We start from the raw sequence: 56,993 nt of genomic DNA, 5'->3' as shown, positions 1-56,993 counted from the left end.
CGGCTATCTGCTCTTTGGCAAAAGGTATCCATGGAGCACCTTCAGCTGAATCAGCGACAAGAGCCTGCCACTTTTCAATGGCATCCTGCGTCTCTCCAGACTGCCCTAGAGCGATGGCCAAAAAGAAGCGCGGTTTTGGTGCCGTTGCATCCAAGAGATTCGCGCGCTGGAATAACTCGCGCGCTTCATCATTGACGACACCGGCATTCTTGATGACAAGCACTTCGCCTAGATCAGACAAAGCTTCAACGCTTTCTCCTTCAAGGCGAAGTATATTCCGATAGGCCTTAATGGCGTCGTCCGTTCGACGCATGCGGGCATAGACCGGGGCCATCCTTTTCCAGCCTTCCAAATCATCCGGATTAGCCGCCAACTTCATTTCTGCCGAAGCGACAAGTTCCGTCAAGCTCTGATTTTCAGGAGGTTTGGATAAGCGGGCTTGCAACGGTTGGGCGGGAAGATCCGGAGAGCCCAGCGTAAAATAAAGTCCCAATGATAATAGTGGAATGACAAGTGCAATCGCGACGACAGCAAAGCGAAGATTTGACTTGCCACCTTCGAATTGAGAGACACTTGCGGGAGCGTCAGAAGTCTTGCGATCTGTTTCGCTCTCCTTTTCCAGCGCATCCTGCGCACCAATCAGGCGGCGAGCGACTTCAGCACGAGCGGCTTCTGCTTCTGCTTCATCAATCAAACCGCGTTCGACGTCACCTTCAATTTCTTGCAATTGAGATTTATAGATCGTCATATCATAGGCGTTCGCGCTATCCAGCTTGCGCTCTTTGCGCATGAGGGGATAGGTCGCGATCGCGATGGTCACGAGCGTCAATACAACAGCGATAGTCCAAAACATACAGGTCCAACTCTCACACTAGTCCAAGTCAGAGCATTTCTGATTTCGCCGAGAAGTCAAATTAACACATGTTCATCTAACGATAGGATAAGACAGGACAAGGCCACACAAAACCCTACGCCGAGAAAGACGGTATGTTCGCGATGGCCGATCTGTATGGAAAGAAGCGGCAAGGAAGGGATCAGACAAGCACTGTCAGGCCTCTGCGGCCTGAAGCTCTTTCACAGAAGCTGCAGCTTTTAGCTGCCGCCCCAAAGAGTCGGCGAATTCAGCATCGAATAGGTTTTTGGCAATGTCCAGCGCGGCTACGTGCAGTTTTTCGATCACTTCGACATCCGGCCCGACCGCACGCCTCGTTCTATCGACGAGAGATTTTGTCAGGATTTCAAAACTCTGCTCGAGTTCCTTGCGCGCTTCTGCGATTGGGCCATTCATAGCCAGCCCGTCTTTTGCAAGTTCTGCCTGATGAAAAATCTGGGAAGCACGGACAGCATCAACGATCAAATCGCTATCAACAGATTCAGGTTCTCCGCTCTTTGGTGCGCGCAAAGCTTTGCGAACAAGACCAGGGGCCGATTCAACCTCACTCTTCAGGATGCGCGACATCTTCTTCCTCATTTCAGTAAGCACACCACCCCACTGGCTTTGATTGGGAACCTCGAGTTCGACTTCCACTGCTTTGGCCAAAACACTCCAAGATCGTAGATGATCCAACGCGTTGTGCAAGCTAGAAAACTCCTTCAGATGCTTATCAACTTCAGCAACGTGAGCATCCATCTCTGCCAACATGTGCTGGACCGCCGGAGCATACACCGTCGCGGCAACCTGAATAGCATCATCGGAGCCGGATAGTTTGGTCGCCAATTGAATACGTAGTCTCGGGGAAAGCAGCTTCTTGGATACTGCAGAGAAAAGCCAAGATGTACGCAACGGTGCCTGCTGAACATACCGAGTAATCAGTTTGTAGGCCTCGTCCCCTTCCGGGCTGGACCAACTCGCAACTTCCTTGGGCATTCGGCTCAAAATGGGTTTCAGTGGCATGAGACGTTCGGCACTGACCAGCACATCGAGCAAATCCTTGTAAACGATTTCGCCACCCAGATGATTGGTCAGCTTCTGCTCTCCGCCAAGTTCTCGCGAGACAACCTTCAGTCGCGCCTTTATGGCGGCGACCAGATCAGCACAGACCTCTGCAGAATGTTTGGAAATTTCGTGTTTTTCCAGGTCGGCACAGTCCAGTGCAAGTTTCTGCAGGTGCTCAGGCGTCGCAATGTCGCGCTTGATCCAGCTCCAGATAACATCGAAAGACGTGGGGCTGATTCTGGCTTCGACTTTGGAAAGAAGATCAATTTCAGAAGTAAAAAAGCGCGCTTCGCGGAAAAAATCCTTCTTGGCAAATTCTTCAAGAGGGACAATCTTTTCCTGAACTTTGAGAAGATCACGCAAGGCAGCAACAATCAACTCTGCGGCGGTGTCACTATTGCCCTCACGCTGCGCTTTTTCCAAATTTCGCAGCAGCATCCTTTGGGCACTTTCAGACAACGTCGAAAGATAAAGCTTCAACTTTTCCTTAAGCTTTTCTATGTTGTCCATGCGGACACTCCGACCTTAATTTTGGTTCCTTGTAGAATTTCAATTTAAAGCTATCAAACTGTTAACATTCCCTACCCAACCCAGCGTTTTTTGGAAATATTCAGATACAAAAAGGGGAAGCCCAACATTTGAGCCTCCCCTTCCGGCAATTTGCTGCATCTTCCCGAATTAAAGCGGGTTTGCAAAAGAACTTTAGTTCACTGGACGCCACGTACCATCACTCTGGCGGCAAGCGCGGCCGCGAGCGGTCTGCGGCTGTCCATCAATATAAATTGTGTGCGTGTAATCACGACAATTCAGGTCATTCACAGTGTAAGACTGGGTTGGAACGATCTGCCCATGGTGGCCGGTATCCGGGTTTGTCCAGGAAACCGGTGCTCCAGAGCGACCATATTCGAGAGCGCGGTACTGGGCTTCGGCAGCCATCTTGCGATCATTCTCGTCCATCATGCGGCCAATAGATGACCCAGCAAGAGCACCGAGAGCCGACCCTGCAGCAATCGCCACAAGACGCCCTTCGCCGCTTCCAACCTGAGACCCCAAGACGCCGCCAGCAACAGCGCCAGTCAAACCGCCAAAGGTTTCTTTCGGCCCGCCCTGACATCCGGCCAACATTGCGCCCATAACAGCAACAATCGCGATAGATTTAAATTTCATTTTCAAGCCCCTATTCATTGCAGCGATCAAAGGATCGCTTGCGTGATAATTGCGATTTGCTCGTCGGCGTCGTAATTGCGAGCCGAGTTCGAAGCCTACACGGTATTCATGAACACTGTCCAAAGGTCCGGCCAAACAGATCCCAAAATAACCGTATTTGCATACACAACGCACAACTTCGCTTTAAGTTTCGAAAATGTCGAAAATTTGGCGAAAAATTTTGTTCTGCTTTCTTTGGTTATGCGTTTTTGCTTATGCGCAACTGCGGAAAGAAATTACTCTTCTTTTATCGCAGGCAACACCAACTCAGCCCGAAGACCTCCAAGAGATGCCCGTTCTAAAGAGAATGTCCCCTGATAAAGGTTCGCTATTTCTGTTACGATGGACAGTCCCAAACCAGAACCTGGTTTGCTTTCATCAAGACGCTTGCCCCGCTTAAGGGCCTCATCAATCTTGCCTTCGCTAATTCCAGGCCCGTCATCTTCAACGATGATAGAGAGCCATTTTCGAACATTGGCGTTCTTTTTTTGGGGACGTTTCACAGCTGCTTCTTCCAGACCTTCGGTCAACGACACGACAACCCTGCTCGAAGCCCATTTGCAGGCATTGTCAACAAGATTGCCAATCATTTCTTCCAGATCCTGCTCTTCACCACGAAAACAAATATCGGAATCTGCAGAACATTCGTAATCAACCATTTTTTCCGGGTGAATTTTGCTCATGACGCCCGTCAGCTTCTTCAAGACAGGATCTGCTTTGGTAACCGTACCAATGGTATTGTGACGTGCAGCAAATCGGGCGCGATCCAAATAGAGCTGTATCTGATCGCGCATCACATCAACCTGCTGAACCAGCATGTCAGCATTTTGCAGATCAGATGATCTGACTTCATTGGTGATGACGGACAAGGGAGTTTTTAGAGCGTGAGCAAGATTCCCAAGTTGGGTGCGCGCTCTTTCAAGGGTTTCTTTATTGGAAGAAATCAGGATATTGGCTTCTTCAACAAGCCCGTCCACCTCTACGGGATAACTCCCTACGATGGCTTCGCTTTTGCCTATGGCAACATCGCGAACCCGTCGCTGCAGTTTAGTCAGTGGCCTTAGCGCAGTTCTTACCAGAAGAAGAGAAGCGGTGAGCAGAACCACGCCAAACAAAACCATGAGCAGCCAGGCTCTATTCTCGAAGGAACGGATTTGCTCATCTAACTCAGCCGCGTTTCCCGTTACACGGAAATAGTAGCTCTGGTCTGGGCCAAAGGAAATCTCACGTTCAAGAATGCGAATTCGTTTTCCGTCCGGCCCCTTCCCCATAAGATAGCGTCCAATTCCACCTGTATATTGCTTCTCACTTTGAGATTCTACGGTGAGATTCTCCCCGCCCAGCGAGAGAGAAGCAAAGACAAGTTCGTCCTTGTTGGAGCGGCTGACCGTCCAGTACCAACCCGAGAGAGGCAGCTCAAATCGCGGTTGCCCCAGACTGCCTGGTCTTGACAATTCTTCGGAACTAAACAGCTGTGTTGCCAATTCACCGACAAGCATTTTGAGCACCATATCCAGCTGCCCATCGAAAGCGTCTTCAGCAGAGGTGCGAAACAGGGACGTAAGAATGACGCCAGCGCTCAGAGCCGCAAGCAGAGCCCAAATCGATATATTGATGACCAGATATCGCGTTATCGACTTCATTCTTTGGCCGTGTCAGGCGCAATCATATTATAGCCCAACCCTCTGACCGTCTGGATCACGTCCACACCCAGCTTTTTGCGCAGACGTCCGATAAAAACCTCAATCGTATTGGAATCGCGGTCAAAGTCCTGATCATAGAGATGCTCGACCAGTTCAGTACGCGATATGATCTTACCCTGATGATGCATAAGGTAGGACAGCAACCGAAATTCATGGGAAGTCAGTTTCAGAGTTAGTCCTTCAACCGTTACACGACCAGATCGGGCATCCAGACGAATTGGGCCGCAGGTAATTTCATTCGATGCCAGGCCGGCGGAGCGCCTCACCAAGGCACGAACTCTAGCGACGACTTCTTCCATATGGAATGGCTTTGCAACATAGTCGTCCGCCCCCGCATCGATGCCTTGCACTTTATCGCTCCAGCGATCGCGAGCAGTCAGAATAAGAACTGGCATCGTACGGCCATCGCGCCGCCAAGCTTCGAGAACACTGATTCCGTCCATTTTAGGCAGCCCGATATCGAGGACAACAGCATCGTACGGTTCGGTATCACCGAGAAAGTGACCTTCTTCTCCATCAAATGCGCAGTCAACGACATAGCCGTTTTCTTCCATTTCGTCCTTGAGCTGACGGTTCAACTCGGCTTCGTCTTCAACAATCAAAATGCGCATTGGCTTCCCCTACACTTTGCTTTCATTTGCATAGGCAAATGCATCGCAGATGATCGTAGTCTGCATCGCTCTCGATGTTAAGGGCTCGTTACTGATTTACAGAGAGGACTTTGCCAGATTTTGCATCCAGAACGAGGCGGGTTACATTGCCCTGCCTAGACAAAATGACCAGCTCATAATTGAGACGTCCACCAGCAGAACATAGATTGGCCTTGATGACATCCCCACTTACGACGGCGTTGGCTGCCTGCGTGATTGCCACCAGACTTTTCGCACGACCTTGAGAGATTGCCACGCGGATCTCTTCAGCCCCGAGACATTGAGCCGCGATGGCATGGCTGCTTGGAACCAAGAAGGAAATGGCGATAATAGCCAGCGCCCAAAGCGCATATTTGTTGATCAGTTTTTGCATGCCAGCAATCTACAAGATTTTTCCTGAACCGAAGCTGAACAAATCAAAACGCCTGTTAGATCACTTTGAAAAGACAACGCGTCTACTATCGGCTGCAATATGTGACTAACTTTTGGTTATGGCGTTTCACTTCAGAGATTGTCTGATCCGTATCCTTTGCAGACCACGTTATTGGCTCGAACAGCAGACAAGCTGCCATTTTACCACTCAGCTCTTGCGCCATGGCAGATGGCAACTCTTCGAGAAACTCATTGTCGCTTGAAACCATCTGATTTACGCAACTCATCAGAGGCAAGATCAATAAAAGAAGGATCAGCAGTTTGCTCTGGAACATACCGTGCTTCTTGCGCAGCCCCTCCACCCCATTTTGCAACCATCGCATCATGCAAATCCTTACTTGCAGTTCTTGGCTTCTTCACCAAGTCATTGTTCTTCTCAACTGAGCCAGAGGAATGATCAGCGCTGAATTTTGACAATTGGGCGAGAAGGGAAGCCAGCGAGGGTGCCAGCTTCACCAAAATGACAATCAAATTGAAAATCAGGCTCATTGTAGTGCTCAAATGATTGTTCGCGTTGTGTACCAAGTGCGCCAGATAATCGTTATCGCGGCGGATAGGCTGGAGATTGTTACGGCGAGGCGCTGCTGGATATCAGGGTCGAGATCAATACCGAACATCGTCAACCCCATCGCCAAAACGGCAACAAGCTGTGTCCAGTTGATTTTGGATTCCCAAGCTGCCTTTGGGGTTTGATCAGAAAGACTCATGATAGGCTCCTTTGGTTTGTTTTGGATGGGTTTTTGAGGGTAGAAATGGGAACGAGCTTCTGGAGCAAACAGCCATTGCTGCTCACTGAGACGTCATCTCAAGAGAGAATACGCAGGTCTCTAAGCGAAATACGCCGGGACACTGCATCTCCAGCCCCGACACGTCGACTGACTTGAGCGATCTCAATCAAGATCTCTGTCAACTCGCTAACACCGTCAGCGGCTTGGGCGCTGGTGGAATAGAACCATTGGGTGTCCTCCACTTCTTCTTCACGCAAAGTTTGTGCTGTTTGAGGATGTCTTATGACCACAGTGTAGCGTTCTTGAGTTTCACTGAGTGGAATAGAGCTGTCAGCCCAGCTATCGGCTTCCAATCGATCTCGACGAACCCATTCAAACTGGAGACCATCATAGGTCTGGGAGCGTATGATCTTTAGATGTACCGGAGAAAGGGGCCGTAATCCGCGTCCAGTTATAGCGATTGATAGATCGAGGTTTTTGACATCATCCAGTGTTGCTCCGCTCGCCACGATCCGGAAAGGCAATTCCTTATCAAGCTGACTGCTATCAACCTTGAGCGGTGCGACAGCTTCGTCCAGAAGCACAAATCGGGCACCAATGCCCGCCCCACTCAGAGCGGCCAGTTCTGTGCCTTGTTGCCCCCTGAGCAGTCTACTCAATTTCCATATATTACCACCGACAAGCTCGGCCTTGGCGAACTGGATAATTTCCCATTCATCATTTTGGGCCCTGATTGCAGCAGCATTGGCGCCAGACAATAGACCGAAGTCACTTACTGAAGACAGGTCACCTTTGTTCAATTTAACGAGCACTGAGCTGGCCATATCCCAACTGAAGCATTCGCGCCCGGCGAGCTCAGTTTGTAAAGTGCCAAGAATTGCGGGAACGTCCAGGCTTTGGCGATGGGCAAACCCTATATCGGCGCTGCCTTCATACATCCCCATGCTACCCGGCCAAGGAGAACAATAAGTCGCGACGTAAGGCGCATGAGGATAATCTGCCTTACCCGGAAGCGCAGGCAAATCCATGGCAACACAAACAGCCTTTGCAACAGTTAGCTTGGATGACGCCCCCACTCGATGATCTTTAGCCAATGGAGCAGAATTCCGGGGGGCTGCGAGACTAGCGGAGACCTCGCGGACACCACCATCTTCGATTTCGTTGATGCGATAACTTCTCTGATCATCCTCGCCCTCAAGCGTCACTAAATCCCCGGCTTCCAACGCGGCCATGGACAAAGGCAACTTGAATTGCACTGTGTGGCGGGCATAGTTCTTTCGCCGGAGCCAATTTTTCGCAACATCAACCATGATTGGATCCGTTGACACGACCGCTAGAGATTTGGAGCTTTCTTTGCGGGTTCTGGCAGATGGTTGATCATATCGGGCCACCGACGTCCGATAGTCATAAAAGAGCTCACCGAAAGACAGAGTGACGCTGGACGCTTCTTCTTCCCAAGGGTCAATCTGCTTCTGGAGGATTGGCTCCTCCAATTCATCGACAAGCCCCGTTAAATCGACTTTTTCGCTTGCTCGACGCTCCTGCAATTCAAACCGCACACGATCGCCGCTGGTAACAAATGAAATGCCGACTGCATCACACAAGCTTTCAAGGGCAGATCGTGCAGACATGCGCCGATCGACGACATAGCCATCCACAGCCAACGGGACCGAGGAAAATTCAGGATCCGACAGCCCGAAGTCACTCATCACGCTTCGGACGATATCTTCCACCGGGGCGCCTCCCAGCCGTCCATTGAGCCAATGTCCTGTATGCCATGCGGTTCCATCAGACCATGCATCCGTACTGAGCGGAAACGATGGAAACGGGCGTGCATCCCAAGCCCAGAGATAGACCTGATCAGAGGCGACCATTCTTTCTCCGTAGACAGGAGAAATCGGATTTGATTGCTCAGATTGCGCTTGCCAATAATCAAGACTGGCTGTCAGCATGGCACGTTGAGCCGCATCGCTTCGTGCGCCAGAGGAATAGTATGGCAAAGCTGACTCGGAAGATTTTGCATCTGGGAATACGTTGGGTTGATTGGGTCCCAGATGTACGGCGGGGCATCCAACTTCTGTGAACCAAATGGGCTTCGAGCAAGGCTCCCAATCGGTCGCCATATCACTCTCAATCCCCCGATTGCGGTTGAAATGGACGTTTGACCACCAATTCACGAGATCCTTATATCGAAAGACCCAATGTTTGCCTGCAGTTTCATCTGTTATAGGCGTTCTTATTTGCAGATCACGGTCGGCCTGACTTGCATAATACCAATCATATCCTTCCCCTCCGGCGATATTCGCCTGAAGATAGGAATACTCGAGCCCCGTATCTGCTAGCACAGCATCCAGATGATCCTCACCGGCACGCCAGTCGGACATGGGCATATAATTGTCGATGCCAATTGCATTGATATTGTCATCGGACCATAGAGGGTCGAGATTAAAGCGAACAGTTCCTTCTTCATCTTGCGGATGATGGCCAAAATACTCGCTCCAATCGGCTCCGTATGTAATCCGCGTTTCACTACCGAGACAGGTGCGCACATCCGCAGCCAGAGTTTTAAGGCAGGCGACAAAGGGATAAGCCCCAGCATCGTCGCGAACGCAAGTCAAACCGCGCAACTCGGATCCAATGAGCATGCCCTCAACACCACCGGCCTGCTTGGCCAATTGCGCATAGTGCATAATGAAGCGGGAATAACTCCAGTCTCGGGAAGAGAAAAAGGAAGCAACTTGTTCGGAGGCAAGGGATGTCTGATCGGCAGAATTCTTTTGCTGAGGCCCCGGATTGCATGTGATGCGCCCACGCCATGGGAACGGCGCCTGTTCTACAGCACCATATGGATCTGGCAGGCCGTTGTCCGGCGCAATATCCATCATGATGAAAGGATAGAGAGTGACATTGAGCCCACGTTCTTTGATGACCTCTATCGCCCTAATGACCGAAGCGTCAGAAGGCGTTCCGCCATACGCCGCCCTTCCTTCTATAACAGACACGCTTTGGGCTTCAGCCCGTGTAAGACCAGCAACAGACCATTGATCACCCGATGTTGCCTTGTCGCTATTGTCGATCCTTGGCTGGATTGCGCAAGCTCCAGCACGCAAGTCTGTTCCAAACCACGCCACAACAAGCGCGATGTTGGACAGATTTGGACAGATCGCGATCAGATGATCGAGTGAAACTTCAAAATCGGTTCCGGGTTCGTAGGAATGTCGGTTCTCCGAGTTCCACTCCCCTTCAGCATCCTTGCGCAGGATTTCGGTCGTGTCATAACCGAACTCGGTAGAGCCCGGTATCATAACAATAGATTGGATCTTCTTTTCCAGGGTTCCTATAGGCCGAATAACTTCGAAGGACAATTGCGGTATGCGGTTGCCAAAGTCATCTAACGGCAGCTTTTCAAACACCACATAGGCAAGCCCGCGATAGGCTGGGGCATTCTCTGCCCCCTGCTTGGCCTCAATCAAGCTGTCGGGAAGCTGATCGTCTGTACCGCGATAAACCCTGTAGGTAATATCCTTGAGATCCAGAATTGATCCATTCGCCCAGACACGCCCGACATAGGCAATTTCGCCTTCGCAAAGCCCTACCGCAAAATTGGCGCAGTAGCTGTAAGTCGTTTCAGTGGTTGAAGACCCGCCGCTTCCTTTGGAAGCCCCCGTCTTGTATTTACGGGAAGTGACTTCTTCAACAAGATTGGTTGCCCAGATGATCTGGCCGGTCAAACGCGCACGACCATAGAGGCGAGGAATAGCGGCGCCCTCTGTAGAGGTCTGCACAGACAAGTCAGATAGACTGGGCCCTTCCACCGATCTGGACGATGCAAACAGCGATTGATCCAGCTGATAGCCACCAACCGCCCCCAAAGCCCCGCCGATTGCGGCGCCTAATGGCCCGAACAGCGCTCCGCCAACAACGCTGCCCACAGTTTTCAGAACGAGTGTGGTCATTTCTTTTCAATTCCGGTTTGAGAAGAGTTGAGAAGCGGAGGAAACGCGAAGACATAAGATAAATGTCTCAGCCACCACGAAGAAAGAGAAACAAGCTGAACCCCTGCGCCATCCTGCGCGTGAAGAAAGCGGGTTTCATCAATCAGAATACCTGCATGCTTGGCCGGAAAGCCTCTTTTGTAGCGAAAGAGCAATATATTGGACGGCGCACGAGCATCCCGATCCACCGGTAACAGATATCTTTGCGCCGCATTTGCGAGTGTTTCTTCGCTGTTCGACTCCGCCCAGTGCGGACTATAGGTGGGTGGTTGTTCCGGTTCTGGCCAGAAAGCTGCATAGACACCTCGGATCAGTCCCAGACAATCACAGCCCGCATGCTTGCAGCTCGCCTGATGCCTGTAGGGCGTTCCTATCCAGCTCAGCGCTTCAGAGATGATCATGGATGCACTAGCGTCTGAAATGATGTCTGAGACTGTTTCGTCCACCATCGTTTAATCCTCAATAAGGGGAGATCCATCACTTTGTTGCGAAAGAGAGGGATAGGTAAGAATAAAATCGTTGCCCGGCATGTGCGGAAAACCTCGGAAATTGAGCTGATTTGCAAACAGTTTCCGGCACGTCGAAAAGCTCTTGTCACACCCGACGGATACTTTTACGCCGTCTCCAGGAGCGATCTGCTCATGCAATGGCAGCCACAGTTCGAGTTCTTCGCTCTCGCTCAATTGCTGGTGGGAAATAATGTCAAAAGCCATGCCGCTGGCTGCCCCAGATGTCATCTCAAGGCGTCCCATGGAAAGGCGCCCGGCTTCAGGGCGGGTTTCCAACGTGACCACTAACCAGTTCTGCGATTTAATCCCACTGACAACGCCCTTGAAAGTGAGACCCAGCGCATCAAGTTTGAGCCCGCATCTGGCATCTCCAACATTGGCATCACAACGATATTGGAAAACGCGGCCCTTCTCCTGTTCCATATCGATAGAAAGAGAGCGGATTTCAGCCTGAAAACTTTGACGGTCTCGCTTGATCTCCCCCAGATATCCGGTCCGCAGCAAAAGGCATTGATCGGTAGACTGCCAATTCACACACCAGGTTTCGATGGTGGCAGCATCATAGCGTCCACTCATGAGGTCTGCTTCGGTGATGCGGTCGGAAGTTAAAACGCCCGAGATGTCCTGATCATCACTGGCAAAACCATCGCTCTGCCGAATTTCCGAGCCGGTAAACCCGGTATCCGGTTCACAAGAAACGCCATTCAGTTCTATGGTTCGATCATGGTCTGTAAAACCAAGACAGAATCCGTCCACACGCCTCAAGATCCAGCAAGTGGCCAATGTTGTGGTGCCACTCTGTAGATGAGCCTTCATTTCATCTGAAAGCACTTTCATAGCTTCACCTCCACCAAAGGAATGGATGGAAGATCGCCAGCTTCAAATGCACTGAATGAGAATTCTAGCTTGTCGATATCAAAGCGTACTGGCACATCAAACGTGAACCCCGCCGTAACCTGCTCACCGGCATCAGGTGCTCGATCGAATAAAATCACGCCATTTGTTTCATCTACTGAGTAATCGGTCGTCTCTTGTCCTGCGATGGCAACCCTCACGCTACCTTCAACCGGCTTGACGATATTGCGCACATAGGGCGCATAATCAGCGCCGTATGTTTTCTGTAGCTGGAAGTGCGTTGTTTCCCCATCGCCAGTGCCAATCCGCTGATCGTTAGGTTGAGGCGCTCTTCCGGCATCGCAAGACGCATGATCAAAGGGATCACGGAAACGAAATCCATAGAGCCGCCCCCGACGCTCCTCATAGAATCGCAAGACAGTCTGCAAATCTGCTATCGAGCGCAGGCCGACGCCCGCATCATAGCTGCGTCTGGAATCCGCCCAACGGGCATTGCGTTCTTCAAATCCCGAGGCCAGGGTTGCAATATCGGTTCGCCGCTCAGGCCCACCAGAGGCTCCAAACCCTACATCAAGGGGAAAGCGTATCTCATGAAATCCGTTCATTGATTTATCCTGAATATGCAAAGCAAAAAGGGCTGTTTCCATCTCAGGAACAGCCCCTCCCGTAGTCTTGACATGTGTGTACTGCCTCTTTCATGGCCTTTTGCTTCGGCCCCAGTGAGAAGTGTTCATCACCTCACAGGCCGCGGCGACCACGCCCAACAGCGCGCGCCAGCTTAGTCGCGATCTGGGTTTGCGATTTCGAAAATGACTGTATGTCGGGCGTACTGACATTCATGACGATGTTGACCGCCGGTCCACTTGCGCCCGGCACTGCCACACCTAATTTTCCATCAGCACCTCGCTGAAGCGGCAGAATGGCCTCTGCTCCGGCTTCTCCCATTAATCCGGTGCCCGATCCTGTCGGGAACAGCGTCGGAGCAGACACCACGCCTCCCTTGGCAAAGGGCGTCAGACTGCCGAACAGAGATGCTCCGCTTGCCCCGCTTGAAGAGGTGAGTGAAGAGAATAGCCCTGAGGCAAGGCCAGATGCCGATCCCGAAACAAGTTGCTTAAGCGGCTCCACACCGGCGGACAGAGCGCTTTTGCTTAAATCAAGTGCAAGTTTGCTGAAAAGCGTTTCGAGATTTTTGCCACCGACGATCGCATCTTCGAAAGCATCAGCAATCTTGTCGCCAAGCTTTTCGGCCTGTTTGGTTGCAACCGATAGGTCTTTTGTGAAGGCCTTCATATCTGCCTCGACTTTCACGACAGCCGTTTCTACAACTTCTTCAGCCATAGCAGCCCCCTTCTCTCTTTAAGGAACGGAAACAAAAACAAGATCAGCAGCAGAACCGTCTCCGAGCCGGTTGGTCTCTTTCGCTTTTCAATCTGGAAAGGCTGCGCTGAGTGTCTGAAAATCTTCACGGGACATGGACGGACTGCGACTGGGAGGGCCTCTCAGCGCCCACAGCAGCTCCTTGGGCGTTGCTGCCCATATCGCAGAAGGTGTCCAGCCAAGTTGCTGGCTTGCCATGGCAAACAGCGTTGCCCATGGAAAACAAGCTAAAGAAGAGGCCGATCCAGCTAAACCAGACCGGCCTTCCCGGGGTTTGTGCCTTTGGCACGCCCTCCTTCATTTGAGGGCATTCCTTTGACCTTGTGGGGAGGTTGCAGAACGCTATCTTCGAGCTCAGGACTGAACGTCTCCTTTAGCAGCTCAACAAGCGCACGTGTGAGGGCGGGAGCGCCTCCCTTACAGCGCATAGACCCCGCTTCAAGATCAGAGATATTGGCACCTCCTGCACGCAAAGCTGCCCCGAGGATTTTTATCAAATCTCCACTTCGCACTCTGCCGCCCGAAAAGCGTTCGGCAAGCGCGCTGATATCATCCAGCCCCATGCTGTCCTCCAGCTCGGCCAACGCTCCAAGAGTAAGGCAAAGTTTGAATGGTTGATCATCAAGAATGAGCGAAATCTCGCCCCGTCGTCTGTTGGCCATATGGCATCCCTCCCCGGTCACAAGGCCGAGAAGGCGAGAGCACCGGCAGATTCCAGCGCCATCTCGAACGACAGTTCATTGTTATGCTGGCCGGAATATTCCAGTGCGGTGATCTGGAATGCTCCTTCAAGGGTTCCAAAATCCGGGATAATCACCTGCCAGGAAGCAATGGTGCCATCGAAGAACAAAGACCGGATACGCTCATCGCTCTCACTGTCTTTGAAAAGACCGCTGCCCGATAGGCTTGCGCGACGTGATCCGGCCCCTGCAAGCAGCTCCCGCCAACGTCCTGCGGATTCGGTGTGGCTGATGTCTACGCTCTCAGCGTTGAACGAGAGCGAGCGGGCACGCAAGCCAGCCACTGTGATATACGCGTCTTCGGTGGTGTTGTGCACCTTGAGCAAAAGGTCCTTGCCTTTTTGTGCTGTCATGGAGATTTCTCCTGATGTTCAAAATGAAAAAATGGAAGCTTTTATCAAGCCGGATCAATTGGATATGCGTTCCGTCACGGCCCTCAACTGCATAATGCCCTGAAGCAGATGGTTTTTACGATCAGGGCGCAGCTCGATGCGCTCGATGAGAAGATTGATCAGGGCATGGTCGGTCATGTCAGGTTCGAACGCGTCCAACAGGGCTCTGAGGCGCGCGAGAATATCCTGTTGTCGCGAGCGGTCATCGGCTGCTGTCCAAATGGTTATGATAATGCGGTGCTCTTCCCCTGTTTCGGTGCCCGTGCTCCAATCGCGCGAATAGCTCGTGGTCAGCGTAAGATAGGGAAACTGTGCATTTCGTTTGGGCTCGTCATAGAGCCGTACCCCACCAAGCAATGTAATAAGGGCACTGTCACTTTTAAAAGACGACAAAATAGCCTGTTCCAGCGCTCCGGAGGACAAACTGGTCATACGCTTCTCCTTTGCTGTGTCAGCCCCTCAAGGAGACTGGAAACAAAACCGGAGGGCGCGTTCTCCCGATCACCATAGTGAGCCTGAAGCAGTTGATTGCCGGATAGGCTAATTGAGCCGCCATCTTCCGAAAGATCGGTTTCAACGGAAATATCCGTGCCCTCTGCCGATGCCTGACTGGTGATTGTTTCGGCATAGGATTCCAGACGGTCAGACAAGAGGCGTTGAGCAATTGCATTGAGTTTGATACTCATGACTGCGCTCCCAATCTGGTGCGCGCCTCGATCAATAGCCAGCGTTTCGTGCCATCTGGATCATGCATGCTCAGACAGTCATAAAGCGCATTCTCGTAAGTAAGCGCAGTTAACGGCTCGAGACCTTCACGGTGACGGATTACAAAGCGAAGCGATAGATTGTTGCTTGCCTGTTCTGCGTTGGTTCGCTCGTTGCTATCCACCGCAAGAAGACCTGCCCAGACCTCAGCCACCAGTTCGAGCGTTTCCGCGCCTCCCCAAGGGGCTGCTTCATCATAGATCGGCTGGTACAGCGCAATCTGATGGCGTAAACCGGCAGGATCGAATTGAAAGGGAGCGAGAGCTGTTTGCGCCACGGCACCCTCCTGTTTTGAGATTGAAAGATCGATCATTTCCCTTGAAATGACCTAAAGGTGAAAGCTTCTGTAGGGTGCAATCAGAGGCGCCATTGCTTTAGCCAAAGCAGGCAGTTGCGCTGGATCAGCAATCAGGCGACGCTCATACCATTCGGCGACGATCATCTTGATCGCCAACCGCAAAGGCTCTGGCACATCTTCCGCCATGGGGCCGAAGCCAGTTTCAACATCGATCTGGAGGCGTTGCTTGCTGCTCAGCAGAAAGCCATCGAGATTGGCGAGCGTTGCCGGATTGTCGGCCTGGAAAATGGAAAGCCCGGAGACGTCCAGTTCGGTCACACTTCCATCGACATCGACGACAGCAAGTGCCAGGAGATCAGATACCGGCTGCAGCGGTAAACGAAAACTCTCCCCCAGCGGCCCTTCCATCAAAACGCGCCAGGTTTGAGTGATAAGGTGATGACCGATCATATGTTCCAGATGCACACGAGCCGCGCTCAAAAAGGCACGGATCAGATCATCTTCGGTATCCTGATCGATCTTCAAATATGCCTTGATTTCTGCAAGGCTGACCGGTTCCACTGCCGGTGCGGTCAAAAGAGTGAGTGACATTTCTTCACCATTACAAATGAAACAATCAAATTGTCGCGCAATGCGACTGTTCTAGATAAGAAAATGCCTTTGCCGGGTGGGAGAAACCGACAAAGGCACCAGTTGGGATGGAGCAAGCTCCACCCACAGGGTCACGCGTAACAATCAGGCAGAGAACTGCATCAGCTTGATGGCGTCATAGTCCTGAACACCGCCACCGACACGCTTGGTGACATAGAACAGAACATATGGCTTGGAGGAATATGGATCGCGCAGAATGCTGAGGCCGAGGCGATCGACGATGAGATAGCCGCGCTTGAAGTCTCCGAAGGCCATAGCACAAGCGTCTGTTGCAATGTCTGGCATATCTTCCGCTTCAGTGATGGCATAGTTCAGCAAAGAAGCTTTGGCACCAATGGCTGCTGGCGGCTGCCAGAGATAGTTACCATCATTGTCCTTAAGCTTGCGAACCGCGGCCTGCGTCGTCCGGTTCATCACGAACTGCGCATTCTGCCGATACCCTGCCTTGAGACTGTAGATAAGATCAATGAGCGGATCGCCGGGATTGGTCGACCCAAATCCACCTGCAGTTCCTGTAGCTATGGCCCCCAGGGAGCCCCAGGCCCAGCTGTCTTCAGCGACCACGGTTTCAGCCATGAAGCCTTTTGGCTTGTTAACGCCGTCACCATTGACGAAGGCTGCTCCTTCCTGTTCGGCAAAGGCGGCTTCCACTTCCGCCGCAATCCATTCGTCAACATTGATCGCCGCATCTTCAAGCAAGCTAGGCGTTGCAGCCGGCATGGCATAAAGCTCCATTGCCGTATAGGACAACTCGGCCAAAGATGAAGCATTGGTCTGAGGCCGCGCTGCCGTTTCACCAACCCAACCGACTTCCGGACCCGATTTGGCGAAAGGCTTTTTCAAGGTCGCACCCGAGATTTCACGCACATCGGCGATGCCACGGATCGGCGAGATAGCAGCGAGGCGTCGCCCGACTTCCGCTTCGACCTGTTCCGGAACCAGATAGCCGCCATCAGGATCAGAACTGATGGACATGGCTTTAGCTTCCAGATCACGCAAATCCTGCTCGACACCGGAGCGAATGTAGCGATTAAAAGCCGTCTTGTGTTCCATAGCGCGAGGAGACAGCAGGGAAGCATTGCGCGCCGAAGACACCCCATCGCCGAGAGAAGGGCGGCGGGCCTTGAGGATGAGATTGTCGAGGGCTGACTGCTGATCATCCAGAGCCTTGGAGATGCGATCGACCTTGTGCTCAGTCAACACATCGGAAGACCGTTTCTCGATTTCATCAAGGCGGTCGTCATTGGCGCGCTTGAAGGCTTCGAAGGAGACCAGAAAGTCGTCAAAGGCCGTTCCGAGTTCTCCGTTGACCAAGGACTTTGTTTCAGGAGACGGGATATTCAGTTCTTTCATGAGAAGACTCTTTTCGTTTGAAATGAGTAAAGGTTTGCGAGAGTCGAAAGGCTTAAACGTTTGCTGCCCTGAGCATGGCTCGGGTCATCTTGCGCAAGGCCGCAAGCTCGCATGAAGGCTCAAGAAAGGCAGCGTCCTGCTTGCCACTGAGGCCAGTGAGGCCATGGGCCATGAGGGCCCGGGCCTGGGAACGGCTCAGCCCAGCGTCCTGCATGAGCTTGCGTTCCAATTCTCTTTTGCTAAGGGGATTGTGATTAGTCTGCAAAACGGCTCCTCCCTCCAGCTCTGATTTGACTGACGAGATGCGCGCATCCGGCTGCATCGGGAAGGTGACGATGGAGATTTCCCAAAGATCCAACTCCAGCAAATGGCGGATACCGCTCTTGGGATCTTTGCTTCCGCGCACGGTGCGAAAACCAATGGAGAGGCCATCCAGAATACCGGCCTTCATCATCGAGAGAATTTCGCGCGCTTTGGCGACTTCGGTTGCCAGCTTGCCACGGACGAATAGCCCCTTGCCGTCTTCCCGGATGGTCAGCCACTGACCGATTGGCTGCGCCGGATCATGCTGATAAAGCAGCTTGATCCCGTCGAGCCCGCGGTCAGCAATGCTCTTGGCAAAGGCGCCCTGTCGGATCACATCATGGCCAAGATCTTCTTTGCCAAACAGGCAGGCATAGCCTTCAAACAGCCCATCATCCTTAACAACATCCAGAGCAGACGGCAGCGCCTTCTTCTCAGTGTCAAGATTTGAGCAATGCTTTGAAGCGTGATAGACATCGATATATTTCATAAGCTTATATCTATTGTTTCACATTGATGTTGAGATGAGGCGGATGCGAGCAACCGGTTCATGGCCCAGATGCGTTTCCAAAGAACGGGAAAAACGGGCAAAAACCTTCTTGTGATCAGGCCTTTCCACAGCGCCCCAAAATGAACTGAATTTCAGTTTACTATTCGAGCAAACTGGTGAGGCGCGCAATCTCCTCGACAAAATCCTGAAAGCGTTTGTTGGATGCAGCCTGTTCTCGCAGGCTCCAGACGAGCAAGCCACTTGCCGCACTGGCCCAGAGAAAAAGCGCAACATGGGCCAGATCTCCCTTTGTCGCGAAAATCTGCAAAGCTTCTGCCACATCATTTCCCTCCCTCGCCTGTGCTGCGGGTCGTGCTCATTGGTGCGTCCGTCGGGCTGTAGCCGACTGCGGTGCGTTTTTCATTTTCTGTGAGGAAGGACGCATTGCCGACGCGGTTCCAGAGCGCCTCCCGCTCGCTTGCCAATGCGGAGACGAGATCTAGATCAATCTTCAAATCGAACGTCTCGTCATAAGCGGGCGAAAGCCAGCGAGCGATATTTTGCAAACAGCGGCTAGCCAGCGGCAGAACCGTTTGACGCCAGAAGGCTCGGTTCGCTTCGGCATAGTTTGAATAGGTGTTGTCTCCGGGGATGCCGAGCAACATGGGCGGGACACCAAAAGCCAGAGCGATCTCTCGAGCTGCGCTATTCTTGGCGTCGATGAAGTCCATATCACGCGGCGACATGCTCATGCTCTTCCAATCCAGTCCTCCTTCAAGCAGCAAAGGGCGTCCAGCATTCATTGCGCCCTGATAGCCTTCCTCCAGTTCCTTCTTGAGACGCTCAAATTGCTCGTCACTAAGGTTTCCTGCTTCAGAAGCTGCATAGACCAGCGCGCCAGATGGACGGGCGGAGTTGTCTAGCAACGCCTTGTTCCAACTGGCGGCTGCATTGTGCACATCGAGGCTTGTCTGCGCCGCTTCTAGCGGGCTGAGTCCATAGTGATCATCATGTGGGTGGAACAGGGTGATATGCAGGATCGGCGGAACGAGTGCGCCGTCATCATTCTGATGAAACCGCACTGCCCTGTTGCCAATGGTATAGTCGTAAGCATCTGGCCAGCCGTTTGGACCGGGCACGACCTTCATCCTGTCTGGCCGCAAACAATGCAATTCTTTTAAACTGCTAGCGCCGAAAACGGCCTCAATATAGGCATTGCCGGAAACAAGCAGATGGCCATAAAGGCTTTCAAGCCATGTCGCACCATCCTGCCGTTCATTCGGGTGATGCAGAAGATTAAGCACTGGATGCTCGGTCAGTCTTTCTCCCCCCACTAGGCAATAGACGGTGGCAGAAGCAGCAGCTTCTGAGATCATGCGGATAGACCGATAGACGATCGGGTTACGCGCATAGCCCTGCAGGGCCAATGCGCCATAATCTCGTGGTGTCCAGCGCGGGCGCCCTGTCTGGTGCACAGAAACAAGAGCGCCGGTCCGAGAATTTTTGCCTTCCAGCGCGCCAGTATCTGCTGCGAGATCAGTGGCGTTTGACTTGGCTTTGTGAATTTGAGGCGAGCGCGAACGCGCCGGCCCTTTCAAGGTCCAGCGAAGCATATGCTTCTTCCTTTCTTGCAGTGTCAGATTGCCCGGACTTTCGGTTGAGACCGATCAGCCAGGCAGAGATGCGTCACAGCCCAAACCATGGCGTCAAGCCTATCGGGGCTTTTTCCAGACGTCAGACCATCGAGCCCGAAGTCACACATTTCATCTTCCAGTTCGGCCATGTTGCCGACATGGCGCACCCGGCCCTGCTCATAAAGAGCGCTGACAGGCTCTGCGCGCAGATATTTGCCACGGGTCGCCCGCACGGATCGCACCGGCACGCTTGCATCAATATTGCCGAGAATAGTGGTCACCATCTCCCCGCCCTGATTGACTTCAGCCACAACGCAATCTGCTTCGAAGCGATGATAGAGCGCGATGGCCTTGTTGGCCCAAGCTGTGGGGCTTGCACTGTTAAGAGTACTGTCTCTTAGAATGAAACACAGCCCATCTCCATCAAGCCCTGCGACAACAAGGCCACAGGCATCGGCGCTTTTGCCAGAGGTCGCAGGCGGGTCAATGGCGACCACAATCCGGCTGAGGGTCGCGGGAGGATCATCAACCCTCAGCCGGTCGAGCTGATCGCGCTTCCAAAGCGCATCGGCCCTGTCTTCAATCAATTCCCCGTCCAGTTCCTGCCGCCCAAGACGCGACCCTTCATAGCGGCGCACGATCGTATCCAGAAAGCCCGGAGCCAGATTGGCCAGGTTGGCTCGTGTTGGTGCATGGCTGATTGCAGATGTCGGATCGGCCATCAACCTCTTGAGCAAAGGTGTAGGCTTTGGTGTCGTGGTTACAATCTGGCGTGGTTTTTGACCAAGGCGCAGACCAAATTGCAACATGTCCCAAGTGGCTTCTGCGTGACGCCACTTGGCCAGCTCATCGCCCCATGCCGCCCCGAACTGCGGGCCCCTTAAACTTTCCGGGTCTTCAGCGGAAAAGATCTGAGCAACCCCACCATTGGGCCATTCCAGCCGACGTCGGGACGGTTGCCAATTTGGCCGGTCCTGTTTGTCGTGAATAGCCAACAGGCCGGATACCCCTTCCACCATCACATCTCGGGCATCCTGCAGGGTTTCTCCAATCAGCGCGATGCGTCCATAGGGTTGGGACGCAAAGGGCGGCCGCCCTTGCACCAGCGCCTTGACCCATTCAGCGCCTGTGCGCGTTTTGCCAGCGCCGCGCCCGCCAAGAACCAGCCAGGAGATCCAATCACCATCGGGCGGCAACTGGTCTGGGCGCGCCCAAAGCTCCCAGTCATACACGAGGCGCCGCAATTCATTGGGTGTCAGACTCGCCAGAAAGTTTGCCTGAAGATCCTTGCTTGAGTCCATCAAGGCGGCGCGCAAGCTCTTCGCGGAGGAGGTCAAGGGTGCCTGTATCATCGTCTCTGTCATCCCCATTTCCATCCTCTTTCCTTGCAGCATCCAGATCAGCCCCTTGCGGGTTGAGCTCCATGATCTTGTCCAGCGTGCGAGCTATTGTGCCGAGCATGCGCGCTTCCTTTTCGTCAAACGCCGCGCTGCCATTTTGCAACTGCTGTTCAAGATGCCGGATTTGCTGGTCCGTTGCGTGATAAAGCCTTCGGACCATGGCCAGATGATCAATTGATGGAGCACTTAGGCCTGACGGCCCTAGAGATGCAGACTGAACAGATGATCCATCTATTGTGGAAGCCTCTTGCGAGGTTTCATCTTTCGTCGCCTCCTCCGATTGCTCCCAGAGCTTTCGCTTCTTTCTCAATGTAGCAACGCTGATGCCATGGGCGGTGGCGATTGCGGAAAAAGAAGCGCGCCCCGCTTTCTCGCACTCGGCACGAATGGCCTTCCAGTCCGGTCTCTTTGACTGTTTCTTTGACATGCCTGTTCCTGATTGTGTCAGTTGTAAATAGCCCGCAGTCACACCGATGAACCATCTGAATGCCGCGATCACTCGCAAGGCATTCAAGGGACAAACTGGCCCCATTGGGCATTTGCAAGAGCATAAAAAAAGCCGCTGCGGCGAACCGAGCGGCGAATAGCTAGATGGACTAACAAGCCCAATTATAAACACACGACAGTCGGAGGGAGCAAAAGTTGCTCACACCTTTCCGACTGTAGCTAATATGTACCTCAGGACCGTTCGCAGGTCAAGAGATTTTCTTTTTAAAGTTGTAATTTTCTTGTTAAAGTTGCGTTTGTGTTGATTTTTCATCAGCTTACAGCTGGGAAAAACTTACTTGTGGTCCCGGTTCAACAATACAGGCTCGTCATCAGGGTCTTCGCCGGGCCAACTGGCCAGATGGTCTTCATAATCTTCCACTTCCATGCCCTCTTCCGAGACAACACGCCCGCGCACGGAAATTCCCGCCTGATGGATTGTATCGGGATCGCCCGACACCAGAGGATGCCACCAGTAGAGGTCATAGCCCTCATCCAGCAAGCGATAGGCGCAGGTTGGCGGCAACCACGAGATGGAGGACACTTTTTCGGCATCCAGCGGAACGCAATCTGGGATCGTTGCCAGTCGATTGTGATAGTCCTTGCAGCGGCAACTATCGGAATCCAGCAGACTGCAGGCGACGTTGGTCCAGATGATTTCGCCCGTGTCCCAATCTTCCAGCTTGTTGAGGCAACAGCGCGCGCAGCCATCGCAGAGCGATTCCCATTCCGCTTGGCTCATCTCATCGAGCCTTTTCACCTGCCAGAAGGGCTTTTCATATTCAGCAGTCGGATCGACTGTGGCGATCAGGTCCGGTTTCTTGTCGGTCATTCTTTTGGCCCTTGTTGGCATTGGGCAGTACCAAAGGGCACTACGGCTGGTCTCGCGCGGGCTTGAGGCATTCTGGTGAATGGCTTATAACTTCATCTTGCCCGTTTCCATAAGATCTGTCGACCATTAGCAATTGGTTCGTCAAGTCCTGTATGATGTCAGAGGTGATTATTCTTGCCAGTGCGCAAAAATCGGGCCCCAATAAACTAAAATTTATGTCTGGCCCAGGACTTGCTTCTTGAAGAGCGTTAGCTAACAAAGTATTGCTAGGTCCATCGATTTCAGAGACAAAGTGTCAGAGCCGTGAAAGATCCGTTTCAAAATAGCACAAAGGTCAAGTGGAAATACCGTTTCCTCGCCCTGGATGCCGCTGTCGATACCGGACTTTATCGGCTCCGGGAAACCCTGCTGCGTTGGCTGGAGAATGTGAATTCCGTGATGCGCCGCCTGCGTGTGACAGGATGGCGTTTCTGGCTGATCCAGATGCTCTCGGGCGGCTTGACCATGGGCGTGTTCGGCGCGCTATTTGCTCTTTCATGGGCGCTCAACGATATGGACCGGACGATCGGAGGCCTGCCCGAACAGGAAGATTACGCAGTTACCTTTCTCGATCGCTTTGGCAACGAAATCGGTAAGCGCGGTATTCTTCAGGACGATTCCTTTGAGCTACAGGATCTACCGGACAATTTCATCAAGGCGGTTCTGGCAACGGAAGACCGGCGTTTCTTCGAGCATTTCGGTATCGACTTTCTGGGGTTGGCACGCGCTATTGTCGAAAATGCCCGAGCAGGCGGTGTCGTTCAGGGGGGGTCCACGCTCACCCAGCAGCTCGCCAAGAACCTGTTCCTGACAAACGAACGCACCCTCACCCGCAAGATCGACGAGGCTTTTCTTTCGCTCTGGCTGGAAGCACGGCTCACCAAACGCCAGATTCTCAAACTTTATCTTGACCGCGCCTATATGGGCGGCGGCACCTACGGCATTGCGGCAGCGTCTGAATATTATTTCGGCAAATCGGCCAAGGATCTCACGCTGGCAGAATCCGCCATGCTGGCCGGTCTTTTCAAGGCACCAACGAAATATGCGCCGCATGTCAATCTGCCCCGCGCCCGCGCCCGCGCCAAGGAAGTGCTGATCAACATGGTTCAGGCGGGTTTCCTGACCGAGGGCCAGATTGTGGGTGCCCTTCGCAATCCGGCTACGCCCGTTGATCAGGCAGAGAAAGACACGCCCAACCATTTCCTTGACTGGGCTTTTGAGGAAGTCAAACGCATCGTTGGCGGCAAGCATCGTGTGTTGACCGTCAAAACGTCTATCGACATGACTGTACAACGGCAGTCGGAACAGGCCATCGACAGCATTCTGCGCGAGAATGGCAAACGCTATGATGTCAGCGAAGCTGCCGCCGTGCTCATGGAGCCTGATGGTGCTGTGGTCGCGATCATTGGTGGCAAGGATTATGGCAAGAGCCAGTTCAACCGCGCAACTGATGCCCTGCGCCAACCGGGCTCGTCTTTCAAGCCCTTCGTCTACACAACGGCCCTGATGAATGGCTACACCCCCAAGTCCGTCATTCAGGACGCGCCGATTACCATTGGCAACTGGTCACCGAAAAACTATGGCCGGTCCTATTCCGGTCCGGTCACACTGCTCAATGCGTTAAGACGCTCGATCAACACTGTGCCCGTTCGCCTGGCTCAGGCCATCGGTCGCGACAAGATCGTCGAAGTGGCTCACAGGATGGGCATTCATTCAGAGCTCAAGATCACGCGCTCTCTGCCGCTTGGGGCTGCGGAAGTCTCGGTGATGGATATGGCAACAGGCTACGCCGTTTTTGCATCGGGTGGCAAGAAAGCCATCGCTCACGGGGTTTTGCAGATTCTCGATTCCAAGGGGCGTGTCATCTATGATTACAATCGCACCCACAAGCCCGAACAGATCATCCCGCCAGAAACCATCGCTGGCATGAACGAGATGTTGGTTTCCGTTGTTAACGCCGGCACAGGGCGCCGGGCACAACTGGAAGGCATTACGGCAGCAGGCAAAACCGGCACGACGTCTTCCTACAAGGATGCTTGGTTCTGCGGTTTTACCGGCAACTATGCAGCGGCAGTTTGGTTCGGCAATGATGACAACCATGATACTCGGCGCCTCACCGGCGGCAATCTGCCAGCCATGGCCTGGCAAAAGATCATGACCGCAGCTCACCAGCAGGTCGAGTTGAAGCCCATGCCCTATGTTGAAGACCCGATCCTCTTCCAGAAAAACCACCAGAATATTCAGGTCGCAGCAGCTGGTCGCATCAAAGACTTGAAGACCCAACGGTCCAATCAGCGTCTGTCTCCCAGTGTGGTCAATCAGCTGGATCAGCTATCAAAGCTATTCAACCACGATGACGATGCCTCTGGTTCTCAGCCGCAGGCCCCAGAGCTGCTCCCCCTGCCCGCGGCCTCTCCAAACAAGTCTGGTTCAGTACCCGGCCTAACCCAGCTCAAGCAGCCACCATCTGGAGGCTTGAGTGAACTCAAGACTGCATGGCAACGGGACCAAACGTCGATCATAAGCCGCTGATCAGAAAAGATGCGGATTTGTCGGACTGGCCTTTCTCAAATTGGCGATCTGCAATTGACCTTTGCGTAAATCCCTGTACGGATACATTAAGGGCTTGAGGAAAACGAGAGTCGAGCGTCAACTTTGAGCAAACCAGAACGAGAGCGATAGAGCGTGCGCCTAATCGGAGATATCATTCTTTTTGCTGTTGTCGCCATCGGCCTCGGCATTGGCAGCGCCTATTTTGCCGTCAATCATGCAGATCGTTTCGGGCTGTTCCAAATCGGCCCCTGGCACGCTTGGCCAGATGCTGCAGGGCCGGACGTCAATCCCTACTCCCGCGCAGATCAGGCGCGGCGCGGCTCATTGAAGCTGGCCTCGGGAGAAGGCATCGCCTTTGTTGCCACCACGGATGACAAAGGCACGCCGCTTGATGGCGCCTGTCACTATCGCGTCGAGGGGAGCGAGCTACCTTCGCGCATCTGGACCTTGACGCTTACTACGAGATCTGGCGAGCTGATTGACAATCCATCCAACCGTTATAGCCTGCACAGTCAGGATGTGGCTCGTGTGAGTGGCAGCAGATTTGATATCGTGACCGGCCCAGAGATCATGGGGGGAAACTGGCTGCAAAGTCCGGCCAATGTGCCTTTCAAGCTTGTACTGCGGCTCTATGAAACGCCCCATACCAGCGGGGGCGGATATTCGGAAATTGAGCTTCCATCTATAGCAGCGACGGGGTGCCCATGATCCGCGAAATCCTTGTCTTTTTGGCAGCTCTCATCGTTGCAGCGATCATTCACATCGCGACCATTTTTGCCCTACCCTATTTTGCGGAAAATGATCTATGGCATAAGGTTCAGGCGCTGGGGCCGGTACATGAGATGTATGTACTTTCAGACCCGCAAGACGCAATCAACTTGTCGGTCGATCTGGACCCGACTTTCGCTTATGGGCTTTGCCGTACCAATGTATCTGACGCGCCGATTTTATTGAAAGGCAGCCTGCCGAGCAATTTCTGGAGTCTGGATTATGTCGACCGGAATGGTCGTAGCCAATTCAGTCTGACCAACCAGATTTCGGGATCAAACCTCAATGTTGTTCTCGCGACACGCGGACAGCAGCGGCTGTTGGCGGAGCGCCCAGACATGACTGATGAAACGGCCATTGTCATTTCGGCAGCAGGGGAAAAGGGCATTCTGGTTGTTAGAGCCATGGTTGCATCCGAACGGGACCGGGGCACTATCGCCAGCGCGCTGGGAACGCTCTCGTGCGGCCCTCTCTGGAGCGAAGCGTCCTTTGAATAGACCATTGGCGCACCGATACTATTTTACCGGAGGCGATAGCTGTTCTCTTCCCTTTAAAGTCTGCGTTATTTGATCAAGGTTCGGTCCACTTTGTCCCACTGACGACGTGTATAGCGCGAGGGCAAAGGCGTGTTGGCGGCCCCTTGGCTATCCGAAGCGGCGATGGTGCCATTCTGTTCTTCAAAATCGGCCAAGAGGAACCGCAGCGCCTGATTGGCCTCATGCACGCGTGGGGATGGTGTTTCTATTTCAAGCTTCTTGATCGCATAGGCATAGGCGGTCATGCGATATTTCAAGGATCGCCAGACCCATGCAATGTAGCGCTTGTTTTCATCAACACGGGCATAGGCGTTTTTCAGCTCTCGCGGATCCATATCAACCTTGCGTTCCAGCGCAGCCATGCGTTCGTTGTCCATGGCCACCACCCGTTCCGCGGCGGGAACAAAACTGGCCAAAGCGTCACGGTCTTGCTGGATATCCTGAATAATGCGTTCATAGCGCACATGGTGGGAGGCATATTTCTCGGAATGCAGAACCCAGTAATAACGTTTTGGATCAAAGCCCATATCGATGAGCGGCGTCAGCCGAGCCGTCTGCGTCTCGGTGAGCAGGTGTAACCCGACATTCTGGAGCGAGGAATAGAATTTCCACAAATCCGATGAAATCCAGTCTTCAGCATGCGGTGGCCTGATGAGGTTCCAGGCCAGATTACGCATGGTCTTCTCTTCATCGGTGAAATTGAAATCAGAGACCAGTTCGCCGGTCAGTTTTGCCTTCAGTCTGCCGGTATTGTGCATGAAGCCTTCAGCGAAACTGTTGCTCTCGGGCCGACCAAGATCCCCTACTCGCGAACTGCAAGCGGAAAGCCCCAGGACAAGCGCACAAAGGACCGTTAGACCGGCTCCACGGCGTCCGCTAGGTATGGATGGTAAGTCTGTGAAATAATTTCTCTTTTCCAAAGGCCCTGCAGTCCTGAAGCAGCAAGCGAGAGTTGATCGCGCATCACCATACCATTACAATTTCGAGATATCACTCGAATCGATTTCGTCCATTGTTCAGCATAAGAATGCAGATGCCAAGGGGCCGATTTGGAAACAAAGCACCCGCTGCTTCTGTCCCGATCTCCGACATGCATTCAGGCGATGAAAAGTCAGGCCAGAATGCCTATGGTTAACAGGATATTAAAGAATAACCACGAAGATGAAGGCTGACAGTTGGGATATGGATTCAAACACGAGGACGACTGGATGGGAACGCCTGTTTTCTCTTCTCTAGCCGCGATTTACGCAAAGGGTTTCTGACGTGAAATCACTTGTTGCACGGTCGCGCCTAGCTGAGGAAACAGAGACCTACCTGATAGCGGGTCAGTTCGACCGTCTGGCGCAGGCACAATTCACACATATTTTTCGACGCCATTTCGGCGCGACCTCCATTGCAGATAGGGTCGCGATCTCTCAGAAGCTTTGCTCTATGCGCCGGGTTCCACGGGATGTGGTGCTACTGCTTTGCTGCGATGTTGATGCGGTTGCCGCTCCGGTTCTGGCGCAATCACCGCTGCTTGATGCTGCGGAGCTGACGGTTCAGATCTTGCAGGGGAATTGCGCCAAGCGGGAAGCCATAGCGCTGCGGGCCGACCTTTCGGCACTCCTGATCTCTCAACTGCTTCTTTTTGAAGAGCCCTCCGTTGCCCGTCATTTGGCGGAGAACAGAGCGGCCCGTCCATCTATTTCCGCCCCGATGCAAGCCAAAATCGAGCGCATTGGAGCCATAAAATTTGAACAATTGGAGCCCAAGGCAATGCCTAAGGAAACAGATAAGCTGGATGCGCTGGTTTCTTCCATGGAACAGGATTGGTGCGCGCATTACAAACCAGACGCTCTTGGAGAAGACATATCATCCATTGTTCCAAATGCAGAGCCCCCTACTGCCTCTGAAAACGAACTGCCCGAGATGTCCCAAGCCTCTGCATCCCACCCCGCCCCGGCCCAACCCGTCTCTGCGATGAACGATGAAGCCCTGCTGCTGGATGCAGAAGACATGAAGCTTCTTGATCAGCTTTCCGAAAGCGATTGGGATGCGCTGGATGATGATGCAATCGAGGCTTTGGCAAGACAGCTGGCTGAAACTGATCAGTCCCAGCTCGACGATGCATTGCCCTTATCTGAAAGCAGCGACATCGTCTATGGAGTCGCAGATGCGCTTGAGCAGGAAGCTCCAGATGTGTCAGCGACAGAAGAAGCGCCAGCAGCCCTTGCCTCTTCGATGGGCGCCTCTGAGCCTGAAGAGCTGATGGACGATGTGGAAATGCTCGAAACGGCTGCCATAGCTCAGCCAAGCGCGTTCGAAGAAGAAACCGGGCCAGCTTCCTTCACAATCGGCGCTTTCGATAGCGAGAATGCCGATTTCCCATTGTTGAAGTCCCCTCTCTTAGGCGATGAACGCGAGGCGACCATTTCCTTTGGTCCTGCGGATGAACCTGAAGAAGATCACACACCGGCTCTCTCGACGTCCTATGTGGCTCCTGATAATGATGTCGATTTTGATGCCTGCGATAAAACCTCCTTTGTCATTTCAGCAGAAGAGCCGCCGCTGGCCGAGCTGCTTCCCCCTATGCTGGAGGACGCGCCACAAGAGGAACCAGAGCCATCTGCGCCATTGACCGCGAAGGTACCGCTCGCCTCCTTCAACACATCGCCTTTGGACAACTTACGCTCTGCCCTTAAGCGCCCTCTTGATCAGCAAGAGGCTGAACTCCTGGCACAAGCAAGCCAGAAGCTGGCCAATCGCACCGCTGGAGAGCCTCTTTCAAAGGAGCCTGTTGCGTCCAGGTCTTTGGAGCGCAAACCTCAAATCACTCTGACCATTCGCAAGTCATCCAACAGTGAAACTGTTTCCACACCAAATTCAGGCGAGGCTGAAAAAGCAACCAAAGCGCCGACACCTGCTCCGGGTTCAGAACAGGCGGCTTCCTCTACGCCAAGCGACACAGCTCAGAATGATCTGTCCATTCCACGCGCCCATTTAACCTCGGCGACCGAAGATGACTGGGAGCGCGCATTGGCGCGTCTCACCGGCGATATTCCGGCCTCGGAAGAAGACGGAGTTGCGCCAAGAATTTTCTCCGTCCCTGCGGCTGCGGAAAGCACAAGCCAACAGACAGAAACAAAAACCAATCCCTTGGCGCAAATGAGCACAACGGGACTTGAAAAGGTCGTGAAAGCGATTGAAAGCGAACTGTCGCTTGATAGCATCGCAACAACCGACCAGAGTGAAATGTCCTCGCAGGACGAAGAGCCAGTAGGCTCCGCTGAAGAAGACGCAGATGAAGGACACGCTTCTTCGGAGGATACATCCATCATATCCGAGGCTACCGATCAGCCACTCATTGCCGAGCCTCTGCCCATTCCCCGTGGCGCTCCTTCGTCCGTAGATGAAGAAGTCTCCTCCGAGGGTGATGAACCTCTGGTCCATGAGCATGCGCCCCTTGGCTTCATGCCTGACATGATCAGCTTTGCTGGTCTGGAACTTGTCGAAGCCGAGCCAGACCTGCCGTCTGTCTCTGATTTGCTTCTCGATACATCATCAAGAGCCATGCCTCATGTGGAATTGGTTGAACCCATCGAGATCGACATTCTGGAAAATGGCGAGATCACTGCTCTGGAAGATCTTGAAGCAACCCCGATGCAGGTGATTTCCGAACAGTTGGAGGCCCAGCGTGAAGCGTTGAATGCCCTGCGTCAGAAGATGAAGGACTATGAGGACGGAACGCGCCAAAGCGTTAGCGCACCATCATTTTCCGCAGGGTTCCAAGCCGATCATGATGCGCCCGCTCCGATCGAGAAGATGGATACTGAGAGCGAAGCTGACGACATTTCGTCCCTGCCTGAGTTGTCTCAGCACACGCTGGTTGATGTCGATGCCTATGAGGCCATGAAGGGCTCCGAGAAGAACCAGAACGCGAATGAGACAGCGGCTTCTTCATCCTCGCCATCGGACGAGAGTAACGAGACAGACCCTGTAGATCTCGCATCCATGGTTCTGAACGCAACCGCACGGGATGGCATGGCAAACAGCTTCTATGGCTATGACGCTGAAACAAGGCTCACTATCCTGCAATCCATTCTGGCAGAAACCATTGTCGATGCGGGCCAACAAACCAAAGATGATCAGGCACGCGTCATGCTTGATGACTTCACGGTGCAGGAACTGGTTGCCGCCCGCTTTAGCAATGATCGCATTCGCGCGGCAGACTTGATGCATGATATTTCAGGCCATCGCCGTCTTGATATGACGCAGCTCCTTCAGGACAAGGGCGGCGAAGCGCTGGTGGTTTATCTCTATTCCATCGGGCTGGATGAGAGCAGCACCCTTTCTATCCTGTTGCATGGCCCCGATGCTATTGCTCATGACTATGAGAAAATCACCCAGCTGATGACACTGTATCATCAGCTCTATCCTGCTGCAGCGAACAAGATTGTCGCCCAATTGTTTGGCCAGCCGCGTACCGTCGCCTCCACGCAGCACGCGCCACTCCATGACGAAGGCGCGGGCAAAAGCGCCGCCCGTCTAAGGAAAACCGGATTGCAAGGCTCTTCAGATCCTTCACGAAAAGCAGCCAGCGAAGGCTCTGCTCTGCCTGAGTTCGGCCGCAGATTAAAGAGACCGGAACAAGGCTGAAACTGACAGCCCAGAGAAATCCAAAAACAAAACCCTTGCCGCTTTTCTCAAGTGGCAAGGGTTTTTGTTTATCAGCGGGGCTCTGAATCGATCAGTCATCGGCAAGCATCAGATCATGGCCCGCATCGGCACATTCTGTTTCGACAACCCAGAAATCACTGTCAAACTTGGCCTCTTTCTCCAGCCTGTCCATGATATCGAATGTGGATACAGCTTCCAGACAGCGGCGAAAGAGGCGGTCTCCCTGCCTTGAGTTGTCCTCGCTATAGGAGAGCTGGCTTGCCGGCTCATAAAGGTCGTGCGTACCGTCCAGCCGATCCACACGCACAAAGATGGCGCCAGCCTCTTTGGCTCCACGACGGACAAGAACTGATGGCTTGCCCGCAGAATTACGGCGGCGCAAGTAGGCAGAGACCCACAGGTCAGAAGTTAGGCGCATTGATTGTCTTACTTGAGAGAGGTTGGAGTTAGCCCAGATCGAGATAACCCATGATCATCATTTCCTGCAGCAGGCGATCATTCACCTGACCGGTAACAGGGTGACCTCGGCTCCGCTGGAAATGTTCGATTGCAGAACTCGTCTGGCTGCCCATAACGCCGTCAACGGTCAGGTTTTCAAAGCCGATATTCTTCAACGCCTGCTGAACCTTGGCCAGAACCGGATCTCCCGAGGCGCTTACAGATGCGGTTGCCATCGGAATGCTCTCAGGCGGAACCGGACCGATGGACACCAGCTTGCGCGGCACTGGCTTCGGGGTGATCTGCATGCGAGCAGTTGACCGTGGAGTAGTAGGTTTTGACGTTGAGCCTGCCGGTTTGATACGCGGCAATGCATCGAGCTTTTGTGACACCTGCTTTGGCTCTGGCTGAGGTTCCGGTTTGGTGATCAGCACTTGCTCAGGCATTTGGGTTTGATTGGTCGGAGCGACCTTCACACTCTGAACCTGAGCTACACTGCCGGTTGCCAGCTCTTTGCGCCGGGTCAGAATATCATAGAGTTGCTGCGAAACCTTGCCGGTAACATTGAGACCAACCGAATCCTGATAGGCAGCAATGGCCTCTTCCGTCTGGCGTCCTTCTACCCCATCGAGAGGACCGGCATAATAGCCAGCAATCATGAGCGCATTCTGTATGGTCAGGGTCATTGCCTGCTTGTTAACCTGCTCCAGAGCATTGACACCGGATTTTGCGTTGGCACGATTTTTCAGATGCTCGTTGCGCACATCCTTCATGATCACAACACCGGCGGAATTGGGCTGTCTTAAAAGGGCATTGCCAATAATGGCGGCGCTAGTGAGCGCCATGACCACAATGACAACCAGGGAGAGCGGGCTAACCCTGCGCTCTTCTTCCCAGTTTTCATAATCGTCATATGTCTCTGACATTGCGTTTTGCCTCTTGCTCAATTGTTCTCTACCGGATTTGGTTTTCTTCTAGCGATTTTCCATTCAGGGAAATCACTGTCAGGCGACCTTGTGTGCCCTGTTTGCCTGAGTCTCGGTGTCTTCCTTTATCAAGTGCGATTCAATAGGAACGATCAGATCAACAGACGGATCGTCACTCTCAAGCGCAGTCTTTGTCATATCTAGCGGCAGGGTTACGGTTACCGTCGTTCCTATGCCCAGCTCGCTATCAATGGACATGTGGCCATTCTGCAAGGTGCTTAAGCCCTGCACGATGGAAAGCCCGATGCCAGCGCCCTCGAAGCGACGCTGCAAACTATTTTCGGCTTGAACGAATGGCTTTCCTAGTTTGGGAATGTCCTGCTTGTCAATGCCAATGCCGCTGTCGGACACAATCAAATCGATCATGTGATCCAGTTTGCGGCCGCGATGGTCGCGGGCATGACGCACCGAGACCATGACCTTGTCACCACGGTCGCTGAATTTCAGCGCATTGGTGATCAGATTGAGAAGGATCTGACGGCAGGCACGCGGATCGAGGCAGACTTCGTGGATATCTTCATCATTCTTGCTGTAGAGCGCGATACCCCGATTTTCTGCATCGCCTTGCATCATCTTGCAACAGCTTTCGCTCAGGTCAACAATATCGAATTGCTGTGACACAACTTCAAAATTGCCCGACTCGATACGCGACATATCCAGCAGAGCATTCACCAGCTGCAGAAGATGATTGCCACCCTTGTGAATCAGTTCGGCATATTCGATGCTCTTGGCTTCATTGTCATGTACCAGATCAGGATGGCAAAGGATTTCAGAAAAGCCAATGATGGTGTTGAGCGGGGTTCTCAGTTCATGGGTCACATTGGCCAGAAAGCGTGTTTTGCTCTCGTTGGCCAATTCCGCTTCGCTGCGCGCCTCTTCCAATGCCTGCTGCTGCTTCTTGCGTTTGCTGATATCGCGAGATGCGGCAATGGCACCAATGACAACGCCGCTATCGTCGCGCTCTGGTGCGCATTTCATTTCACACCAGCGCAGCTGTTCCCTGCCCTTGACTTCATCAGAAGCGTCAGCAGAGCCTTCCGGCTGAGCCACGATGCGCACTTCCACCGTCACCGGTGTCTTGTCATCATCACTCTTGTTCATGCAATCAGACAAAGCCTGAAGAAAAGCAGGGCGATCCGGAATATGCACTCTCTGAAAAAGCCCGTTGCCCATGAGATGCTCTGGTTTGACATTGATGAGCGACTGAGCGGTGGGAGAGGCAAAGGTCACGTCTCCACTGCGATCATGGCGCGTGATCATATCGGAAACCGTATCGGCAATAGAGCGATAGCGCATTTCTTCCGCCTGAAGCAGGCAAAGACGCCCACGATGCAGAAACTCGATCCGAATAGCCAACATACCGGCATAAAGGATGGCGACCATAACCGACAACACTCCGACCAGCGAAAGACCACCGTTGGTCAAAGGAGCAGGTTTAAGGAATCCGGTCATATCAATGCAGCCAATAAGACCAAGGGCCAGCAAACAAATAACCAGAGCCCGCTTGATGATTCTCTTATTGCCGGAAAGGGCAACCTCCAGAGGAATGACACCAAGCCAAATCAGATGGGGAGACTGCAATCCGCCGGTCATGCTGGCAATCCAGATGATAAAGGCCGCAGTCATGGAAGCCGTCAGCAAGAAGGCATTGCCCAGCTTACCCGTTTTAGACAGATACAGTACGGAGATGAGCGGAGTGAGCATCCACAATGGCAACAAAGACAAGTTGGAGGCGGCAGCCCCCATGGCGTCGCTTGCCGTCAGGATAACAATTGGCAGAGTGGCTAGAGCCAACAGGCCAACGGCCAAATGCACCCCAATGAACAGGGCGTGGCGCGCTCTGTCCTGATCGCAAAGTTTGCTGGGTTCATAAAGAAGACCGTCTATAACAGACCGAAGGGGCGACTTGTCCCAAATGGCGTCGAGCACGATTTAACCTCACCTGGTTTATGGCACTCTCTTTTGGAGTCCATAAAAATTACGCAATACAAACACAGGTCGTCGACCTTCTGGTCGGCAGGCAGCGTTGTCATCAGAGTGCCACGCATACTTTTAAGGAACGCTAAAAAACCAACGCTCTCCTCACGACTAATTATGATGAACAATTGGTTTTTGCCGATTAGGGCAAAGAAAACGTTCTTATGGTTAACAATTCACTAGAAAAATAGAACTAGAAACCGGAAAACCTTATAAATTTCAGTCTTATAGTTGCATCCACAGCTGTTCATAGCTGTTTATCCGCTCGGCTCTCCTGCCCTTTGCAGGCCATTTGGAGCTCCGGCGGTTAAGGTTAAAGCGGCAGGTTTCTGCGGACATACGCCTTGGTAAACAGACTCTTTTTTGAAAGATCAAATTTGAATCTATTTTGACTCTTTCTTTCAAACTGCTTTTGACATGATCACGCTATCGTAGGGTCAACATCAATTGCACCGACTTTCATCATATTACAAAACAGGAAAGTTGGTAATGGTGTGGTTCGTGGACGGATGTCGCCTCACAGGTGTGAGGCATATGTGGGAATTGAAAGGGCACGGGAATGTCATTTCTTATCAGAGCTGCTTTCTGGCTATCGCTGGTCATTCTGATTCTGCCAGCAGATCGTGAAAACACATCTGACAATGCGAATCTCTCAACGTCTGAGGCGTTGGTAGCTGCGCAAGCCACTCTGAAGGATTTTACCTCCTTTTGCTCGCGGCAGCCTGAGGTTTGCGCGGCTGGGGAAGTGGCAATCGAGAATTTCTCTGCCAAAGCCCGTTACGGAGCCAAGCAGGTTTACATGTACCTAGATGGTGACAAAGATCAGACGGCAGATACCACCACTTCTGCACCAGAAAACACGTTGGCTATGAACGAAGCCACGCTCAAACAACAGGAACTTGATCGCCAGGCTTTGGCGGAAATGGTTCGCAACGCCGACTGACAAAGTCGGTTAATTGAATAAGGAACAGTGAAAACCAAACGAATTTCGGCTTTGTCCCACCTATTAGGCGAGCCGAACTCCAGGTCGGACACTTGATGCAATCTCTATTGTTATTCACTGACAACGGCCTCATCATCCGTGATTGCATCAAGCATCTGACCGTACTCGTCCCACTGGGCCAGTGGCCGCGCCGAAATGAACCTGCCCTTCATTTCGGCGCTTTCTTTTTGCCCATCCTCCTCTCCCTATCCCCTCAATTTATAGTGTCTTTATAGCCAGTCTTGCTCATAGATGGCTTGCCCCTTGCTCCACGCCACCGGCTTGATTAGTGTAGTCGCCAAAGAAGTGGATTCAGACAAGAACCGAGACTGCCATGCCTTTATCGATTGACGAGATCATTGAGAATTTTTCTTTTATTGACGACTGGGAAGAGCGTTATCGCTATGTCATTGAGCTTGGCCGCGAGCTGGAAGATCTACCTCAGGAAGCCATGACATCCGAAAACAAGGTCGAGGGGTGCGTTTCGCAGGTTTGGCTGACCACAGAGGTAAATGGCGATGCGTCCAACCCGACGCTGACCTTCCAGGGCGACAGCGACGCGCATATCGTAAAAGGTCTGGTTGCCATCGCACTGGCCACCTTTTCTGGCAAGACAGCCAAAGATATTCTGGGTACGGATGCTGATGCCATATTCGATCAGATCGGCCTGCGGGACCATTTGACGCCACAACGTTCAAACGGTCTTTCCGCAATGATCGGCCGTATCAAATCTGATGCCCAAAAGGCATTGGGCTAAAATCAGCACTGGTGCTCAACGCCGGAACCATCAAACAGAAGAATAGAAGTGCCCTCTCCGCTCAACTCTCATCTGATGAGAGCAGAGACGGCCGATAGTCTTTAGTGCCCCAACGGCGCATGGCGCTTCGGGCTGGGCCAGTGACCTCATCGAAGAGTCCGTAATGCCGCGCCAATCTGGCAAGCGCCAGCGACAAGACAAGCTTTGCCGACCGCGCAGGCCAATTGCGCGTACGCTCCATTTCTTCCAGCCCTTTCTGGAAACAGCAGAAATCGATCAAAGGGTCGGCAAACTCTTCCCCAACATATTTCAACGCAGCTCTAAATCGGTCCTGTGCGTCCAGCGCCACATCTCCAAAACCGGGTCCCGCGTTGGCTCTGCGTGCATTCTTGGAAACGGCCCCTTCGGATTGTCCCAATCGTTGCCAATTGATACCAAGGGTTTTAACCAGTTGCCCCCGATCGAAATCACTGCATAGCCTTTCGCCCGCTTCAAGCTGACTGCCAGTAAGATAGCAACTGCCATCCGCTTTCCTACGATTGGCCAGATGATGCAGAGGGTTCTCTGTCTTGACAACGTTAGCGTCACCGCGCGCCCTATTGTACGGCACCTTCTCCCCACGAACCTGTGTGCCAATTGCCCCTTTTTCGGTGAGCCGAATTTCTTCGCGCTTGAGCTTTTCACGCCGCAACGCCGTTCTGCCCTTGTCCGTTAATGCCAGTTCCGTCTCTTTCATCTCCACCCAGCCGCGTTTGAGCAAATTCTGGATTTGTGGTTTGGGCCACCGGTCCACCTGTCGGTTGTTACTGCGGGCGATTTGCCCAATAAGCTTGAGGCAATCTCCTGCAAGACCATTTTCAAGCGCGGTATTTTTCTGACACTCATGGCTAGTCTTGTTCATTTTTCCCTCATTCTGGTCAGCGGGGTAACGAGCATCATGGTCTCGAGAGCGCTCTCCAGACTGTTGATCAGCAGTTCCGTTTCTTCCTCCTCGCGGCGGTCCTCAACCACTCGGCAGGCATAAGCGACCGTCGTCCGATCCCGCTCATAGTAGCTGGCGATATCCTTGAGAGGGTAGCTCAGACAGACATGGCAAAGATACATGGCCACCTGGCGCGCAAAGGCCACGCTCTTTCTGCAACGAGTGCCAGCATGCAGGGCGCTGCGCGGTAGCCGGTAGGTTCGTGAAACCAGTTCGTCTACCAGCGCAAGAGCGTGCACACCATTCTGCGCCTCTCCACTTACCATCGGATTTCCTAGCCAGGGGGATGCGTTGGCCGCCAGACTTTCGATATTTAATGCAGTTTCCATTGTTTACTCCATGAACCTTGCTCGCATTTGTTGCGATGCGTTGTATTAGTACATATATACAACCTTTGCTTGAATCAGGAATAAATTCCTCACATAAAAAATGGAATATTTTTAAAGCCAGTCGCCGCGATCCCCGCAAATCCCTCATATTTGTTACCTTTCGTCGCTTTACTCTTTGTTCACCATCCCACTTTGGAAACTCTCCTTATACCCATAATCCCCCTTCTTTCTGCTTGAGAGACAATCTAGGCATGGTTCAAAACAGTCTTCAGCCCAAAGGGGCGCTTAGCACTCGGTCTTTCGCGAATGGCAAAACCGTGCTGCCGTCATCACTTCCTCACGTTCCGAAAAAGGGTAGCCTTGCCAGTTGTAACGACACACTTGCAGGCAGGAGAGTTATTCATGGCTCAACATTCATCAGAGACATGGTTCGAATTGGAGAGAGAAAGTATGTACGCGACCGAGATCTGCCAGGCTTGCTTCACATGTTCCCAGGAGAGCTCCGAAGTCTGGAGAAGAATAATGAAGGTGCAATTCTGAGAAAGCTTAGTCAGGCACTCAGGGCGGAGCGGCGGCGTGGACGTGCCGCCCATTACAGATATTCCCTAATGCGGCATATTGCGCTTATGCAGGCGATCGCTGCGGAAAAGGCCCTGAGGTAAGGGCCCCTAATCTACAATCAGAGTAGATGGACAAGCCCAACCTTAAAGAAGAAAACCGTGTAGCAAAAAGCAAGACAAAACAGAAAAGGCAGCTTGAAAGCTGCCTTATTCTTTGCGTCTACGCAGACGGCGCTGCGCAATATTTAATGGAAACTTTGACGTATCTTACTTCTTGCGGCGCTGCTGACCCAAGCCCATTTTCTTGGCAAGGCTGGAGCGTGCTTCTGCGTAGCTTGGAGCAACCATTGGGTAATCTGCGGGAAGACCCCATTTCTCACGATATTCTTCGGGAGACAGGTTGTAATGGGTGCGAAGGTGACGCTTGAGCGACTTGAACTTCTTCCCATCTTCAAGACAGATGATGTAATCTGGCGTGATTGATTTCTTGACCGAGACTGCTGGTTTCGGTGCTTCGACAACTTCTTCGGAAACGGGAGTTTTGGTATCTTCCAAAGCTTTATAGATGTCGCCAATGAGGCCCGAGAGATCATTTACCGGCACAGCATTATTGCTAACATATGCGGAAACGATATCAGCGGTAAGCTCAATCAGTATGTTGTTATCTGTGTTTTCTGACATAATCCGGACATTCTTTCCAATTGACGCTCAAGATGATTGCTGTTCACCTGAACAATCTGGCACTCAACTGTTGGATACTAGAGTCACCAGTTTCAAAAACCATTGGCGTCATTGGTAATGTATCTATGTTTTTACTTCAAGAAATAATGCATTTTTCTTTGTATGCTTGTGGGAAACAATTATATGATGCGGAAATTTCATAGTAAAGCAAGATTATATGTGCGCGCAGAAACAAACATAAGAAAAGGGAGTTTCGGCTCGAAACTCCCTAGTTAACAATCATTCAACGGCCAGATATAGAGAAATCACTTATGGTCTGAATTCTTCTCCATACTATCTGCATATTCGTCAATTACTGTCCCCTTCCAGGGTTTTGTTCCGGTAGAGTACGCAGCTTTTGCAACCAAATGTGCTGTAACCGGGGTCGTCAATAGAAAAAAGATAATACCAGCCAACGCACGAGAGAATACGTCGAATTCTCCTGAATGCAAGGCTAGAGCCAACAGCGCGATGCCAGACCCCAGCGTACCGGCCTTGGACGCAGAATGCATCCGGGTATAGACATCAGGGAAGCGGAGCATACCGATAGACGCTGTGAGCACGAACACCGCCCCCAGCAAAAGCAAAAGCCCGACGAACACCTCGGATATCATAGTAAGGGTCAAACCAATCATTCCAGTCCCTCCAGAGCTCTCTTGGCGTCAGCTTCCGCTTTGGCGGCCTCTTTCTCATCGAAATATTCCGAGCTATCCCCGTGATGCAGCACAAACCGGGCAAAGGCCAAGGTGGACAGGAAACCGACCAGCCCCAGCGCAATGGCAATATCAGTATACAGATAGAAGTCGGTTTTCACCCCGATCACGGCGATAAAGCCGATGCCGACCGCAACCAGCATATCGAGACCAATAATCCGGTCTCCCAATGTCGGGCCCTTGATGATGCGATAGGCCGTGAACAGGAAGGACAGAGACAGGATCATCAGTGTCAGCAGTATGGCGACATCAAGAAATGACGGCATATTCATAAGTGGATCCATCAGCGAAAGGCCTCCATGATCTTGCGTTCAAAGCCAGTTTCGATTTCCTCGCGCATGTCTTCCAGATCATCAATCGTGATTGCATGAATATAGAGATATTTCTTGTCGTCGGACACATCAACAGACAAGGTGCCCGGCGTCAGCGTGATCAGGTTTGCCAGAATGGTTATTTCCAGATCTCGATCGGTTTTCAGCTCATAAGCAAAGAAGCCCGGCTTGAGCTTGATGTTGGGACAAACAGCGAGAATGGCCACCTTGGCGGCAGATTTGATTAGCTCAACGATAAACAGGAAGAGCAGCGATACGATCCGTCGCACACGCTGGAAGTAGCGCAGCGTGCCAGCTTTTTCCCGGATGATGAACAGGACAATCGTGCCTAACACGAAACCGAAAAGCAGGTTGGGCACCGTGAAGGTTCCACCGACGGCCGCCCAGATGATGGCCAACAGAACATTGACCAGAAACAGATATTTCATCAGTGCGCTCCTTCCGAATTCTGAACAGCCCCATTCTCTGACGCTTCATTGAGGCGATGCCCTTCGACGGCCTGAGCTTCTGCGCGCTCTTTCTCCTGCGCCCGCACTGGGCCGAAAACGGCATCGAAATACTGATCAGGCTTAAGAAGCGTCGCCGCGCCATATTGCGAAACCGAGAAGACGGGTGATGGATAGACGCCAATATAGACGATCATCGCGACCAGTGCCATAACCGGCACAAAAACGCGCCTTCTGACAATCTCGGACAAGGTATAAAGCGGAGCGGCGTCCCGTCCGTCCTGCGTGCCGATCGGACCACCGCGCCAGAAGGCATGCGCCCAAACGCGGCCCATAGCAATGGTGGTTATGAAGCCAGAGATAAGGACGGAGAAGGCAAGCCAGCCATACCCTTCCTTGAGGCTCGATTCCACGAGCACCATTTTTGGCCAGAAACCGGAAAATGGCGGCAAACCGGATGCAGCAAAGACCAGCGCTAGAAATAGAATGGAAAGCCAACTGGAAGCTCTGTAACCTCCGCCGAGATCCGCAAGATTAACCTTGCCTCCGTTCTTGCGCATCAGAATGCCGAAGGCCAGATACAGAGCCGTCATCACAAGAATGGAGTTCACGGCATAGAGAATAGCACCGGTGATGGCATCCTGCGTGCCCACAGCGACCCCAACCATCGACGAGCCGATACCGCCAACAACCAGAAAGCCGAAGGTCCGGCGCACATCATTCTGCGCCAAGGCACCAATAGCGCCAACAATCATGGTCAAGGCTGCGATCCATGCGATAAGATCGCTCAGCATGTCCCTGCCCTCGGGCATTACCAGAACCAGCGTGCGGATCAAGGCATAGACGCCAACCTTTGTCAGCAGCCCTGCGAAAATTGCAGAAACAACGATCTTTGGCGTGTGGTAGGAGGCGGGCAGCCAGAAATTGACCGGAAAGGCCGCCGCCTTCATGGAGAAGGCCAGCAGATATAGCGTGGCAATCGTGCCCATCGGCGCGGCACCTTCAGGCATTTCCCTCAGGCGCAAGGCAATGTCGGCCATATTCAGCGATCCGACCGCACCGTAAAGATATCCTGTGGTGACCAGAAACAGCGTCGTTGCCATCAGGTTGAGCACGGCATATTTCATCGCGCCATCCAGTTGAATGCGCTCGCCATCCACGATCAGGAGACCGAAGGATGAAATCAGCATCACTTCAAACCAGACATAGAGGTTGAAGATATCACCGGTGAGGAAGGATCCTGTAATACCGGTCATCATCCAGAGCAACGCAGGATAGAAGCCAAACCTTGTTGAGGTGACCGATATGTCCGCCAGTGAATAGACACAAACCGCCAGAGCGACGATCGCGGCGATAAGCGCCATCAATCCGCCCAAGGCATCGACCACCAGTGTAATGCCAAATGGCGGCAACCAACGCCCCATTGTCATGGTAATTGGCCCTTCAACCATGACCCGCGACAAGAGCAACGCATCCACCAAAACCAAGGCAGCCAGATAGAAGCATGCCAGATAGCCATGCCATTTTGCCTGATAGCGCAGCATCACGAGTGACGCTCCACCAATGATAGTAATCAGCGATGGAGCCACAATCAGCCAGTCCGCCAGCGAGGTCGGCGCCATCAGCATTCCTGCGGCATAATCCACCGCGTGATCAGCATTTCCAGCCATAGCTGTCTCTCTCCTTAGTAACTGACAGGAGGCAGATCTTCATCTGCCGGTTCCGCGACACGCATCTGCGTTATGTCGTCGGTTCCCAACTCCTGATAGGCCCGATAGGCAAGCACGAGGAGAAAGGCCAGAAATGAGAATGAAATAACAATAGCCGTCAGGATAAGAGCCTGAGGCAACGGGTTGGCTGTCGGCATTGCGGGCACCGAAGCCCCTTCAGGGATGATTGGCGGCACCTCACGCATCAAGCGTCCACTCGTAAAGATAAGCAGGTTAACTGCGTTACTAAGCGCAGCAACCCCCAGCATGATGCGAATGGTATAGCGCGACATCATCAGATAGATGCTCACCGCGAAGAAGATACCAACGAGAATAGAAAGAACGCCTTCCATGGTCGCTTTATTCCTCTTCCAGTTTCAATGCGATGGATGTCAAGCTGCCCATGACCACCAGATAGACGCCGATATCAAAGAACATCGGGGTGGAGATAGCCACCTCTACCCCCATGATGGTGGGGAAGGTCCATTGACTGGTCATGAATGGCTGCGCTTCGAACATGGAAAGCAAGCCAGATCCGGACGAAAGCACCAAACCAAAGGCGGCCACAGAAATCGGGTGGAAATACAGTGCCCTGCGCACATATTCCACGCCGGCGGCGATACCATACATCATAAAGGCCGATGCAGCGATCAAACCGCCGATGAAGCCACCACCAGGATCATTATGTCCGCGCAGGGTCACGAAGATGGAGAACAGGATCATCAGGGCCGCCAGAAACGGGGCTGTTGTCCGAAAAATCAGAGTTTGCATTACTCTGCTCCTTTCTGACCAGAGGTCGCTTCATCAAAGCCGGAAGACTTATTCTTGAAAAACTTGCTTTTAAGCCCGGACCGCCCCGTGCCCAACGTAAGGGTATGCACACACAGAGCCGTGATCGTAACAACAGCGATTTCTCCCAACGTATCGAAGCCGCGGAAGTCAACGATGATAACATTCACGATGTTGCGGCCATGGGCGATGACACGGCTATAGTCAGTAAAGAAATCGCTCAGGTGACGATCAAACGCTCCCTGCGTAACAGACATGAGCAGCAGACAGAAGCCAAGTCCCACGAGAATCGACAAACTCGCATCAACCATCACTTGTTGTGGCGGCCGCTTGTCATGCTCCTTCAGCGAGAGACGGTTCATGATGAGGGCGATGATGACAACGGCCAGTGTCTCGACCATGAACTGCGTGAAGCTCAAATCAGGAGCGCCAAACAGCAGGAAGATCAACGCCACGGCAAAGCCTTGAATGCCCAGTGACACAATCGCCGTCAAGCGCGTCTTGGCGACGATCAATGCATATAGCCCCACGACCGCGAGACCAAGAGTGGACCATTCATAGATATAGAGATCAGGGAATTGGGGCCAGTCGGGCAATTCGTCAAAGACGATCATAGGCACGATCAACGCCAGCGCAATGGTGGCGAAGGTCGCAGCCAGATAGACCTCCATATTCCCGCTCTGCAACAGGCGCATCGTGCGTGCGGAGAAGCGAACAAGACCGGCGATAAAAATATCAAAGAAGCTGTCAGGCCCCTCCCCCAGTGTACGGATAAGCACACCGCGCGTTGATCTGATGGCTTCATATCGGAAATAGAAGCCCACCCCAAGAGCGATGGTGATGAGCGACAACATGAAGGCGAAATTGACATGAACAGCGCCGATGCCGATTTGCAGATGCCCATGATGCCCATGCACAGCATTGGCCATGGGGCGCAGAAGCTCCGCCCCCACGAAATCGCCAAACAGCATGGCCAGAAGGCCAAGGCTGGCAAGTGTTACCGGCCCGGCAACCAGAAGAACCGGTCCTTCATGGGCGTGCTTGGGGGTATGAACTTCCTCCCCGAGAAATGGCTTGAGTGCGACGACGAAAGCGGCACCAAACATCATCGCGTTGCCCAATACGGCGGCGAGCGTCAGCAACAAGGCAGGCAGGTTTGTACCAAGCAGGCCCAGATACATTTCTTCCTTGGCGATAAAGCCGATAAAGGGCCAGATCCCACCCATCGACAAAGCACAGGCTACAGCCGCATAGAAGGAAACAGGCATGGCATTGCGCAAACCACCAAGGCGCGTCACATCACGGGTTCCGGCTTCATGGTCGATGGTTCCGACAATCATGAAGAAGCCGCCCTTAAAGAGCGCATGCGCAAACAGATAGACCACTGCGCCGGTGATGGCGGTTTCATTGGAGGTCCCGACCAGCATCACCAATAGCCCAAGTGAGGCAATCGTTGTGTAGGCCAGTGTCAGCTTCAGGTCGGTCTGGCGCAGGCTCATCCATGTCCCCATGATCAGGGTGATCGCGCCGAAAATCGGAAGAATGGTCATCCAGAGCGTCGTGTCCCCCATGACGGGATGCACACGCATCAACAGATAAACACCCGCTTTGACCATGGTGGCAGAATGCAGATAAGCAGATACAGGGGTTGGCGCTTCCATGGCATTGCGAAGCCAGTAGTGAAACGGAAATTGTGCGGATTTGGTGAAGGCTCCGCCCAAGATCAAAAGCAGCATGGCACCATAGTGGCCATTGTCGCGCAGGACATCGCCTCTGGTGAGCAGTTCGCTCATCTCCATCGTGCCGCCAGCCTGATACATCATCAGCAATCCGGCCAACAGGGCCAAACCACCACCGCCGGTTACAATAAGGGCCTGCAAGGCCGCACGACGGGAGCGCTCTTCCTTGTGATTGAAACCGATGAGCAGAAATGACGTAATCGAGGTCAGCTCCCAATAGATGAACAGCGTCATCAGATTGTCGGCCAGCACAACGCCGATCATAGAGCCCATAAACAGGAACATGAAGCTGAAGAAACGCCCTTGGTCGGCGTGGCCCTTCATATATCCACCTGAATAGAGAATGATCAGGGTGCCAATACCGGATATCAGCAGCGCAAAAACCAGGCTGAGACCATCGACAAAGAGGGAATACTGGATGCCATATTGCGGCAACCATTCCAGCGGTGTGATATGCACTCCGTGACCGGAGGTCGCAACTGTTCCAATGAACTGGCACAAATAGACGAAAATGCCGGCAGGCATCAAGGCAAGCAGCCAGGCAACATTATGTCCCATCAGCCGCTTGAGATATGGAGCAACCACTGCTGCAGCAAAGGGAGTGGCCAATGCCAGATTGAGACCGCCACCGAATTCCAACGCCATGCGCTTTCCTCATCAAACTATCCAAATGGCCAACCATCCCTAAAAGAGCAGTTGACCTGACTTTAAGTCTTGGGATTACAGGGTCTATTTAAAAAAATAACCCATAAGCTCAAATTTTCCTGTGGAAAGTTGCGCACCCAAGCCTTCAAACGTTTCTTTATTGCGCCCCACTTCGAATCGCAGAAATTCTAACCAACCTATTATAGCGGTTTAGCAAGCAGTTTCCACCGCCCCTCACACCACATTACGGAACAACTGAACCGTATTGTAATCAAGCATCTTCCCAAACCAGCCGTGAAAACCACACGCCATGGCGTCATAGAAGAGATGGTGTTTCATACGCGATGAAAAACCAAATAAGCCTTAGCCTTTAGACTAGGCTTCCGGATACCTATATGATTCAACGTATCAGAACCATACAGTGAAAACCCGGACAAACAAGAAATTCGCGAAAGTTTAGCCGGTTATTTTTGCAAGATTTAAGTGTCTTGGTTGGGAGTCATGCTATGACAAAAGAATTAAAGAAAGAAGAAGAGTGGAAGCAATTACTAACCGATGAACAATACCATGTGATGCGACAACATGGCACGGAACGTCCTGGGTCCTCACCGCTCAATTTCGAGAATAGAACGGGCGAATATTACTGTGTTGCTTGCGGAACGCGTCTTTTTACATCGGATTCGAAGTTTGATGCAGGGTGCGGTTGGCCCAGTTTTTATGAATCAGCAGATGCAGAGGCCGTGACAGAGCATTCCGATCACAGTCTTTTTATGGAAAGAACCGAAATTCGCTGTGCAAATTGCGGTTCGCATCTGGGTCATGTCTTTGATGACGGCCCAATGCCGACCGGCCTGCGCTATTGCATGAATGGTGTCGCGCTGCGTTTTGAGCCGGAGGACTGACACGCAGATGAGCTTCCAACTCATTGGCAGCTTGCTTTTTGCGCCCTGCCCCTTAAGGTCGCCCTGTCTCGAACCAAGTGGAGGCTTCCATGAGCAAACCGGCTTCGTGCCCCAATGCATCCCCCTGTATCCTTAGCTATTTCATGCTTGCGATTTCTCTTGGGGGCTTCGTTTACGCAGGGTTGGGTTGGATGGGGCTACAACAAGCCCAAATTCCAGATAGCTGGCAAGCGACGCCCGGCCAGATTCTGGAAAGCCATGTGGAGTCTCTTACTCAGACCAAGGCCAACGGCAAGCCAATCGAGATGTTCCAGCCTCACGTTCGTTATCGCTATGAGGTGGACGGCTCTTTCTTGATTGGAGACCAGTTGAGCATTCATCATCCGGCACGCACCTTACGCGGTGTGGCGGAAACCGAAATTGAGGATCTGCCGCAAGGCACCAATGTCACGGTTCACTACAATCCGGCGGCACCCGATGAGGCTGTACTAAGGAAAGCTGACACAATCGGCCCCATGCAGGCCCTGTCTGCGGGGCTGGTCATTGCCCTGACAAGCCTTGCAATCGGGGTCATCTCCTTCCGCCGCAATAAACAAAAGGCTTCCTGATCCCGCAGCGCATTCGTCATAGCGGTTAGCCCGGTAGAAATAGAAAAGCCCAGCGCACAGGATCAATGATCACGGCACCGAGCTTTGTCTTTCTCACAAGAACTTTGCTGCGCAAAGAATAAAGTGCACCCTATGACTTGGTGTAGGTCGCCTTATCCATATCGATTGCTTCAGCGCTCACAGCGACATCCGCCTTGACCAGTCCAGACACCGCATCGAACAGGCTCTTGGTCAGTGTCTTCTTTTGCTCTTCGGTGCGACCGCCAAACATCTTGGCTTCCACATGCACAAATAGCTGATCAGAACCGCCGGTGACAAAATGCTCAATCGGCAATGCCCGCGCCTTGATCGCAGCAGGCGTGAACAGACCGGATTTTTCGGCAGTTTCCCAAACGGTTTGAACGATCTTTTTGATATCAGCTTGGTCTTCGAGTGGTTTGGCGTAGGAAATAACCATATGCGGCATAAGAAGGCTCCTTGTTCTTCTCTGGCAAAAGGCGGGAGAAATGGGTTGCCAGAATTTGTTGCCATATTGCTAGCATCTGCGCGAGAATTTGCAACATAAGACAGATCAAACCGGCCCGAATGCGTCTAAATAGGCCTTGTCTTAACAGGACCAAGTGAGTGAACCGTGCCAAAGAGCAGGCTCAGGCTCTCCTTACCTTGATTATCGCCCTTGCACATTCAGCATGAAGATCATAGGTGTAGTCTGGAATTATAGCCGTTTAACAAGGTCGTATAATGTCATCACAGAACAGGTCTTCTTTCACCAAAGCCGCTTTCCCCTCTCTCGCACCAAGAGCGGAAAAACGCGATCACCGTGTGACCAATCACGGGATCGAGCTTAGCGACGATTATGCATGGTTGCGCGCCGATAATTGGCAGGAGGTCATGCAAAAGGGGCGTGAGGTTCTTGACGATGATATCGAAGCTTATCTCGAAGCTGAGAATGACTATACGGTCAAGGAAATGGCCGACACCGAAGAACTGCAGACCAAGCTGTTTGAAGAAATGAAGGGTCGCATCAAAGAAGATGACAGCTCGGTGCCCGCTCCTGATGGCCCCTATGCCTATGGCACGCGCTATGTGCTGGGTGGTCAATATCCGCTCTATGTTCGTATCCCGCGTGAAGGGGGAGACGAGACCATTCTGCTGGATGGTAACAAGGAAGCGGAAGGCGAGGATTTTTTCCGCCTTGCGTCACTCTCCCACAGCCCTGATCACAGCAAGCTGGCCTGGGCCGTAGACACCAAGGGGTCTGAATATTTCACAATCCGCATTCGCGATCTCCGCACAGGCGAAGAAACCGCAGATCTGATCGAGCGTACCACTGGCGGCGTTGTCTGGAGCGAAGACAGCACGCATCTCTACTACACTTGGCAGGATGACAACCACCGGCCAAGCCGGGTTTTCCGTCACAAACTAGGCACAGAGCAATCCGCCGATGAACTGCTGTATGAAGAATCCGATGCCGGCTTTTTTGTCGGGTTGGGCAAAAGCCAGTCCGGCAATTATATCTTCATCGATTGCCACGATCACCAGACCAGTGAATGCTATTTGCTAAGTGCCAAAGACAATGCGAGCAAGCCCCGCCTCATCGCAGAACGCGAAACGGGCATTGAATATAGCGTCGATGAAGGTCAGGGCATTCTCTATATCCTGACCAATGCCGACGATGCAGAAGACTTCAAGCTTGTGACTGCAGCCCCGACAATGTCTGGCCGCATCCACTGGAAGGATCTCGTGCCTCATCAAGCCGGGCGGCTCATACTCAGCCATAGCATCTTCAAGGAATTTCTGGTTTGGATGGAGCGGGAGAACGGCCTGCCACGCATCCAGATCCGCAGCCTGCGCAATGGAGCGCAGCATGCCATTGCCTTTGAAGAAGAAGCCTATGCCCTCGGCTTCCACGGCTCCTTAGAGTTTGATACGGACACGGTCCGCTTCTCCTATTCGTCCATGACAACCCCAAGCCGGATTTATGATTACAACATGTCCAGCCGGTCACGCACCTTGCGCAAGGAGCAGGAAGTGCCGTCAGGGCATGAACCGGAGGACTATGTCACCCGCCGTTTGATGGCGCCTGCCCATGATGGCGAACTGGTCCCCGTTACCCTGCTCTATCGCAAGGACACGGCGCTTGATGGCTCCGCCCCCTGCCTGCTTTATGGCTATGGCTCTTACGGCATCTCGATTCCAGCCAGCTTCTCAACCACGGCTCTATCGCTGGTGGATCGCGGGTTTGTCTATGCTATCGCCCATATCCGCGGCGGCAAGGAAAAGGGCTTCGCCTGGTACACCAATGGCAAACGCGGAACCAAGACCAACACCTTCAAGGATTTCATTTCTGCTGGCGAATTCCTGGTCGCGGAAGGATACACCTCTGAAGGCAAGATTGTTGCCGAAGGCGGCTCTGCTGGCGGTATGCTGATGGGCGCGGTTACCAATATGGCGCCTCACCTCTTCTCCGGCATTCTGGCAATCGTGCCGTTTGTTGATGTGCTCAACACCATGCTTGATGACACCTTGCCGCTGACACCGCCCGAATGGCCGGAATGGGGCAACCCGATTGCCTCTGAGGAAGACTATAAATATATCGCGGCCTACAGCCCATATGACAATGTCACCGAGCAGGCCTACCCGGCGATCCTCGCCGTCGGCGGTCTAACAGACCCGCGCGTCACCTATTGGGAACCGGCAAAGTGGGTTGCGAAGTTGAGAGAGAAACGCACAGATGACAATCTGCTGCTGCTCAAAATCAATATGGGCAGCGGGCATGCCGGAGCATCGGGACGGTTTGATCGCCTCAAGGAAACAGCTCTGGAATATGCTTTTGCCATCAAGGTGAGCGGCAAGCTTTAGGCCTTCATTTTGACCTCCATGACATCGGAAAAAAGACCGCCTGCAGATCTCTGTCAGGCGGTCTTTTTTGGTTGAACGCAGGGTAGCTGGATCAACATGATGTTCTATTTTTTTCTGGCCATGGCAACCAGGCGCTTGGCGAAGTCCTTGACCGGTCCACCCTGCATATAGGTTTTCAAAGCAAGACGTCCAAGCAGCGTCATTGGCCTTGCCATCAAGCGCAATCTTGTCGGCTTGGCGCCAAAACTGCTTTTATATTCTTCATCCCCGATCGTGAAATCGATACGGGTGTCTCCCAACGCGACGCGATGGTCAAGAATATAGTCAATCAGTTGCAGCCCAGGAGACATTTTGTAATAGTCTCCTCCCTGCATGCCAGAGAGAATGAAATGATAGCATTGATCATGAATAAAGCCGAGTTCGATGCCGATGATGTCATCACCCACATAGAGCGCTGAAAGCTCGGATAATCCGGTTTCGACGCCCTCCAGCGCAACTGCGCTGTAGAATTCAAAATAACTGTCTTCCAAAAACAGATCATCAGAATAGCGATCTCGGCGTTGATCCTGCAACGCCTTCATAACAGCCTTGATGTCGTCTTCTTCTTTGCAGATCCTGAGTGAAACCTCTCCGATTGCGACGAGCTTTCTGTGTTTGCGACGCAGTCCGGTCCTGAGCTTATTGGAGAGAATTTCTGTTCGCCATTTCTCGTAAGGTGCCCAGATTGGCATGTCATGGCCAGATGAGGTCATGTCACCCACAATCACCTCGCCCAGCAGATGAGCGAGCATCTTGCTGTCGCCTTGCATCTTTCGAAAGAGGATCAAATGGCATGGCTTCAGCAAAGACACAATAACCTTGCTGATCTTTCCATCGCTCAAGAGCTCTTCTTCGAAGGCAGGATCATAGACAACAGCGTTATAGTCAGCGGTCCCGCAATCAGCAGGCTCAACACATGCCAACCCGAGATAGGAAGTGTGCAACAGCGGCAAGAGCAGACAAAGCTGGCCTGTGTCTTTTCTCCTTGCAGATATGATCAGTGGCCTGGCCCCTGAGTGGGGAACCAAGCGTCCGTAAAGCAACGCCAGCCATTGCGGGTTCTGAAAGACTGTGGCGTTGCTTGCCCCAAAAAGAGAGCAATAGTCTTCTCCTTCGAAATCAAACTCTGTATGAGTTTCGATTTCGTAGTTTTCGCTGAAAGGCACGTCCGGTCTCCTTCAGAATATTATAATATACAAAATTTGCGATATTTTAAATACCACAAATCTTATCGCGTTCAATGGGCCTTGTTTTTATGGATTTGTTGCCAAGTATATGTCCGAGAGAAGCTATAACATCCCTGAATTCAAACATATTCAAAACAAATATATGTGATACTATTTTTATCTAGAGCAAGACCTATGGATAGTATTATATAGCTGTAACGTTCACATATATTTAAAACCAAAGGGCGAGCTCGCAAAACTATTTCTAGCGACTTATTCACTCCATGCAAAACAACTGAATGCTGCAAAATTTCGCTAAAAACAGTCAAAAGCGGGCCTTTTCCATTCTTAACCTCACGCAATCGTGATCAACGAACGCGCTTATATTCGATCATGCGGGCACGGCTAAGAGCCAACTCAATGCGGTCCGTTTCAAGACAATTGAGACAAACGCGTTTGGTCCAGAGGCTATCAGTGATCGTGAACAGATAGCGTCCGCCCCCAATAGACGTGAGCGGAACGGTTTGGCGAATGGGGCCCACCCCCATTGTGAGGCTCCCGTTGGAAATCTCCAGAAACGCCCCTTCATCGCTGCGCCACAAACCATTGAGCTGATCACAAACAGTCTCAGCAGTTGCTCGAACCAAATGCCGGGGCACATAGCCAACCGTTCCGACAAGGGCCTCACCATCCCACTTAAGCTCCAACTGGGATGTGGCAGAACGGGTAGACACTTTGTTGTCGCCCTCTTCATATAGACCGCTGGCATCATCGAGCCATGTTGCGTTTCCATCTGCCACTTCGAGCCAGAAAGGACCTGTCTCTGCCACGTATAATCCTTCCGGAAGGCGTCTTGGTGCTGGCTTGGGCATGGGCAGATCGAGCAAGGCCGCCATGACACGCGAAGCAGTGTCGCGAGAATCCGCATCATCCCTGTTCGAGAGGAAGACAATGCCGGTTCCTGTTGGCCGATCCATCATGATATAGGCCTTGTAGCCGGGATGGCTGCCACCATGCCCGATCAAAACACGATCTCCCAGAAGGGTATCTGTAATGCCGAGCCCGTAGCCGGTGACTGTGCCGTTTTCGAGTTTTCGAGGAGCGGACAATTGATCAAGGATACCTGCCCATTTGCCTTTCCCAGCCATCAAAGTGCGCAGCCATTTGCTCATGCCGGAGGCCGATGTGGTCACACTGCCTGAAGCTGAAATCTGAAGACCGGCTGCCGACTGCAACCACGTGTTACCATCGAACCAATAGCCCGGGCATAGATCCTTGACGGGTTCTGCCCACACATGGGGGGCATCAAAGGCGGTGCCCAGCTCTGAATTGATTGTATCTTTGAGGAAATCCCGCAGCAGAACACCCTTGCGCTTGAGGATCATTTCAACCAGCCGGTAGCCCGTATTGGAATAGGACACCTCGGTACCGGCATCAAAGTTAAGCCGCCTCTGGCGCACCATGAAGGCATGGTTGGCTTCTTCGCTTGTCTCTGTGTAAACCGACAGGCCCAGCAGTGAAAGGCATTCACGCATATCTGGCAGACCGCCGCTCATATCCAGAGCCTGACCAACAGTCACGCTGGCGAGCGGCTCGCCAAGCTCAGGCAAATGCGCCCCGAGACGATCATCAACGGACAACAAATCAGGATGCTGAAGAACCAGAGTGCAGAAAAGATGCTTGGTAATCGAAGCAAAGCGGCCCACGGACTGATCTGAAAAGGCTTTGCCCGTGGAGAGATTTTCAAGGCCTGAGGCAACAGAGAGCCTGTCCCCTTCAGCGTCGAAAGCCACAATGACACCACCGGGCGCATCGGCGCCCCAGACTGAGCAGATTTCTTTGGCGACTCGTTCGGCTTGTTGCCAGTTTGGAGCAATGGTCATGGCATTTTCTTCTTTATTTATTGAAAAGCTGGTGTTGAATTCACGAGAGAGAAAGGTCGCGGATAAGCGATATATTTGGAATGTGTCAGGTCTGACGGCCTTCAGGCTCTGGCCTTCCTTCTTTTCGCCAATCGCAGAGCAGAAATCAAGCGATCAAGGGTTTTCCCAACCATTCTGTTGCGGCGCTTTGTTCAGCATTGCCACCTTGTTGCAGTAGCGCGGGAATTCTGTCATAGACTCAAAGGGTGGTAAGGATTGCCAAATGCAAGGGTTTGCCCGGTAGTCCTTTCAAGTAGACAACCACCGGAGACACAGGAATGCAGACGATGGATAGTCACGTCAATCCCGAGCAGCCGCGCAAATCACTGCTGTTTTTTGCGCCAGAGCGGAAGGATGCGGCTATTCTGGAAGCCTATGATATCTATCTGCATCACCTGACCCATTCCAAGCGCTTCGACATTACCATCATGGCCCCAAATGGCTCGCCATTTGCCGAAGATGCGCGCTCCATGGGCTACAATATGTATCCCGTCTCGGACTTCTCCCGAAAGCTGCTTCAACGCACGCCGCAGCTCTGGCCGATTCTGACAGCAACGCGGCGCTTTCGCTTCGATTTTGCGATCAGTCACGAAGCCTTTGCCTGCCGTGGATTGGGGCAGATCGCACGGAAGGTTATCGGCGTATGCCATGATGATATGCTTGATGGGTTCAAACATGCCAACCGTCTGGTGACTCTTACATCGAGCGTTTCGGAAGAGGCTGAGCATTTGTTCGAGGGCGAAGTCCCTGTAGATGTCATGCCCTACCCTTACGAGACCCAATTCTCAGAAATCAAGCCTCTGCCTTCGGCTGAAGACACCCCCTTGACGATTGGTACGAGTGGCCCCTTCGAAGAAGGCGACGGACTGGGTACCTTCCTTCATGCAGCCCAGCTGCTACACCAGAGTTGTCCGGATGTTAAATTTGTCATCGCCGGGCAAGGCCCACTGGAGCATGAGTTGAAGGAACTGGCAGATCATATCGCTCCCTTTGTAGAATTTATGGGCCCGATGGACGCAGCAGAAATGGCAGAGGCCTTCGATCTTTATTGCCTGGCAGCAGCCAATGCCCCTTATTCCTTTTCCCTTTGTCAAATGATGGATGCGGGCATCGCTTGCGTTTCCACTTGCGCCAGCGGCCCGATGGATATTCTGAAAGGCGGCATGGTTGCGCCACTGGTTCCCATCGGAGATGCGTTTCTTCTCGCCGTCAAGCTTCAGGAGCTATTGGAAGATCGGCCCCAGATCGACAGAATCAAGCAAGCCTGTTTTGAGCGCATTCGCGAAGAAGATTTTTCTCCAAGAATTTTTGAAGAAAAACTGATTTCCCTGTTCGGCATGGAACAAAAGGCTTCCTCGCGCATTGCTTGAGAAGATGGTAGGTTGCTTAACCTATCTGACCAGGAATTTTTGGTCTTCCGCAACCTGAAAGTTTGTGAATTTGGTGCTGTTTCAAGAAAATGCGTTTGGCTCCCCTTGTGGTCATAAGCAATAACCATTATTTTTGATACATATCAAAATTCCACCGACTTTCCCGCCGGTAGCCCTTTCAATTAAATGGAGATATTTCAATGGCTTTTGAACTTCCCGAACTTCCATATGCCTATGACGCTCTTGGCGATTTCATGTCTGCAGAGACCCTCGAATTCCACCACGACAAGCACCACATGGCTTACGTCACCAACGGCAACAACCTTCTCAAGGACTCCGGTCTGGAAGGCAAAAGCCTTGAAGATGTGATCAAGGAAAGCTTCGGCAAAAATGCCGGTCTCTTCAATAACGCAGCTCAGCATTACAACCACGTTCATTTCTGGAAATGGATGAAGCCTGTTGCCAAGGAAGGCGGCATTCCGGGCGCTCTGGCAGCCAAGATCGAAGAAGATCTCGGCGGCATGGACAAGTTCCGCGCTGACTTCATCAATGCTGGTGTTACCCAGTTCGGTTCCGGCTGGGCATGGCTGGCTCTGGTAGACGGCAAGCTTGCTGTGACCAAGACCCCGAATGGCGAAAACCCGTTGGTTCACGGCGGAACACCGCTGCTTGGCTGCGATGTTTGGGAACATTCCTATTATATCGACTATCGCAACGCGCGCCCGAAATATCTTGAGGCTTGGTTCGACAATCTGGTCAACTGGGAATATGTAGCCGAGCTTCTCGAAGCCGCTTCCTGATATCGCTCAGAGACGTAAGGGGCGCGTGGGTTGCCTATCGCTCACCACTAGCCCGTAAAGATAAAAAGAAACCCCATCTCATCGAGGTGGGGTTTTCTTTTTGACGATCAATTGTCTTCAGACAATCATGAGGGCAGTGCGCTCACGCAGAGAAGATTACAACCCTCTGCGGCATGGACTGATGGAGGCAAAAATCGGATATTCCGTTCGCTTCCAGTAGAGCCAGTTCTGGCAATCCTTTTTGGTGCGGAAGCACCCGATATCATCGAACTCAACCCTGCGCGGACCGACCGAGAAGAAAAGATCGTCATCTTCCACTTCCTTGGCCCCGACATGGCGTCCCCACCACACGCGGGATGCGCCGATTTTCTTGGCAAGCATCAGGCATTTGGACGGTTTCGGATTGGGGCGAATATTGTGGGCGTTGCCGGTGGTAACCTGCTTGGATGGCCTGGATGAAGCGGCCTGCACAAGCATTCCCAGCCCTTGGGGGGCACTATCCGAAGACGCGCCGGATGGGAATGCACTGGCTGCGTCAATAATGGGCAGCACAAACGCAATCGACAGGCTTGCAACAATCAGAAACGATAGGGGTCGTTTGCTTTTCATCATTTTGCTCCTGACGGTGATCTCCTGCCCAGATCTTGAAAGGCAATTTTTAACCCTTCCTGATCCGGCTAAGCATCTTTAACACGCCCATCTCAACCTTACTTGTGCTCTGGGCAGAGCCATCAAATGGAGGCTATCGAATTTGAGGCGGGCATATATTGCTGATGCCTATTTCTCTTTAGCTCACTCAGTAAGCCAGTAAAATGTCAAAAGCAGGGCAAATCACAACACTTAACCACTATCGGAAATCTGGAAACAAAAAAGGGGAAGGTCAATCCCTTCCCCTTAAATTTTCAGGACCTGCAGGTTACCCCGCACCCCTTATTTCTTGAACGCGAATTCCCAGTATAGCTCACGCGCCTTCTTGGCGATCGGGCCATGGTCATATTGACGATCATCAAATGCCAGGATCGGAACAACCTTGGAGTAGTTGCCGGTCGAGAACATTTCATCCGCTTCGCGGCAGTCATCAAGGGTCAAAGAGCATTCGACGACGGTTTCGCCGGCGTCGCGCAGCAACTGGATTGTGCGCTGACGGGTAATACCATTCAGGAAACTGCCGTTGGGAACGGAAGTCTTGACGATACCATCCTTGACGATGAAGAAGTTGGCGGTTGCCAGTTCGGCCACGTTGCCAAGCATGTCGCAGACAATGGCATTGTCAAAACCCTTGTCCATGGCCTCTTTCAGGCAACGGGCATTGTTGATGTAAAGACCGGATGCCTTGGCGTTGGTTGGCATCGTCTCAAGGGTCGGACGACGGAATTTGGTGGTGGTTACACGGGTGCCATTGTTCGGATCAGGCATCTCTGCATCAAACAGCGTCAGGCAGAACTCAATGTCATCTGGATCCACATTGATCACGGACGCCAAGCTGCCAAGGCCCCAATAGGTCGGGCGAATATAAACAGCGCGACCGCCAAATTTCTGACAACCTTCAGCAGCCAGTTCCATGATTTCGCCGGTCTTCATGGTCGGCTTCATGAGAAGGGTTTCGCAAGAGCGATTGATACGCTCACAGTGGCGATCAAGATCGGGCATCACGCCTTCGAAATAGCGGGCACCGTCAAATACGGTCGAGCCCTGCCAGAATGCGTGTGCGCGTGGGCCCATCATCGCCGGGTTGCCTTCGAGCCATTCGCCTTTATACCAAGTCCAAGTTTGTGAAAATTCTGCCATTGAAATATTCCTTGCTTTTATTTCCTCTCGCTCGCTCCCCTATCCATAGCGGAAACCCGACAATCTTGAAAAAAAGTCTCGTGAGGCAAACTGTCTCATTTTGATTGGGGCTGATTGAACCGGGTTCAAGGGGTGGGAG

Annotated in this window: 58 protein-coding genes and 1 pseudogene (1 of these 59 running past the window's edge); 13 read left to right on the top strand and 46 right to left on the bottom strand. The window is 52.5% G+C overall.

Annotated elements, in window-relative coordinates:
- The 27 genes and pseudogenes from ccmI to BM258_RS01635 all read right to left on the bottom strand — a co-directional run.
- Positions 1-853, bottom strand: partial view of a c-type cytochrome biogenesis protein CcmI gene (ccmI, locus tag BM258_RS01765; protein WP_090068222.1) — the 5' portion only. Its footprint begins 347 nt before the window's first position; only the first 853 of its 1,200 coding nucleotides appear in the window; the start codon lies at positions 851-853; its stop codon lies off the left edge, out of view.
- A gap of 195 nt (positions 854-1,048) precedes the next feature.
- Positions 1,049-2,446: a hypothetical protein gene (locus BM258_RS01760; RefSeq protein ID WP_090068220.1), complete on the bottom strand. Its 1,398-nt coding sequence runs from the start codon at positions 2,444-2,446 to the stop codon at positions 1,049-1,051.
- A 192-nt stretch (positions 2,447-2,638) separates the two neighbouring features.
- Positions 2,639-3,103, bottom strand: coding sequence for an RT0821/Lpp0805 family surface protein (locus tag BM258_RS01755; protein ID WP_244544555.1), 465 nt, complete (start codon positions 3,101-3,103; stop codon positions 2,639-2,641).
- Positions 3,104-3,378: 275 nt separating this feature from the next.
- A complete protein-coding gene (locus BM258_RS01750) occupies positions 3,379-4,653 on the bottom strand; it encodes an ATP-binding protein (protein ID WP_210186619.1) in 1,275 nt (424 codons plus the stop codon).
- Positions 4,654-4,781: 128 nt separating this feature from the next.
- Complete coding sequence (locus BM258_RS01745; protein ID WP_090068215.1) at positions 4,782-5,456, bottom strand: response regulator transcription factor; 675 nt, start codon at positions 5,454-5,456, stop codon at positions 4,782-4,784.
- Between the two features lie 88 nt (positions 5,457-5,544).
- Positions 5,545-5,868: a PepSY domain-containing protein gene (locus BM258_RS01740; protein ID WP_090068213.1), complete on the bottom strand. Its 324-nt coding sequence runs from the start codon at positions 5,866-5,868 to the stop codon at positions 5,545-5,547.
- 248 nt (positions 5,869-6,116) lie between these two features.
- Positions 6,117-6,416, bottom strand: a complete 300-nt coding sequence (locus tag BM258_RS01735; RefSeq protein WP_090068211.1) for a hypothetical protein — start codon at positions 6,414-6,416, stop codon at positions 6,117-6,119.
- Positions 6,417-6,424: 8 nt separating this feature from the next.
- The gene (locus tag BM258_RS01730; RefSeq protein ID WP_090068209.1) at positions 6,425-6,634 is read right to left on the bottom strand and encodes a hypothetical protein; all 210 of its coding nucleotides are present in this window, start codon (positions 6,632-6,634) and stop codon (positions 6,425-6,427) included.
- Between the two features lie 98 nt (positions 6,635-6,732).
- Complete coding sequence (locus tag BM258_RS01725) at positions 6,733-10,611, bottom strand: baseplate multidomain protein megatron (protein WP_090068207.1); 3,879 nt, start codon at positions 10,609-10,611, stop codon at positions 6,733-6,735.
- The gene (locus BM258_RS01720) at positions 10,608-11,099 is read right to left on the bottom strand and encodes an NlpC/P60 family protein (RefSeq protein WP_175527867.1); all 492 of its coding nucleotides are present in this window, start codon (positions 11,097-11,099) and stop codon (positions 10,608-10,610) included. Before BM258_RS01720 ends, BM258_RS01725 begins: the two co-directional genes overlap by 4 nt.
- Positions 11,100-11,102: 3 nt before the next feature.
- Complete coding sequence (locus BM258_RS01715; protein ID WP_090068205.1) at positions 11,103-11,996, bottom strand: DUF2163 domain-containing protein; 894 nt, start codon at positions 11,994-11,996, stop codon at positions 11,103-11,105.
- Positions 11,993-12,661: a DUF2460 domain-containing protein gene (locus BM258_RS01710; RefSeq protein ID WP_244544554.1), complete on the bottom strand. Its 669-nt coding sequence runs from the start codon at positions 12,659-12,661 to the stop codon at positions 11,993-11,995. The genes BM258_RS01715 and BM258_RS01710 overlap by 4 nt, the downstream gene beginning before the upstream one ends.
- A gap of 91 nt (positions 12,662-12,752) precedes the next feature.
- The gene (locus tag BM258_RS01705; protein WP_090068203.1) at positions 12,753-13,355 is read right to left on the bottom strand and encodes a phage tail tape measure protein; all 603 of its coding nucleotides are present in this window, start codon (positions 13,353-13,355) and stop codon (positions 12,753-12,755) included.
- 87 nt (positions 13,356-13,442) lie between these two features.
- Positions 13,443-13,604, bottom strand: a pseudogene (locus BM258_RS25045) (phage tail assembly chaperone); the annotation flags it as partial.
- 38 nt (positions 13,605-13,642) lie between these two features.
- Entirely contained in the window at positions 13,643-14,056 is a 414-nt protein-coding gene (locus tag BM258_RS01695; protein WP_090068200.1) for a gene transfer agent family protein, read from the bottom strand.
- A gap of 17 nt (positions 14,057-14,073) precedes the next feature.
- The gene (locus BM258_RS01690) at positions 14,074-14,487 is read right to left on the bottom strand and encodes a phage major tail protein, TP901-1 family (RefSeq protein ID WP_090068198.1); all 414 of its coding nucleotides are present in this window, start codon (positions 14,485-14,487) and stop codon (positions 14,074-14,076) included.
- Positions 14,488-14,541: 54 nt separating this feature from the next.
- On the bottom strand, positions 14,542-14,958 hold the full coding sequence (locus BM258_RS01685; protein WP_090068196.1) for a DUF3168 domain-containing protein: 417 nt from the start codon (positions 14,956-14,958) through the stop codon (positions 14,542-14,544).
- Positions 14,955-15,212, bottom strand: a complete 258-nt coding sequence (locus BM258_RS01680) for a hypothetical protein (protein WP_090068194.1) — start codon at positions 15,210-15,212, stop codon at positions 14,955-14,957. The genes BM258_RS01685 and BM258_RS01680 overlap by 4 nt, the downstream gene beginning before the upstream one ends.
- A complete protein-coding gene (locus BM258_RS01675) occupies positions 15,209-15,568 on the bottom strand; it encodes a head-tail adaptor protein (protein ID WP_175527866.1) in 360 nt (119 codons plus the stop codon). Before BM258_RS01675 ends, BM258_RS01680 begins: the two co-directional genes overlap by 4 nt.
- Positions 15,569-15,619: 51 nt before the next feature.
- Positions 15,620-16,180 (bottom strand): head-tail connector protein, encoded by a 561-nt coding sequence (locus tag BM258_RS01670; RefSeq protein ID WP_090068190.1) that lies wholly within the window; start codon positions 16,178-16,180, stop codon positions 15,620-15,622.
- Positions 16,181-16,324: 144 nt separating this feature from the next.
- Positions 16,325-17,593, bottom strand: coding sequence for a phage major capsid protein (locus BM258_RS01665; RefSeq protein ID WP_090068188.1), 1,269 nt, complete (start codon positions 17,591-17,593; stop codon positions 16,325-16,327).
- Positions 17,594-17,645: 52 nt separating this feature from the next.
- Positions 17,646-18,386, bottom strand: coding sequence for an HK97 family phage prohead protease (locus BM258_RS01660; protein ID WP_090068186.1), 741 nt, complete (start codon positions 18,384-18,386; stop codon positions 17,646-17,648).
- Between the two features lie 160 nt (positions 18,387-18,546).
- A complete protein-coding gene (locus tag BM258_RS01655; protein ID WP_090068184.1) occupies positions 18,547-18,726 on the bottom strand; it encodes a hypothetical protein in 180 nt (59 codons plus the stop codon).
- A 1-nt stretch (position 18,727) separates the two neighbouring features.
- The gene (locus BM258_RS01650) at positions 18,728-19,999 is read right to left on the bottom strand and encodes a phage portal protein (protein ID WP_090068182.1); all 1,272 of its coding nucleotides are present in this window, start codon (positions 19,997-19,999) and stop codon (positions 18,728-18,730) included.
- Positions 20,000-20,022: 23 nt separating this feature from the next.
- On the bottom strand, positions 20,023-21,321 hold the full coding sequence (locus BM258_RS01645; protein WP_090068181.1) for a DNA-packaging protein: 1,299 nt from the start codon (positions 21,319-21,321) through the stop codon (positions 20,023-20,025).
- Positions 21,266-21,847, bottom strand: a complete 582-nt coding sequence (locus BM258_RS01640; RefSeq protein WP_090068179.1) for a hypothetical protein — start codon at positions 21,845-21,847, stop codon at positions 21,266-21,268. Before BM258_RS01640 ends, BM258_RS01645 begins: the two co-directional genes overlap by 56 nt.
- A gap of 354 nt (positions 21,848-22,201) precedes the next feature.
- Complete coding sequence (locus BM258_RS01635) at positions 22,202-22,738, bottom strand: YcgN family cysteine cluster protein (protein ID WP_090068177.1); 537 nt, start codon at positions 22,736-22,738, stop codon at positions 22,202-22,204.
- Between the two features lie 303 nt (positions 22,739-23,041).
- On the opposite strand from BM258_RS01635, the gene BM258_RS01630 reads away from it, so the two are divergent.
- The 3 genes from BM258_RS01630 to BM258_RS01620 all read left to right on the top strand — a co-directional run bounded on the left by BM258_RS01630 (position 23,042) and on the right by BM258_RS01620 (position 26,595).
- Positions 23,042-25,309 (top strand): transglycosylase domain-containing protein, encoded by a 2,268-nt coding sequence (locus BM258_RS01630; RefSeq protein WP_210186618.1) that lies wholly within the window; start codon positions 23,042-23,044, stop codon positions 25,307-25,309.
- A gap of 153 nt (positions 25,310-25,462) precedes the next feature.
- Positions 25,463-26,038: a DUF1214 domain-containing protein gene (locus BM258_RS01625; RefSeq protein ID WP_090068175.1), complete on the top strand. Its 576-nt coding sequence runs from the start codon at positions 25,463-25,465 to the stop codon at positions 26,036-26,038.
- The gene (locus tag BM258_RS01620; RefSeq protein ID WP_090068173.1) at positions 26,035-26,595 is read left to right on the top strand and encodes a DUF1254 domain-containing protein; all 561 of its coding nucleotides are present in this window, start codon (positions 26,035-26,037) and stop codon (positions 26,593-26,595) included. The genes BM258_RS01625 and BM258_RS01620 overlap by 4 nt, the downstream gene beginning before the upstream one ends.
- Before the next feature lie 65 nt (positions 26,596-26,660).
- Here the strand turns inward: BM258_RS01620 and BM258_RS01615 are convergent, their stop codons facing one another.
- A complete protein-coding gene (locus BM258_RS01615) occupies positions 26,661-27,392 on the bottom strand; it encodes a hypothetical protein (RefSeq protein WP_090068171.1) in 732 nt (243 codons plus the stop codon).
- Positions 27,393-27,897: 505 nt separating this feature from the next.
- Here BM258_RS01615 and BM258_RS01610 point away from each other — a divergent pair.
- Positions 27,898-31,272, top strand: a complete 3,375-nt coding sequence (locus BM258_RS01610; protein WP_090068169.1) for a DUF2336 domain-containing protein — start codon at positions 27,898-27,900, stop codon at positions 31,270-31,272.
- Positions 31,273-31,363: 91 nt separating this feature from the next.
- On the opposite strand, the gene BM258_RS01605 is transcribed toward BM258_RS01610, so the two are convergent.
- From BM258_RS01605 to BM258_RS01595, 3 genes are all read right to left on the bottom strand, one after another.
- On the bottom strand, positions 31,364-31,711 hold the full coding sequence (locus BM258_RS01605; protein WP_090068168.1) for a DUF1491 family protein: 348 nt from the start codon (positions 31,709-31,711) through the stop codon (positions 31,364-31,366).
- Between the two features lie 28 nt (positions 31,712-31,739).
- Positions 31,740-32,657, bottom strand: a complete 918-nt coding sequence (locus BM258_RS01600; protein ID WP_090068166.1) for a peptidoglycan-binding domain-containing protein — start codon at positions 32,655-32,657, stop codon at positions 31,740-31,742.
- Between the two features lie 78 nt (positions 32,658-32,735).
- Positions 32,736-34,646, bottom strand: a complete 1,911-nt coding sequence (locus BM258_RS01595; protein ID WP_090068164.1) for a PAS domain-containing sensor histidine kinase — start codon at positions 34,644-34,646, stop codon at positions 32,736-32,738.
- Between the two features lie 607 nt (positions 34,647-35,253).
- On the opposite strand from BM258_RS01595, the gene BM258_RS01590 reads away from it, so the two are divergent.
- Positions 35,254-35,637, top strand: a complete 384-nt coding sequence (locus BM258_RS01590; RefSeq protein ID WP_090068162.1) for a DUF5330 domain-containing protein — start codon at positions 35,254-35,256, stop codon at positions 35,635-35,637.
- 373 nt (positions 35,638-36,010) lie between these two features.
- Positions 36,011-36,433 (top strand): SufE family protein, encoded by a 423-nt coding sequence (locus BM258_RS01585; RefSeq protein WP_090068160.1) that lies wholly within the window; start codon positions 36,011-36,013, stop codon positions 36,431-36,433.
- Between the two features lie 61 nt (positions 36,434-36,494).
- Here BM258_RS01585 and BM258_RS01580 read toward each other — a convergent pair whose 3' ends face one another.
- The gene (locus tag BM258_RS01580) at positions 36,495-37,334 is read right to left on the bottom strand and encodes a DUF6456 domain-containing protein (protein WP_090068158.1); all 840 of its coding nucleotides are present in this window, start codon (positions 37,332-37,334) and stop codon (positions 36,495-36,497) included.
- Positions 37,331-37,744, bottom strand: coding sequence for a helix-turn-helix domain-containing protein (locus BM258_RS01575; RefSeq protein WP_090068156.1), 414 nt, complete (start codon positions 37,742-37,744; stop codon positions 37,331-37,333). Before BM258_RS01575 ends, BM258_RS01580 begins: the two co-directional genes overlap by 4 nt.
- A gap of 35 nt (positions 37,745-37,779) precedes the next feature.
- On the opposite strand from BM258_RS01575, the gene BM258_RS25010 reads away from it, so the two are divergent.
- Positions 37,780-38,406 (top strand): DUF6477 family protein, encoded by a 627-nt coding sequence (locus BM258_RS25010; protein WP_342029345.1) that lies wholly within the window; start codon positions 37,780-37,782, stop codon positions 38,404-38,406.
- Between the two features lie 165 nt (positions 38,407-38,571).
- Here the strand turns inward: BM258_RS25010 and BM258_RS01565 are convergent, their stop codons facing one another.
- The 8 genes from BM258_RS01565 to BM258_RS01530 all read right to left on the bottom strand — a co-directional run bounded on the left by BM258_RS01565 (position 38,572) and on the right by BM258_RS01530 (position 45,397).
- Complete coding sequence (locus BM258_RS01565; RefSeq protein WP_090068152.1) at positions 38,572-38,985, bottom strand: Ros/MucR family transcriptional regulator; 414 nt, start codon at positions 38,983-38,985, stop codon at positions 38,572-38,574.
- Between the two features lie 305 nt (positions 38,986-39,290).
- Entirely contained in the window at positions 39,291-39,659 is a 369-nt protein-coding gene (gene mnhG / locus BM258_RS01560) for a monovalent cation/H(+) antiporter subunit G (protein ID WP_090068150.1), read from the bottom strand.
- Positions 39,656-40,021, bottom strand: coding sequence for a cation:proton antiporter (locus BM258_RS01555; RefSeq protein WP_244544552.1), 366 nt, complete (start codon positions 40,019-40,021; stop codon positions 39,656-39,658). The genes mnhG and BM258_RS01555 overlap by 4 nt, the downstream gene beginning before the upstream one ends.
- Positions 40,021-40,497: a Na+/H+ antiporter subunit E gene (locus BM258_RS01550; protein ID WP_090068148.1), complete on the bottom strand. Its 477-nt coding sequence runs from the start codon at positions 40,495-40,497 to the stop codon at positions 40,021-40,023. The genes BM258_RS01555 and BM258_RS01550 overlap by 1 nt, the downstream gene beginning before the upstream one ends.
- Positions 40,497-42,185, bottom strand: coding sequence for a Na+/H+ antiporter subunit D (locus tag BM258_RS01545; RefSeq protein WP_090068146.1), 1,689 nt, complete (start codon positions 42,183-42,185; stop codon positions 40,497-40,499). Before BM258_RS01545 ends, BM258_RS01550 begins: the two co-directional genes overlap by 1 nt.
- A 14-nt stretch (positions 42,186-42,199) precedes the next feature.
- The gene (locus BM258_RS01540; RefSeq protein WP_090068144.1) at positions 42,200-42,577 is read right to left on the bottom strand and encodes a Na+/H+ antiporter subunit C; all 378 of its coding nucleotides are present in this window, start codon (positions 42,575-42,577) and stop codon (positions 42,200-42,202) included.
- Positions 42,578-42,584: 7 nt separating this feature from the next.
- On the bottom strand, positions 42,585-42,995 hold the full coding sequence (locus tag BM258_RS01535; RefSeq protein WP_090068142.1) for a Na+/H+ antiporter subunit B: 411 nt from the start codon (positions 42,993-42,995) through the stop codon (positions 42,585-42,587).
- Positions 42,995-45,397 (bottom strand): putative monovalent cation/H+ antiporter subunit A, encoded by a 2,403-nt coding sequence (locus BM258_RS01530; RefSeq protein ID WP_090068140.1) that lies wholly within the window; start codon positions 45,395-45,397, stop codon positions 42,995-42,997. Before BM258_RS01530 ends, BM258_RS01535 begins: the two co-directional genes overlap by 1 nt.
- 506 nt (positions 45,398-45,903) lie before the next feature.
- On the opposite strand from BM258_RS01530, the gene msrB reads away from it, so the two are divergent.
- A complete protein-coding gene (gene msrB, locus BM258_RS01525) occupies positions 45,904-46,299 on the top strand; it encodes a peptide-methionine (R)-S-oxide reductase MsrB (protein WP_090068139.1) in 396 nt (131 codons plus the stop codon).
- 89 nt (positions 46,300-46,388) lie between these two features.
- On the top strand, positions 46,389-46,907 hold the full coding sequence (locus tag BM258_RS01520; protein ID WP_090068136.1) for a DUF3592 domain-containing protein: 519 nt from the start codon (positions 46,389-46,391) through the stop codon (positions 46,905-46,907).
- A gap of 130 nt (positions 46,908-47,037) precedes the next feature.
- Here the strand turns inward: BM258_RS01520 and BM258_RS01515 are convergent, their stop codons facing one another.
- The gene (locus BM258_RS01515) at positions 47,038-47,373 is read right to left on the bottom strand and encodes a 5-carboxymethyl-2-hydroxymuconate Delta-isomerase (RefSeq protein ID WP_090068133.1); all 336 of its coding nucleotides are present in this window, start codon (positions 47,371-47,373) and stop codon (positions 47,038-47,040) included.
- 275 nt (positions 47,374-47,648) lie between these two features.
- On the opposite strand from BM258_RS01515, the gene BM258_RS01510 reads away from it, so the two are divergent.
- Positions 47,649-49,769 carry a S9 family peptidase gene (locus BM258_RS01510; protein ID WP_090068130.1) on the top strand — a complete coding sequence of 707 codons (2,121 nt, stop codon included), beginning with the start codon at positions 47,649-47,651 and terminating at the stop codon, positions 49,767-49,769.
- Between the two features lie 104 nt (positions 49,770-49,873).
- Here the strand turns inward: BM258_RS01510 and BM258_RS01505 are convergent, their stop codons facing one another.
- Both BM258_RS01505 and BM258_RS01500 read right to left on the bottom strand, forming a co-directional pair.
- Entirely contained in the window at positions 49,874-50,974 is a 1,101-nt protein-coding gene (locus BM258_RS01505; RefSeq protein ID WP_090068128.1) for a GNAT family N-acetyltransferase, read from the bottom strand.
- Positions 50,975-51,342: 368 nt separating this feature from the next.
- Positions 51,343-52,857, bottom strand: coding sequence for a serine hydrolase domain-containing protein (locus tag BM258_RS01500; protein ID WP_090068126.1), 1,515 nt, complete (start codon positions 52,855-52,857; stop codon positions 51,343-51,345).
- On the opposite strand from BM258_RS01500, the gene BM258_RS01495 reads away from it, so the two are divergent.
- From BM258_RS01495 to BM258_RS01485, 3 genes are all read left to right on the top strand, one after another.
- Entirely contained in the window at positions 52,856-53,074 is a 219-nt protein-coding gene (locus tag BM258_RS01495; protein ID WP_090068124.1) for a hypothetical protein, read from the top strand. The two genes, BM258_RS01500 and BM258_RS01495, sit on opposite strands and share 2 nt — an antisense overlap.
- A 100-nt stretch (positions 53,075-53,174) precedes the next feature.
- Positions 53,175-54,266 carry a glycosyltransferase gene (locus BM258_RS01490; protein ID WP_090068122.1) on the top strand — a complete coding sequence of 364 codons (1,092 nt, stop codon included), beginning with the start codon at positions 53,175-53,177 and terminating at the stop codon, positions 54,264-54,266.
- A gap of 200 nt (positions 54,267-54,466) precedes the next feature.
- Positions 54,467-55,066 carry a superoxide dismutase gene (locus tag BM258_RS01485; protein ID WP_090068120.1) on the top strand — a complete coding sequence of 200 codons (600 nt, stop codon included), beginning with the start codon at positions 54,467-54,469 and terminating at the stop codon, positions 55,064-55,066.
- Positions 55,067-55,222: 156 nt separating this feature from the next.
- On the opposite strand, the gene BM258_RS01480 is transcribed toward BM258_RS01485, so the two are convergent.
- Together BM258_RS01480 and BM258_RS01475 are read right to left on the bottom strand one after the other, a co-directional pair.
- Complete coding sequence (locus tag BM258_RS01480; protein WP_090068118.1) at positions 55,223-55,675, bottom strand: hypothetical protein; 453 nt, start codon at positions 55,673-55,675, stop codon at positions 55,223-55,225.
- A gap of 321 nt (positions 55,676-55,996) precedes the next feature.
- Positions 55,997-56,854: a branched-chain amino acid aminotransferase gene (locus BM258_RS01475; RefSeq protein ID WP_090068117.1), complete on the bottom strand. Its 858-nt coding sequence runs from the start codon at positions 56,852-56,854 to the stop codon at positions 55,997-55,999.
- Positions 56,855-56,993 lie beyond the last annotated feature (139 nt).

Source organism: Cohaesibacter marisflavi (genome assembly GCF_900115225.1).
GTDB classification, from domain to species: Bacteria; Pseudomonadota; Alphaproteobacteria; order Rhizobiales; family Cohaesibacteraceae; genus Cohaesibacter; species Cohaesibacter marisflavi.
This window is presented reverse-complemented; position numbering and strand designations above follow the sequence as displayed.

Bases quoted from the DNA above. Each gene is read 5' to 3' on its own strand.
- BM258_RS01760 (WP_090068220.1), bottom strand. From the start codon at position 2,446: ATGGACAACATAGAAAAGCTTAAGGAAAAGTTGAAGCTTTATCTTTCG.
- BM258_RS01755 (WP_244544555.1), bottom strand. From the start codon at position 3,103: ATGAAATTTAAATCTATCGCGATTGTTGCTGTTATGGGCGCAATGTTG.
- BM258_RS01750 (WP_210186619.1), bottom strand. From the start codon at position 4,653: ATGGTGCTCAAAATGCTTGTCGGTGAATTGGCAACACAGCTGTTTAGT.
- BM258_RS01745 (WP_090068215.1), bottom strand. From the start codon at position 5,456: ATGCGCATTTTGATTGTTGAAGACGAAGCCGAGTTGAACCGTCAGCTC.
- BM258_RS01740 (WP_090068213.1), bottom strand. From the start codon at position 5,868: ATGCAAAAACTGATCAACAAATATGCGCTTTGGGCGCTGGCTATTATC.
- BM258_RS01735 (WP_090068211.1), bottom strand. From the start codon at position 6,416: ATGAGCCTGATTTTCAATTTGATTGTCATTTTGGTGAAGCTGGCACCC.
- BM258_RS01730 (WP_090068209.1), bottom strand. From the start codon at position 6,634: ATGAGTCTTTCTGATCAAACCCCAAAGGCAGCTTGGGAATCCAAAATC.
- BM258_RS01725 (WP_090068207.1), bottom strand. From the start codon at position 10,611: ATGACCACACTCGTTCTGAAAACTGTGGGCAGCGTTGTTGGCGGAGCG.
- BM258_RS01720 (WP_175527867.1), bottom strand. From the start codon at position 11,099: ATGGTGGACGAAACAGTCTCAGACATCATTTCAGACGCTAGTGCATCC.
- BM258_RS01715 (WP_090068205.1), bottom strand. From the start codon at position 11,996: ATGAAAGTGCTTTCAGATGAAATGAAGGCTCATCTACAGAGTGGCACC.
- BM258_RS01710 (WP_244544554.1), bottom strand. From the start codon at position 12,661: ATGGAAACAGCCCTTTTTGCTTTGCATATTCAGGATAAATCAATGAAC.
- BM258_RS01705 (WP_090068203.1), bottom strand. From the start codon at position 13,355: ATGGCTGAAGAAGTTGTAGAAACGGCTGTCGTGAAAGTCGAGGCAGAT.
- BM258_RS01695 (WP_090068200.1), bottom strand. From the start codon at position 14,056: ATGGCCAACAGACGACGGGGCGAGATTTCGCTCATTCTTGATGATCAA.
- BM258_RS01690 (WP_090068198.1), bottom strand. From the start codon at position 14,487: ATGACAGCACAAAAAGGCAAGGACCTTTTGCTCAAGGTGCACAACACC.
- BM258_RS01685 (WP_090068196.1), bottom strand. From the start codon at position 14,958: ATGACCAGTTTGTCCTCCGGAGCGCTGGAACAGGCTATTTTGTCGTCT.
- BM258_RS01680 (WP_090068194.1), bottom strand. From the start codon at position 15,212: ATGAGTATCAAACTCAATGCAATTGCTCAACGCCTCTTGTCTGACCGT.
- BM258_RS01670 (WP_090068190.1), bottom strand. From the start codon at position 16,180: ATGTCACTCACTCTTTTGACCGCACCGGCAGTGGAACCGGTCAGCCTT.
- BM258_RS01665 (WP_090068188.1), bottom strand. From the start codon at position 17,593: ATGAAAGAACTGAATATCCCGTCTCCTGAAACAAAGTCCTTGGTCAAC.
- BM258_RS01660 (WP_090068186.1), bottom strand. From the start codon at position 18,386: ATGAAATATATCGATGTCTATCACGCTTCAAAGCATTGCTCAAATCTT.
- BM258_RS01650 (WP_090068182.1), bottom strand. From the start codon at position 19,999: ATGCTTCGCTGGACCTTGAAAGGGCCGGCGCGTTCGCGCTCGCCTCAA.
- BM258_RS01645 (WP_090068181.1), bottom strand. From the start codon at position 21,321: ATGGACTCAAGCAAGGATCTTCAGGCAAACTTTCTGGCGAGTCTGACA.
- BM258_RS01640 (WP_090068179.1), bottom strand. From the start codon at position 21,847: ATGTCAAAGAAACAGTCAAAGAGACCGGACTGGAAGGCCATTCGTGCC.
- BM258_RS01635 (WP_090068177.1), bottom strand. From the start codon at position 22,738: ATGACCGACAAGAAACCGGACCTGATCGCCACAGTCGATCCGACTGCT.
- BM258_RS01620 (WP_090068173.1), top strand. From the start codon at position 26,035: ATGATCCGCGAAATCCTTGTCTTTTTGGCAGCTCTCATCGTTGCAGCG.
- BM258_RS01615 (WP_090068171.1), bottom strand. From the start codon at position 27,392: ATGCACAATACCGGCAGACTGAAGGCAAAACTGACCGGCGAACTGGTC.
- BM258_RS01605 (WP_090068168.1), bottom strand. From the start codon at position 31,711: ATGCGCCTAACTTCTGACCTGTGGGTCTCTGCCTACTTGCGCCGCCGT.
- BM258_RS01600 (WP_090068166.1), bottom strand. From the start codon at position 32,657: ATGTCAGAGACATATGACGATTATGAAAACTGGGAAGAAGAGCGCAGG.
- BM258_RS01590 (WP_090068162.1), top strand. From the start codon at position 35,254: ATGTCATTTCTTATCAGAGCTGCTTTCTGGCTATCGCTGGTCATTCTG.
- BM258_RS01585 (WP_090068160.1), top strand. From the start codon at position 36,011: ATGCCTTTATCGATTGACGAGATCATTGAGAATTTTTCTTTTATTGAC.
- BM258_RS01580 (WP_090068158.1), bottom strand. From the start codon at position 37,334: ATGAACAAGACTAGCCATGAGTGTCAGAAAAATACCGCGCTTGAAAAT.
- BM258_RS01575 (WP_090068156.1), bottom strand. From the start codon at position 37,744: ATGGAAACTGCATTAAATATCGAAAGTCTGGCGGCCAACGCATCCCCC.
- BM258_RS25010 (WP_342029345.1), top strand. From the start codon at position 37,780: ATGCGTTGTATTAGTACATATATACAACCTTTGCTTGAATCAGGAATA.
- BM258_RS01565 (WP_090068152.1), bottom strand. From the start codon at position 38,985: ATGTCAGAAAACACAGATAACAACATACTGATTGAGCTTACCGCTGAT.
- mnhG (WP_090068150.1), bottom strand. From the start codon at position 39,659: ATGATTGGTTTGACCCTTACTATGATATCCGAGGTGTTCGTCGGGCTT.
- BM258_RS01555 (WP_244544552.1), bottom strand. From the start codon at position 40,021: ATGGATCCACTTATGAATATGCCGTCATTTCTTGATGTCGCCATACTG.
- BM258_RS01550 (WP_090068148.1), bottom strand. From the start codon at position 40,497: ATGAAATATCTGTTTCTGGTCAATGTTCTGTTGGCCATCATCTGGGCG.
- BM258_RS01545 (WP_090068146.1), bottom strand. From the start codon at position 42,185: ATGGCTGGAAATGCTGATCACGCGGTGGATTATGCCGCAGGAATGCTG.
- BM258_RS01540 (WP_090068144.1), bottom strand. From the start codon at position 42,577: ATGGAAGGCGTTCTTTCTATTCTCGTTGGTATCTTCTTCGCGGTGAGC.
- BM258_RS01535 (WP_090068142.1), bottom strand. From the start codon at position 42,995: ATGCAAACTCTGATTTTTCGGACAACAGCCCCGTTTCTGGCGGCCCTG.
- BM258_RS01530 (WP_090068140.1), bottom strand. From the start codon at position 45,397: ATGGCGTTGGAATTCGGTGGCGGTCTCAATCTGGCATTGGCCACTCCC.
- msrB (WP_090068139.1), top strand. From the start codon at position 45,904: ATGACAAAAGAATTAAAGAAAGAAGAAGAGTGGAAGCAATTACTAACC.
- BM258_RS01520 (WP_090068136.1), top strand. From the start codon at position 46,389: ATGAGCAAACCGGCTTCGTGCCCCAATGCATCCCCCTGTATCCTTAGC.
- BM258_RS01515 (WP_090068133.1), bottom strand. From the start codon at position 47,373: ATGCCGCATATGGTTATTTCCTACGCCAAACCACTCGAAGACCAAGCT.
- BM258_RS01510 (WP_090068130.1), top strand. From the start codon at position 47,649: ATGTCATCACAGAACAGGTCTTCTTTCACCAAAGCCGCTTTCCCCTCT.
- BM258_RS01495 (WP_090068124.1), top strand. From the start codon at position 52,856: ATGGCATTTTCTTCTTTATTTATTGAAAAGCTGGTGTTGAATTCACGA.
- BM258_RS01500 (WP_090068126.1), bottom strand. From the start codon at position 52,857: ATGACCATTGCTCCAAACTGGCAACAAGCCGAACGAGTCGCCAAAGAA.
- BM258_RS01490 (WP_090068122.1), top strand. From the start codon at position 53,175: ATGCAGACGATGGATAGTCACGTCAATCCCGAGCAGCCGCGCAAATCA.
- BM258_RS01485 (WP_090068120.1), top strand. From the start codon at position 54,467: ATGGCTTTTGAACTTCCCGAACTTCCATATGCCTATGACGCTCTTGGC.
- BM258_RS01480 (WP_090068118.1), bottom strand. From the start codon at position 55,675: ATGAAAAGCAAACGACCCCTATCGTTTCTGATTGTTGCAAGCCTGTCG.
- BM258_RS01475 (WP_090068117.1), bottom strand. From the start codon at position 56,854: ATGGCAGAATTTTCACAAACTTGGACTTGGTATAAAGGCGAATGGCTC.